This window comes from Methylomonas rhizoryzae (assembly GCF_008632455.1).
Taxonomy (GTDB): domain Bacteria; phylum Pseudomonadota; class Gammaproteobacteria; order Methylococcales; family Methylomonadaceae; genus Methylomonas; species Methylomonas rhizoryzae.
In genome coordinates this window covers 2,420,122-2,477,792 of record NZ_CP043929.1, presented here as the reverse complement: position 1 = coordinate 2,477,792, position 57,671 = coordinate 2,420,122, and the positions used below count along the sequence as shown (strand labels likewise).

The following is a 57,671-nucleotide window of genomic DNA, read 5'->3' as shown; positions in this document are numbered from 1 at the left end:
ACGATCCCAACGCTATCAACTCGATATTTGCCGATATTGCGCCGAGTCCGGCCGATTTATACGACTTGTTCGGTTTTCCTAGCGACGATAAGAGCCAGGGCGAGCAGGTCGTGGTGGCTTTAACCTTCGCTTCCGTTCCTAAGACGGGGGTGTTCGATACCGATTTGTTGTACAGGATTCAATTCGATCCGGACCCGCGCGCTTCGTTGGCTATGGGAGACGAGGTGGGCTTGGGCAGCCTGTTGAAATACGCCGAAGCGGTCGGCAAAAAATACATTAACTTCAAACCGTCCGAAGTTCGGGTTACCTTTAACAAAGACAATCAGGCCAAGGTGGACTTTTTAGGTTTTCCGGGCGGCGATTTTTCGCAGGTGGTGGACACCAATAAAGTCATTAACCTGAAAACGCCGGACGGTTTCGTCGTCAAAACTTTTGTCGGCGGGCGCGACGATGCGTTTTTCAACGATTTGCCCGGCTTTTTCCGCTCCATCAACTACGTGCCGCAATATTACAAATTGCCGGTTACCAACAAAAAAATGGCCGAAGCTAAAATCCCTAAAACGTTGATCGAGTTGGAAGGCAACAGCTTTTTCAATTTCGATAAAAACCTGCCGGATTGGGGTATCAACTTCAAAAAAGACATGCCGAAACAGCCTTTCGAGTGGAAGGGCGACAAATTTTACAAGGACGAAAACGGTAATTTTCGCTTTGTCTATAGCGGGCAAGACGCGCGAGCCGGCGGCGACGTGAACGCCATCGTGCTGGAAATGCCTTTGAAGTTTTTGACCAAAACGCCGGAAACCGAGCGGGTGGTCAGGGCCTGGGGGGAAAGTTGGGTACTGAAAGCTTCGGCCAAGGCCAAAGCGATACCGGATCATAAACAATGGTCGTTGCTGGCCAAATTGCGTGGCGCCGATTCCATGCCGTCTCCTGTGGCCGGTTTCAACAACCGCTTGAGCGATTACAAGAAAACCGACGTCGACGGCGTACCCTTTCTGGACGCCGCTTTGAATTTGCGCGAAGACGAAAAGCAGTTGGCCGACAATGTCAAATTGGCCGAGGTTTATGTCAAACGCTTCGCCCATTTGGGTTGGGGCTTCGGCCCGTCTATCGGCGCATTGGGTTTGAAAAGTTGTTTCGACCATTCCGACTCGCCGGTTTCGGTTTATAAAGTTTACGATTTGCCGCTGGATGCGTTCAAACGGGCGAAAAAATGCTTTTTCCAGCGAGTCAACATGCCGGACAACAGTTGGAACGTCAAAGGTTTGGACATCAAACCGCCGAAAACATTTGAAATCTTTGTGCCCAACGTGGCTTCGATAGACATGGACACCAACGGCAGCTGGCCGTTCGGACGGCGCTTCGAAGATCAGGTAGCGACTCGCTTTTTGTCCTTGTTCTTGGATATGCAGGAAGGTTGCGGCGGTAAACCCTGTAGCGTGGAAACCTTGAACAATCCGGCATTGTGGGCGTCGGCGCCGATAGAGCCGAAAACCGTGCCTAATCCGCTTAAAAACGACAAAGCGTTTCTAAGCGAATTTCCATATTTGGCGGAGCCTTGGCAATAGCCGTTTTATTAAACACGCTACGCAGCTCGGTACGGCGGCTGCGGGGTCGAAACGCATCGTAACGAGGGCCGGCCGATGTGGCTATGCGGATTAATGATAAGCACGGCTGCGTCGTTATTGGCCGGCCTGGCCTGTTATCTGGCTTTTTTCGGCGTGTTCGATGCCACGGCTTATCAGCGCGATTGGCTGCGGTATAGCGAAATCAGTACAGCCGCGACCGCCGGCGAGGATCAGACGATCAGACGGACTTATGCCGCTGTCCAGTTGAGTTGGCTGAGCGGCCGGCCGTTGGACGGGTTGCAAGCCGCTCGACAGTTGCATGCATCGTTGTCGAGTCATCCCGACAACGACGAATTGCAATTTCTGTCGGCAAAATGGCAAAGCTACTTGCATCAGCCGGCTGCCGCCGAGCGTTACTTAGTCCGGCACGGTGACCTCGCCTACGATCCGGATCTGACCGGTTTGGCAGTCGAGGTAGCCTTGCAGCAGGGGCGGATTGCCGATGCGGAAAGCACTTTGCAGCAGGCTTTGTCGCACAAGCAGGACTGGGCGCTTCTGGCGCAATTGGCCTATTTGCAGAGCAAAACCGGTGATTTCGCTACTGCTGATCAAACCTACCAATTGGCTGCGGATAATCTGTCGGCCAAACAAATGCGCGATTACGCCTGGTTGGAACTACAACGCGGCTACTTGGCTTTGAGCAGGGGACAGGCGGATAGTGCGGAGCAGCATTATCGTTGGGCATTGAACGCTTATTCCGGTTATTGGCTGGCCGAGGATTATTGGGCCGAATGGCTGGCGACGCGCCACCGTTATGAGCAAGCCTTGCGCATTTATCATCGTTTGGCCGTTTGTACCGGCAGACCGGCGCTTTTTCAAACCCTGGGCGATTTGTATCTGTATTTAGGTCGCAACGATTTGGCCAAAGCATGGCACGATTTGGCGTTGCGGGCCTTTATACAGGCCGCGGAATCCGGCGATACCCAGTATTATCATCACCTTGCAACGCTCTATGCCGACGCTTATTTCAATGGCACCGCTGCCGTACATTGGGCTACTTTGGACATACAACAACGCGATAACCCGAGTACCCGCGACGCTTTGGCTTGGGCTTTATTTCGGGATGGCAGGTTTAAGGAGGCATTGGTCCATATGCAGCGCGCCCTCAGTTACGGTTGGCAGGATGCCCATCTCTACGCTCACGCCGGCATGATTTATTTAGCCAATGGGATCGTCAATCAGGCGCAAGAATATTTTCAGCGGGCGCAACGCCTGAACGCGGATTACCAGGCCTTTCATGTGCATCGTTAGCCGGATTCGCGCGGGCCTGCTGTTATGGCTATGCGCCGGTTTGTTCTTTTCGTCGCCGCTGTCCGCTCATCCGGTTGCCCAAGGCAGTTTGCAAGCGCAACTTGTAAACGGCTCGCTAGTCTTGAATTTTACCGTCGCGCTGGAGCAAGTGTTAGTGGCCGCACAAGCGCAATCGGCCGGCGGTATGATGGATGAAACGGTGCTGGGCAAGCATGCGGATTATTTGCTGCGGCACGTGCGGGTCGAGGCGGATGGCGAACTATTGTCGGGTACCGCGCTGGCTGTTCCGGCTTCACCTAAAGGCGCACCGGCTTACCGCTTGCTGTATCCGTTGCCGCCCGAGGTTAGCCGGGTTTTGCTCAGCCAAGATTTGTTGCGCGAAATAGACTTTGCGCCCGGCAATCCTTGGGAGGTTAGCTATCGAGCGCGAGTCGTCCGGGACGGCAGTTTGTTGACGGAAGGCTTGTTTAGTCATAACCAGCCGTTGACGCTCGACTTGCAAGCGGGCAGTGTGGTTAGCAGTTTTGCCTGGGATTATTTGGTGCACGGCGTTAAGCATATATTGAGCGGCTACGACCACATATTATTCGTGATCGGTTTGGTGTTGGCGGTCGGCAGCTTGCGCGAATTAGGGTTGATCGTCTTGATATTTACCTTGGCGCACAGCTTGACCATGAGTTTAGCCGTATTGGATTGGCTGCGGCTTTCGCCGCGTATCGTGGAGCCCGTGATCGCATTCAGCATAGTGGCCGTGTCGGTGCAGAATGTGTGCCGGCCGGAATGCAGCCGCGGTAAGTCGCGTTACTGGATAGCCTTCGGCTTCGGTCTGTTTCACGGCTTGGGTTTTGCCGGCGGCTTGTTGGAAACCGTTGCCGAATTGCCTTCCGCACAGTTGCTTACCGCAATTGCCTCATTTAGCGGCGGGGTCGAATTGGGACACTTAGCCGTGGTGGTGCCGGTATACGGGGTATTGGCGGCCGTCAAGACGACTGACGCCGTCCGGCCGGGGCTGGCTCCGCTGGTGCGCGGTTTAGGCTCGCAACTGATAGGCTTGTGCGGATTGGCTTATTTTTATTTCGCGTTGCAAACGGCGTTGGCTTGAGCGTACAGGCTATCGGCATGGTTACCTTAGTCGCCGGCGATACAGCAAAATCGTAAGCGACCGATCCTCTCTCTACCCAAAGCTTGCAGAGTCTGATTTCATATTGCCGAATCGGCCAACGTTACGTTCCAAGGCAACGAGGCCTCGACGGATATGTCGGTTTTGAACCGGAATATTGCACATCTGCCGCTATCTCAATCAAGTTGATGTGAGGCACAGATGCTGCCGGCTGGCGGGGATTTAAGGGCGCTTACGGTATTTCCGCCATCTAAGCAACTAAAAGAAATCCGCTTACGCCGATTGCGGTGTTTGTAATAGTAATTGAAGTTGGTCGGCAGGTAAGGGTTTGCTGAATAGATAACCCTGCATTTCATCGCAGCCTTGCTCGCGCAAATAAGTGTGCTGCTCGGTGGTTTCTACGCCTTCGGCGATGGTTTTTAATCCCAGGCTTTTCGCCATGTTGATGATGGCATTGACTATGGCCCGGTCTTCGGCGTCGCTGCCGATGTCGCGGACGAAAGATCTGTCGATTTTGAGTTTGTAAATTTTAAATTGCTTTAAATAACTTAGGGAGGAGTAACCGGTTCCGAAGTCGTCAATCGACAGGCGCACGCCTAAATCATGCAAACTACCCAGCATGGCAATCGCAGTTTGCGGATTTTGCATGGCAACCCCTTCGGTTAATTCCAATTCCAAAAACGCCGGGGCCAGGCCGATGTCGGACAATAGATTTTCCACCAGTTCGGGTAAATTCGCTTGGCCGAACTGCAGCGCGGACAAATTGACTGCCATAGTCATTGGTGCATACCCCTGATCCAGCCAAATTTTGATTTGGCGCAGGGCGGTCTGCAAGACCCATGCGCCTATCGGTAGTATCAAGCCGCTATCTTCCGCGATGGGGATGAATTCCGCCGGCGACACCGGCCCCAGTTCGGCACTGTCCCAACGCAGCAAAGCTTCCACGCCGATGATGCGGCCGTCGCGCATATCGACTTGCGGTTGGTAACATAGCCGGAACTCTTGATTTTCCAGCCCTCGCCTCAGGGCATTCACCAGCTTTAAATTTCGGCTCGAACGGGCTTCCATTTCCGCACTGAAAAAACGGTAGCTTTGGCGGCCCTCGCGCTTGGCGCAATACATGGCGGAGTCGGCGTTTTTCGCTAGCGTTTCGAAATCTTTACCGTCCTCCGGGTAGAGAGCGATGCCTATCGAAACGGTTAGGGTTAAATCGTATTGTTCGATTCGATAGGGTTCGGACAAGGTAGTCAATAAGGTTTGCGCCAAAATCTTCGCGCCTATGGTTTCGATGTCGGGCAGCAGTAAAATGAATTCGTCTCCGCCCAGACGGGTGGCGGTGTCCTCGGCACGCAGGACTGCCAGTAGCCGATTGGCTAGTTCGACTAACAACGCATCGCCGATACTATGTCCCAGGGTATCGTTTATGGTTTTAAAGTGATCGAGATCCAGAAACATCACGGCCAGTTTTTCACGGTTGCGTTGGGCTAGCTTGATGGCGTACTGGCTGCGATTATCCAGCTGTACGCGGTTCGGCAATCCGGTGAGAGGGTCGTAGTTTGCCAGATAATTGATCCGTTCCACCGCAAGTTTGTGTTCCGTGATGTCCTCGTACATGCCTAAAATGCCGATGATTTCCCGGTCGGCGTTACGTAGCGGTACTTTCGAAGTCCGTAACCATATGGTCTGGCCGTTCGGTGTGGTTTGCTGTTCTTCGAATGAAAGCTTGGCAACGCCGGACGTCATGACTTGCCTATCGTCGGCCTGATACAAGGCGGCTTGTTCACGCCAGCACAATTGGAAATCGTCTTTGCCTAGCAAGGCTTCGGGAGAGTTTTCCCCCGCGTCTCTGGCGAATGCCGGGTTACAGCCTTGATAGCGAAACGACTTGTCTTTCCAAAAGATTCTTACCGGTGCGGTATTGATGATGGTTTGTTGAAGATGGAGCGATTCGGCAAGCGCGATTTCGGTCAATTTTCGCTGAGCCTCGAGTTCGAAGGCGTTCAACGCATAATCGATATCCGAGGTCATTTCCAACAGCAATTTACGAACTGCTTCATCGAATGCATGCGGTTCGGCGCAATACAGTGTCAAAGCGCCGATCACGCAGCCGTTTTTATGCAGCGGCAAACTGGCGGAGGAACCCCAGCCGTAGTTTGTACCGCGCTCCTTCCAGGGGGTTGTCAGCGCATCGTGTTGAAAGTTCTGACACCAAAAAGGTTGGTCTTCCCGCATGGCGGTTCCGGTCGGGCCGCGGCCTATGGCTTCGTTTTCGTCAATCGAGATTTCAATGCCGTTCAAATAGTCCGTACCGCTACCGTAGCAGGCAACCGGTTTGAGCCGGGTACCGCCGGTTTCCAACAAGCCTATCCAGGCCATTTTCATGCCGCCGAAAATGACGGCGTCTTGGCAGATTTGCGGAAATAATTCCTCCTGATTTTCGCAACGCACGATGGCTTGATTGCATTGGCTCAACGCGGCATAGAGTTGAGTCATACGCAAATTCTTCGCTTCGGCCGTTTTGCGCTCGCCGTCGATGACGGCCAGTTGCTCTTGCGTCTGAAGTATCCATGCCATGATGCTGTTTTCCAGGCCTGGGCCGATCCGGATGGCGGAATGCGCATTGGAGCCGCTTAATCGGCTGATTTGTTCGTATAAGGCATCGACCGACCCGCCCAACACGGCGTAAAGCGTGCGATGGATCCGGTAAAGCATGAAAATGGACAATGCGCCGCACAGCACGGATAACGATAGGAACACGAATGCCCTCGATTCGGCGTCACGCACAGCGTTTAATGTGCGTTCAGCCGTTAACTGCTTGAATTCGTGGATAGAGCGCATGATGTCGGCTTTGGCTTGACTATAGTTTTCACTGTGCAACATTAAGCTGGCCGTAATGCGCTGTGCATCCGTGGGCGACGGAGTCGACTCTATGAGTTTCATCGCTTCGAATTCGGTTTGCGTCAATCGGTCGGAACGGTGTTTGGCTTCGGCGAATTTGACGAATTCCTGTTCCGTTAATCCGGCTTGGCGGGACATTTCCAACAAGGAAAGCTTTTTTTGCTCAGGCTCGGGCTTGTCGTCCATTTCAGAGCTTGAATTCCAAAAGCCTTGATGAAAATCGCTTGGGCGGGGTTGTTTGCCGTCGCGGATAGCGAGAATTAGCTGAAAATGCTGTTTGTATATCGGGTTGCCGGTAATCAGGTAGCTGCGTACCGTTCTGGTCAAGTCATCGGAAGACTGGCGCAATTCGTCTGCCAGCAGTAGGGATGAGTAGCGTAGCTCGTTGGCGCGATTGATGTGTTTTTCCGCGAGTACGTAAAGCCCGAATACCAAAGCCGTCAGGATAATGACGCACAAGGTCAACCAAAGGCTACGATAAAATTCGGACAGATTGCTTTTTGGAGACTTCATCGACCAACAATGCAGATAGTAAGCGTACTGATATAGCTTACCTTAGCTGGGTTTTTTCTCGGAATGTTTGTATGGAAAAAGCGCTAGATTTGCACAAATTGCCGTTTCAAACGCTAGTACGGCTATTTGGACTGAAACTTGGGAATAGCGGCGGCGGGGGCTTTGGGGCGCTTGCCGAATCAATCGTCCGCCGACAGGAAGGCGATAGTGTTGGCGTCACTATTTCCGGCGTAGAAAGTCGCCAATATCCGGGCAAAAATGTTGTCCGCTTCGGAAACCGCGGCGAATAAGGTCATCGACGAGCGTAGTTTCAAATCGTCCGGATAACCCATGATGTGGGCGATGGGCTTGCCGGAGTGCTCCAGCAAAGCCGCGCAACATTGGCGCAAGCGATGACCGAGTACGGGGTGAGCCAGATAGGCGATGGCTTCTTGCTTGGAATGGATGGCGTATTCTTGGGCGGTAGGGCTATGGCCAAGGCCTGCTACTTGGGGGAATATGTACCAAATCCAATGCGTGAGTTTACGCCCGCCGTGCAGTTCGCGAAGGGCTCGCTCGTAGCTTGCGGCTTGAGCAGTCAGGAAGCGTTGCAGATGATAGGGATCGTTTGTCTCCACGGCGTGCTGGCTCCGGCGCTTTAATTCAACATCGTCCGAATGCTTTCGATCTCGTCTTTGACTTGATCGAGAATATTGATGCTCAAATCCGCGTCCAGATTGCCGGCGGCCAGTTTTCTGTAGGCCGGCAAATCGTCCATTCGCGGCATTTTTTTCACGTCCACTTTGCCGATGAAACTGTGCAATTGGGAAATCATCACGATGTCGCTATAGGTGGCTTGATCGCCGCTGTTGCGAAACCAATTTTCGGCGTGCACCACCACGTCTTCGAAGTCGGTCGGAAAATCCCATTTGCGGATGATCTGCACGCCGATTTCCGAGCGCAGTTCGCGCACCGTGTCGGCCAAGTCGGTCGGGGAGGTCAAAATGTCGGGTTGGCGGTCCGCATAAGCCAAGATAGGGACGATGCCGATGTCGTGCACCAGGCCTGCCAACATGGCCCGGTCCGGATCGAAGCCGGGGGTTTTGTGCGCCAACACCGCGCTGATCGCCGCCACGTGACTGCTGTGCGACCAAAGTTCCTGCATTTTGCGGCGAATCACCGCGGTTTTGGCGTTGAACACGGCTTTCAGGGCGAATACGGTGATAATGTCTTGGGCGGCTTTCAAGCCCAAACGGGTCAAGGCCTCCGGACAGCTTTCGATTTTTCTCCGGCCGCGGTACAACGGGCTGTTGGAAATCTTGATCAAACGGGCGGTGATGCTGGGATCGGTTTGCACTACGCGGGCGATTTTGTTGCTGTTGGCGGTCGGCTCGTTGATGGCGCGGCGGATCTTGACCGAGAAGTCGGGAATGGTCGGCAAGGCCAGTTTGTCGGACTGCATATATTTGTAGCAATCCAGAAATAATCGGTTTTTCGCCAGTTTGTGTGGGGGGACGCGGGAAGGGGCCTCGGTCATCGCGGTTGCTTTATGCGGACAAGCACTGGGGTTTGGTTTAAAATCGGCCGTTTTTATCGATCGCTAAATCTCATGACCATCACGTCCCCGGATGTTATCACAAGCCTGAACAGCATTAGAGACTATATTCGTTGGGCGGCGAGCCGGTTCGCCGAATATCAGGTGTTTTTGGGGCACGGTACCGTAGCGCCGCTGGACGAAGCGGCCGCCATCGTTTTGCACACTTTGCATCAACCCTACGATTTAGCCGACGCCTATTTGGATTGCGCGCTGAGCATGGCGGAACGCCAGACCGTAGTAGCTTTGGTCGAGCGCCGCATCGTCGAGCGCATTCCTTCCGCCTATCTGACTAACGAGGCGATTTTTGCCGGTTTGCCGTTTTACGTGGACCAACGGGTGTTGGTGCCGCGCTCGCCGATCGCCGAATTGATAGAGCAGCGCTTCGAGCCGTGGATAGACGAAGAATCGGTATTCAACATTCTGGATTTGTGCACCGGTAGCGCTTGCATCGCCGTTGCCTGCGCTTACGCCTTCCCCGAGGCGCAAGTGGATGCCGTCGATTTGTCGCAAGATGCGTTGGCGGTGGCGCAAATCAACGTGCAAAAGCACGAGCTGGACGAGCAAGTCGCGTTGATCCGCTCCGACTTGTTTGCCGATCTGCCGGAAAAACCTTACGACGTGATAGTCAGCAATCCGCCGTACGTAGCGATTAGCGAATGGGAAAACCTGCCGGTCGAATACCACGCCGAGCCGGCAATGGGTTTTACCGGCGGCGAAACCGGTTTGGATGTGGTGTTGCGCATTTTGGCGGCGGCCAACGACTATTTAGCCTCCGAAGGCATTTTGATCGTCGAAGTCGGTAGCAGCGCGCAAACCTTGCAAGACCTGTTTCCCGGCGTGCCGTTTCACTGGTTGGAATTCGAACGCGGTGGCGACGGCGTGTTTCTGTTGACGGCCCGGCAAGTCGCCGAATATCACTCTCTTTTCGCAAGCGCGGTATAAGCATGTCCGGAAACAGCATAGGAAAATTATTCACCGTCACTACCTTCGGCGAGAGCCACGGCCCGGCTTTAGGCGCCATTGTCGACGGTTGCCCGCCGGGGCTGGAATTGTGCGAAGCCGATCTGCAAATCGATTTGGACAGGCGCAAGCCCGGTACTTCGCGGCATACCACGCAACGGCGGGAAGCCGATCAGGTAAAAATTCTGTCGGGCGTGTTCGAAGGCAAAACCACCGGCACGCCCATCGGCTTGCTGATCGAAAACACCGATCAGCGTTCCAAAGATTACGCCAAAATCGCCGAAAGTTTTCGTCCCGGCCATGCCGATTACACCTATCAGCATAAATACGGTTTTCGCGATTACCGCGGCGGCGGCCGTTCGTCCGCCCGGGAAACCGCGATGCGGGTAGCGGCCGGCGCTATCGCCAAGAAATATTTGTTCGAGCAGCACGGGATACGGGTGCGCGGCTATTTATCCCAGCTCGGGCCTATCAAAATCGAGGCTTTCGATTGGGACGAGATTCCCAACAACCCGTTCTTTTGCCCGGATGCCGGCAAAGTCGCGGAGATGGAAGCCTACATGGATGCGTTGCGTAAGGAAGGCGAATCGATAGGGGCCAAAATCGACGTGGTGGCCAGCAAGGTACCGCCCGGGCTGGGCGAGCCGATCTTCGACCGTCTGGACGCCGAATTGGCGTATGCCTTGATGAGCATCAATGCGGTCAAAGGTGTGGAAATAGGCGACGGCTTTGGCTGCGTGGCTTCCAAAGGCACGCAATTTCGCGACGAAATCACCCCCGAGGGTTTTTTGAGCAATCATGCCGGCGGCATCCTGGGCGGCATTTCCACCGGTCAGGACGTGGTCGCACATATTGCCTTGAAGCCGACCTCCAGCTTGCGCCTGCCCGGCCGCAGTATTAACGTAAGGGGCGAGCCCATCGAGGTGGTGACCGAGGGCAGGCACGACCCCTGCGTCGGCATCCGCGCCACGCCGATTGCCGAGGCGATGGTGGCTATCGTGCTGATGGATCATTTGCTCAGGCACAGGGCGCAGAACCTGCACGTGGCCAGCGGCTTGCCGATACTGCGCTGATGGCCTTGCCGTATTGGCGCTTATCCGGCTTCTACTTCTTTTATTTCGCCGCTTTAGGGACTTACTTGCCCTATTGGGGCTTATATCTGAAGCAGAACGGTTTCAGTGCCCGGCAAATCGGCGAAATCATCAGTATTTTGGTGGCGACCAAAATCGTTGCCCCGTATTTATGGGGCTGGCTGGCCGATAAAACCGGTTCCTGTCTGCGACTGATTCGCTGGAGCAGCGCCTTGTCCGCCGTTAGTTTTGCCGGATTTTTGTATACGGTCGATTATTACTGGGTGGCTTTGGTTACCTTTTGTTACAGCATGTTCTGGAATGCGACGCTGCCGCAATTCGAGGCGGCCACGCTGCTGCATCTGCAGACGGAACCGCAGCGCTACAGCCGGGTTAGGCTGTGGGGATCGGTGGGTTTTATCGCCGCGGTGCTCGGCGTGGGCGGCTTGTTGGAGTTCGTTCCGGTGCACACGCTACCCGCGGTGATTTTGGCCTTGTTGGCGGCTAACTGGTTGACGGCCTTATCGATACCGGAGGTCGTAGCAAACGTCAAACATCAAGATCAAGGCAGTCTATGGCAGCTGTTGTGGCGCCCCGAAGTGCTGGCGTTTTTCCTGGTTTACCTGCTGTTGCAAATCTCGCACGGGCCGTATTACGCGTTTTATTCCTTGTACTTACAGCAATTTCACTATAGTACTACCTGGACCGGGCTATTGTGGTCTTTAGGCGTGGCGGCGGAAATTCTGTTGTTTGTATGGGTGGCCGGCATATTGAACTATCTGTCCTTACGCCGTTTGCTATTGATAAGCTTAGGATTGACGGTGTTCAGGTGGTGGCTGATCGCCTATTACCCAAGCAATTTGCCCTGGGTTCTGATCGCTCAAACCTTGCATGCGGCCAGTTTCGGCATCGCCCATGTGGTCGCCATGCAGCTGCTTCGGCACTATTTCGGCGCCCGCCATCAAGGTAAGGGCCAAGCTTTATATGCCAGCCTCAGTTTCGGGCTAGGCGGCATGATCGGCAGTTTTTACAGCGGCTACTGTTGGGAGCGTTTGGGCGGCGGCTCGGTCTTCGTGATTGCCGCGTTGGCGGCCGGCGTAGGTTTACTGGTGGCCTATCTTGGGGTCGGACGGCAAAAAGTCCCGGCATTGGGTTAAAATCATAGGCTTAGCATAAGAGGATAGTGATAGGTGTTCGAAATCGTAAAAAGCGGCGGCTGGATGATGCTGCCACTGCTGTTGTGTTCCATTGCGTCTATGGCCATTATCGGTGAACGTTTCTGGTCGTTACGCCGCCGGCGCATTATTCCTGCGGAGCTGGTGCCGTATATTTGGCAATTGCACCGGGAAAACAAATTGGACGACGCCACCGTACGCCGCATTAGGATGAGTTCGCCGCTGGGGCGGGTATTGGCCGCCGGTTTGCTGAACCGGAAACACGGCCGGGAAATCATGAAAACCAGCATAGAGGAAGTCGGTCGCCAAGTGGCGCACGAGCTGGAACGCTATCTGAATTTATTGGGCACTTTGGCGGCGGTGACGCCATTAATGGGCTTGTTGGGTACCGTGGACGGCATCATCCGGGTATTTTCCGACATCGCGGTCGGCGGCATGGGCGACCCGGGCGTATTGAGCGCCGGTATTTCCGAAGCCTTGATTTGTACCGCTACCGGTTTGACTGTGGCCATCCCCAGCTTGTTTTTCCACCGTTATTTCGAGAGGGTAGTCGACGATAGAGTGATTCATCTGGAAGAAGAATCGCTACGTCTGATCGACATCATGCAAGGCCAGCGCGAGGACGTTTGATGGATTTTCGCCGCAAGAAACGCGCGCCGGTGGATATCAATCTGATACCGATGATAGACGTGTTATTGGTGTTGCTGTTTTTTTTCATGTTGGCCACTACCTTCCGCCACCACACCGATTTGAAAATCAACTTACCGGAAGCCGGCGGCGAAGATAGCGAATATGCCGGGAAAACCGTCAATTTGTTCATAGATGCCCAAGGCCGTTACGCATTGTCGGGCGACGACGGCAAGCCGCAACTGCTGCCGGAGCAAAGCCCGGAAGGCTTGAAAAATGCCTTGGCCCGGCTTCCGGGCGAAGCCGGACAATGGCCGTTCGTCATCAACGCGGACGGTAAAACCCCGCACCAAGCAGTGGTCAGCGCGTTGGAAGCCGCCAACAAAGCCGGCTTCAAGCATGTAACCTTTGCCATCAACCCGCCGGAAAAACTATGAAGAAATCCCTGACCCGCTGGCTGGAAGATGCCTGGTACAAGGAAATGTATGTTTCCGCCTGGTTTATGCCCTTATCGATGTTTTACGTGGATGCGATTCGGTTGCGGCGTTTCTTGTATGCCAAAGGCTGGCTGAAAAGCGACCGCTTGCCGGTGCCGGTGATTGTAGTCGGCAATATTACGGTGGGCGGTACCGGCAAGACCCCGCTGGTGGTCTGGCTGGTCGAATGTTTGAAGCGGCAGGGTTATACGCCGGGCGTGATTAGCCGCGGTTATGCCGGCAAGGAAGAACAGCAGCCCAAGCCGGTGACTGCCGATAGCGACCCGGCCGTAGTCGGTGACGAAGCGGTTCTGCTGGCGCGCCGCTGCAGCTGCCCGGTCGTGGTCAGTCCGGATAGGCCGGCCGCCGGCCGTTATTTGTTGGCGCATCATCCCTGCGATATCATCGTTTCCGACGACGGCTTGCAGCATTATGCACTGCAACGCGATATCGAAATTGCGGTCATCGACGGCCAGCGCCGCTTCGGTAACGGCTATTGTTTGCCGGTCGGGCCGCTTAGAGAACCGCAAGAGCGCATCAAACAAGTCGATTGGGTCATCGTCAACGGCGGCGGCGAATTGCTGGAAGGCGAACTGCCGATGCAATGCAGTGGCCGGGAATTGGTCAATTTGCAAAGCGGCGAACGCAAGGCCTTGACGGAGTTTGCCGGTCAGACCTGCCACGCGGTGGCCGGCATAGGCAATCCGCAACGTTTCTTCCAAAGCTTGCTGGCCGCGGGCTTGCAATGCAGCGCGAAAGCCTACCCGGACCATTACGCCTATACCGCCGCCGATCTGGCATTTAAAGACGGCCGCCCGGTCATCATGACCGAAAAAGACGCGGTCAAATGCGCACCGTTCGCTGGCGCTCAGCACTGGTATCTGCCGATAAGCGCCGAATTGCCCGCCGAATTTTCCGACAATCTATTGTCTTTATTGAAGAGCAAACGCCATGGATAAAAAATTACTCGACATACTGGCTTGCCCGTTGTGCAAAAGCCCGCTGCTTTATCGGCAACAAGAGCAAGAATTGATTTGCAAAGCCGATAATTTGGCTTTTCCCATCCGCGACGGCATACCGGTGATGCTGGAAGACGAAGCCCGCCCATTGAGTTTCGAAGAAGCCGACGCTTTGCGCCAATGACTGCGTTTAAAGTCGTCATTCCGGCCCGCTACGCCTCCACCCGCTTACCGGGCAAGCCGTTGCTGGACATTGCCGGCAAGCCGATGATTGCCCACGTCTGCGAGCGGGCCGTGCAGGCGCAAGCCGAGCAAGTCGTGGTGGCTACCGACGACAGCCGCATCTTCGATACCGTGTCGGCTTTGGGAATTAAGGCGGTGATGACCGATCCCAATCATCAGTCCGGTACCGAACGCATTGCCGAAGTGGCACAGCGTTTGGCCTGGCGGGCAGACGACATCGTGGTCAATCTGCAAGGCGACGAACCCTTGATTCCGCCCGATTACATCCGTGACGCCGCGCAGGCGTTGGCCGGCCAGTCAGCGGCCGGTATTGCCACCTTGGCGGCTAGGATTGGCGACGCGGAGGAAATTTTCAATCCCAACGCAGTCAAGGTGGTATTGGATAAAAACGGTTACGCCTTGTATTTCAGTCGGGCGCCGATACCGTGGAATAGGTCGTCTTTTCCCGCCCATCCTGCAATAAACAACAGTAAGATGCCGTATTTGCGGCATATCGGCTTGTATGCATACACCGTCGGTTTTTTGCAACGCTACTGCGAATGGCCGGCGTCGCCGCTGGAAAGCGTGGAAGCGCTGGAACAGCTGCGCATCTTGTGGCACGGCGAAAAGATACTGGTCCGGGTGGTGGATAAAACTCCGGAAGCCGGGGTCGATACCGAAGAGGATTTGTGGCGAGTAGCGTTGAGCCTGGGGCAAATTTAACCGCCTGGCTTTGCATCTGGCGCACTCTGCCGGTTTAAGCCGGGCCGGTGCCGGCAAAGCCTATATCGAAAATCGCTTAGTCGAACCCGTTGGGGTTTTGGCTTTGCCAGCGCCAAGTATCCTGCATCATTTGCGACAGATCCCGTTCGGCCTTCCAGCCTAACAAGCGTTGCGCACGGGATGGATCGGCGAAACAAGTGGCGATATCGCCGGATCGGCGCGCGGCGATACGGTAAGGAATGGGTTTGCCGCTGACTTCGCTAAACGTGTTGAGCATCTCCAGCACGCTATAGCCGTTACCGGTGCCCAGATTGAATACCTCGCAAATGCCGGTGTCGAACGGCTGCTTGAGCAGGAATTGCAAAGCTTTGATGTGTCCTTGCGCCAAATCGACGACGTGAATGTAATCGCGCACGCCGGTGCCGTCCACCGTTGGATAATCGTTGCCGAAAATCGAGAGCTGCGCTAGTTTTCCTATCGCCACTTGGGAAATATAAGGCATCAGATTGTTGGGAATGCCGTTCGGATCTTCCCCGATCAAGCCGCTGCTATGTGCGCCGATAGGATTGAAATAGCGCAACAGAGTCATTTGCCAGGGCCGATCGGTTTGCTGTAAACCATCGGCGGCACTCGTGTCGCGTAAAATATCCTCGATGAACAATTTGGTGCGGCCGTAAGGATTGGTCGCTTGTAACGGAAAGTCTTCGCTTATCGGTACCTGATGAGGGTCGCCGTAAACCGTGGCGGAGGAGCTGAACACCAAACGCTTTACCTGGTGCGCCGTCATCGTCTCCAGCAACACCAAGGTACCGGTGATGTTGTTGCCATAATATTTCAGCGGAATTTGACACGACTCGCCGACGGCTTTCAAACCGGCGAAGTGAATGACGGCGTCTATCGAATACTCGGCAAATACCTTATCCAGCGCATCGACGTCGTTAATGTCTATTTGATGAAAGGCGACGGTACGCCGGGTGATGCGCTCGATTCTGCGCAGGGATTCTATTTTACTATTACATAAGTTATCGACTACGACGACTTGGTAGCCGTTTTCCAACAGTTCGACGCAGGTGTGACTACCTATGTAACCGGCACCGCCGGTCACCAGAATTGTAGGTTGCATTGCGGATGCCCATGGTTGTTAGCGTTCTAGTATGTCCAGGCCGGGTTCGTCCGACGGAATGCGTAGCGCCGCAAAATCCGGGTCGACTGACAGGCCGGCGAAGTCGAATAAGCCGGTATCTAACATTTGCGATGGGGCGATATTTTGCAGGCTGGCAAAAATCGTTTCCAACCGGCCCGGAAATTGTTTATCCCATTGCGCCAGCATGTGTTTCATCGCGGTGCGCTGCAAGTTTTCCTGCGAGCCGCATAAATTGCACGGAATGATAGGAAATTTCTTAAACGCGGCAAAGCGGTTGATGTCTTTTTCCCGGCAGTAGGCTAAGGGCCGAATCACGATGTTTTGTTTGTCGTCGCTAAGCAGTTTGGGCGGCATGGCCTTTAATTTTCCTGCATAAAACATGTTCAGGAAAAAGGTTTCCATGATGTCCTCGCGGTGGTGGCCCAGCGCGATTTTAGTAACCTCATGTTGTTTCGCGAATCCGTATAAGGTACCTCGCCGCAATCTGGAACAAAGGCTGCAGGTGGTTTTACCTTCCGGAATGATTCTTTTGACGATGCTGTAGGTGTCGTGTTCGATGATGTGAAACGGCACGCCGATGGCGCTAAGATATTCCGGCAACACGTGCTCAGGAAAACCCGGCTGTTTTTGATCCAGATTGACGGCGATGATCTCGAAACTGACCGGCGCGGTTTTCTGTAAATTCAACAGAACGTCCAGCATCGTGTAAGAGTCTTTGCCGCCGGACAAACACACCATCACCTTGTCGCCGTCTTCTATCATGTTGTAATCGGCTATGGCTTCGCCGACGTTGCGTCTCAGGCGTTTTTGCAGTTTGTTGAACTGGGTGCGGGATTTTTGTTCGAGTTCGCTCATGCTGGCAGAGTAGGGCGGCCGGAACGAAAATCCGGCCGACAAGGGTTAACCGTTATAACGCTGAAATATCAGGGTGGCGTTGGTGCCGCCGAAACCGAAGCTGTTGGACATCACGGTGTTTAGCCTGGCGTTTTCGCGGTATTCGCGCACGATAGGAATGCCGTTGGCTTCGGAATCCAATTCGGTGATGTTCGCGGAAGCGCTTAAAAAGTTTTCCTGCATCATCAGCAAGGAATAAATCGCTTCGTTAACCCCGGCGGCGCCAAGCGCGTGGCCTGTCAGGGATTTGGTCGAACTGACCGCCGGCACGTCGCCAGCTCCAAAGACCGCCCGCAACGCTTCCAATTCGCGCATATCGCCCACTGGGGTGCTGGTGCCATGTGCGTTGATGTAATCGATCGGGTCCGATACGGTTGACATTGCCATTTGCATGCAGCGAATCGCGCCTTCCCCGGAAGGTTGCACCATATCGTATCCGTCCGAGGTGGCGCCGTAGCCGACCAGTTCCGCGTAAATTTTGGCGCCGCGGGCTTTGGCGTGTTCGAGTTCTTCGATCACCAAAACGCCGCCGCCGCCCGAGATCACGAAGCCGTCGCGGCTGGCGTCATATGGGCGGGAAGCGGTTTCCGGCGTGTCGTTGTATTTAGACGACAAAGCTCCCATCGCGTCGAACAATACCGACATGGTCCAATGCAATTCTTCGCCGCCGCCGGCAAACACCACGTCTTGTTTGTTGAGCTGAATCAGCTCCATCGCGTGCCCTATGCAATGCGCGCTGGTGGCACAGGCCGAGCTGATGCTGTAATTGACGCCCTTGATTTTAAAAGGGGTTGCCAGACAAGCGGTATTGGTGCTGGACATGGCGCGAGTCACCATGTACGGCCCGACTTTCTTGACGCCTTTGGAACGCAAAATGTCCGCCGCATCCACTAAATTGGAGGTGGACGGGCCACCGGACCCCATCACCAAGCCGGTGCGAATGTTGGAGACTTCGCTTTCGGCAAGCCCGGAATCGGCAATGGCTTGTTCCATGGCCAGATAGTTGTAGGCGGCGCCGTCGCCCATGAAGCGTTTGATTTTGCGGTCTATCGCCGCATCCAAATCGAGATTGATCGGCCCGTGCACATGGCTGCGAAAGCCCATTTCCCGGTATATGTCGGCATGGACTATGCCGGAACGGCCGTTGCGCAACGAATCGATTACCTCGTCGCGATTATTGCCGATGCTGGAGACTATACCTAAGCCAGTTACAACCGCGCGTCTCATAAGGTGTATCCTCAAAAGTCTTGTGTAGAGGTGAACAGTCCGACGCGTAAGTCCGTGGCCTCGTAGATCAGTTTGCCGTCGACATCCATGGTGGCGTCGGCTATCCCCATGACCAACTTGCGCAAAATCACCCGTTTCAAATCGATTTTGTACGTTACTTTTTGTGCGCTGGGCAGCACTTGACCGGTGAATTTAACTTCTCCGCAGCCTAGCGCTCTACCTTTGCCGGGGCCGCCCATCCAGCACAAATAGAAGCCGATCAGTTGCCACATCGCATCCAGGCCGAGACAACCGGGCATCACCGGATCACCGAGAAAATGGCAATCGAAGAACCACAGATCGGGTTTGATATCCAGTTCAGCAATAATTTCACCTTTGCCGTATTTGCCGCCTTCGTCGGAAATATGGATGATGCGATCCATCATCAGCATCGGCGGCATGGGCAGTTGCGCGTTGGTCGGGCCGTACAATTCGCCGCGGCCGGACATCAATAATTGGTCGCGCGTGAAACTATGCTGTTTCTCCATCTAACTATTTACCTGATTCAAAAGCTGAAAACACTACCCATTATCCAATAGTCGGGTTAAAAAATCAGCTCGAATTTTATTTGCCGAGGATGACTTATAGTGCCGGACTTAATATAAGCTTATGGTTTAAATATAATTTTTCCGTGTTCGCCGGATAGAGGCGATGGAATTGATGAGTTTATGGGCGCTATGGTTTCTGCGCAGGCAGTAGGAATTTGACCGGTATTGATTTGGCGCTTGGCGAAATAGCCGGCGAAAATTTTAGGCCGCCGGTCAATGCGGGCAGCGGAGACGATTAAACTCGCGTATCTTTGCGCAGGCATATCCTTTTTAGAGTTCGGCATTAGCCCCTAATTGAAACGATGTAAAAATTTATCCATTTCGGAGAAAAAGCGGGTACGGTCGGCTTCGCGGCTTAAATAATGATCGCCTTGACTTAACTCCAGATAGACCAGATCCTTGAAACCGGCGCTTTCCAATGCATCGACCATGTCTCGCGAATGCCCGACATGCACGGTCCAATCGTCGGCGCCGTGCGCCAACAAAAGCGGGGTGCGCATGCGGCTTGCTTGTTCCAGCGGAGAGGTTTCTTTCAAGCGGGTTCGGTCGGACCACCAACGGCCCAACGCATGTTCGGCCTGCTCGGAACGTAAGCGGTGATCCTGCCAACGCATGTCGCTCCATTCCTCGATTAAGTGCCGCAAATCGGTAACCGGGGCGAAACTGATCGCGCATTGGTATAATTCGGATGTTTTGATTGCGCCCATCAGCGCGGCGTAACCGCCGTAGCTGGCACCTACGATACAAATCCTGCCGGGCGTTGCCAGACCTTGCTCCAGCAGCCAATGCACGCCGTCGCTAATGTCGTCTTGCATTGCCAGGCCCCAACGCCGAAAGCCGGCACTTTCGAACTCGCGGCCGTAACCGGCCGAGCCGCGAAAATTCAACTGCAATACCGTCCAGCCCCGGTTTGCAAAAAATTGCGTCCAAATGTCGAAGCCGTGGCTGTCCCTAGACCAAGGGCCGCCGTGCGGAAAGACGATGGCAGGGCTGACGGCGTTAATTCGCGTCGGTCGGGTTAAATATCCCTCCAATTCCAGACCATCCCGGGTTTTGAAATGCACCGATTGAGATTGGGCCAGGGTTTGCCCGGACAATAAGGGATAGGCGTCTATCAGCTTACCCATTCTGTTGTTGCCGGAATCCAGCCAGTAATAGCCGGGCGCCTGCGCGGCGCTGGAGGATACCAGGATGTGTTGAGATCCGGCGCTGCTGATGATGGTATTTTCCCGATCGGGCAGGGCTGTGTCGATGGCGGTTTGCAGATGGCCGGCATGCGGATGCCAATAAACAGTTTTCTCGGTGTCCGCCGTGTAGCGAATGCCCAATACTTGATAGCCGGCCGCGGAGTAAACCAATATGCCATTAACGTCGTATTTGCTATCGGCATAGACAAGTTCCATAGCAGACTGGGGGGCAGACACCCGCATTTTGAATACGGCAGCTTTGCCTTGATGCTGTTTGGTTACGTACAAGGCCTCGGGATTTTCATCGAAACCTAGCGGAGCGATGGCATCGCCGCTTAGGGCGTCGAATTCGAACAAGGTTTGCCAGTCGCTTTCGTCGTTGGTTCTATGCACGACGCGCATGGTTTTGCTGCCGACAATGCCGATGCCGATACGGACACGGCCTTGTAAATCCGCTAGCCAGCGCCGTACAAACCCGGGATTGCCGGCTACGGTTTTCCGCTCGCCGCTGTAAACGTCCAGGCGGTACATGTCGGGAGCGCCGGGTTGCCGTTGGTCCAGTGCCAGTAAAATATGGCGGTCGTCTTTCGGAATCAGCGCATACGTGTCTTGAAATTGAGGAATGTGAAATCTGCCGGCGAACGAGGGGATGTTGATTTCTACTAAATCGCTTTTCAGCTCGCTGCCGTCGAGGTTGACGGCAAACATTCGGGTTTGGATAAATTTTAGATCGGCAGCGTGGTCCGGATACCAGACGCTGACTAACAGGCGCCGATCATTGACCCAGGTAAAGCCGCGGATGTGGTATTTGTCGTTATCGGTGCTCAATACCACGCACGAGTTACGGCCGCTGCGATCTTGGGTCACTAATGCGCTATGGCCTTCGGTGTTTTGAATAAATGCGGTGTAGTCTCCGCTTGGAGATAGCGCTAAATTCTGGATCAACGGTAAAGCGGCGAAGGCTGTAAGCGGTAATTCACCGTTTCGCAAGGGGACTTCCGGTACAAACTCCTCGGAGACGCGAGCAACCGGACCGCTACAGTTTAAGGATAAGATGGCCAATAGCAAAATCAAACTGCCTCTAGCCGCAAGGCCGTGCATCAATACCTCCATTTTGTAGCCGGGTGCAGGCTTAACTAGTAAATAAGCTAATTCTATCAATATATCGCGCCGGCTTGAAAGCTAAAGGGTTTTGAAGCGATCGAACTTTTTTGTCGCAGCCAACGGCTGGTTTCCGCGTTATTGCTGATTTCTGCAGTACCGATTGGTTAAACGCAAGACACGAGCGGATACAATCTTATTCCAAGTCATGGCGGAGAAAGCATCTTGGAAAATTTGCATGTGGATTTGTTAGTGGTAGGTGAAGCTTTGGCGGAAATCGGCCTGACAGTTAACGATTTCCTACCTGCCGGTTTGGTCGTCAAAGTGATGGAGCGGTTCGATTTGAGAGAGTATTCCACGCATTGCGTGGATTTGCTACTGTTGTCCAGCCGGGATCAAGCACAGTCAATAGACTATATAGATCAATGCCGCGCATTGCGGCCCGAATGCGCAATCGCGGTGGTGCTGTCGAACCCGATAGCTGACGCGTTATGGTTTTTAAGGCCAGGCGTATATGCCTTGCTTAATGGTGAAAAAAGCCTGACCGAATTTATGCTGGTCAAAGAAACCGTTGCTCGGCAGCGTTTGCATGTCGACCATAGCATTGCCCAGCCTTTGGCCGTTAGGCAGATCAAGCGCTTATTGCTGCCGTTCGAATGCTTAAGCTCCAGAGAATTCGATGTGTTTTGCATGTTGGCCGATGGATGCTCCTTGCAACAGATTGCCGAGTTTTTGCAGATCAGTCGTAAAACGGTTTCAAACTGCCAGACTCAAATCAAAATTAAATTAGGGCTGGAAACCAAGCCGGACATGCGGCAATTCGCAAAAACTCATGGCTTGATAAGCGACAAGCAGGTATGATTCCCGAAAAACAGGAATTTTTCCTTTTTCTTTATAGGAGACTCGTCATGAATAAAGCATTATTGATGGGTGCAATCACCCTGGGTTCGGCATTGACTGTTGATGTGTTCGCTAGCGGTGACGCGCTCGAAGCATGTATCAAGGCTGTTCAGAAAACCAAGTCCGGAAGCTTGCTTAAACTGGAAAAACTCGTTACAGGCGGTAAAGGTGCTTATGAATTGGAATTGCGCGACGCCGACGGCAACGAATGGGAATTTATCTGCGCTGCCGACAGTGGAAAAATTACCGAGACCGAAAGCGAGGTCAGCGATCCCAATTCACCGGCATTTAAAAAGAATCTTAAGATTGGCGAGCAAGAGGCTATGGCCATTGCGTTGAAAGCTTATCCGGGTAAAGTCGAGGAAGTTGAATACGAGGTGGAGGAAAACGGGTCGTCCTCTTACGAGTTCGACATTTTGGACAGCAAAGGCATGGAAACCAAGGTGGAAGTGGATGCTGCCAGCGGTAAAATCATTGAAGTTGCTGTCGAGGAATGGGAAGTTGGCGAAGAGTCCGACGAAAAGCGTTAACTCAATTCACCGTTTTGAAAGCAGGCTGGATGCAATCGAGTCGGGCCGGTTAGTCATTTACGTCCGATTTTGGTTTAGCAGTTACAAATCCGGGTAGCCGGGGTTGAGCGCATTAAAAATCGGACGTAAATTTCGGGCTAGTTAAGCCGTATAAAATGCGCTTGCGCATTCAGGACAACCATTCACCTGTTTGTATGTTTGACCGGCCTTTTTCAAGGCACTGCCGCAATTGGAAATAGAGCCCAAGTAACGAATCGTATCTTGTGCGGGCAAATGACTGCAGGTGGCAAAATGCACCACATGATCACCGTTAGATTGCGGATTGAGTTCGACGTAAAATTCAGCCATGTCATGTTCCTCTTTTTTGTCTTATAGAAGCGGGGCAGGATTTCGCAGTCAGCTAATATCGCCAACTGCGCGCCGGTGTTGCTTACCGTTTCGCACTTGCGCTAATCAGCAAACTGCCGGCAATCCTCGACTGTATTTGAGCAATAGCTATGCCATTGCATTTACCAATCAGCCGGCGCGAGGGAAACCTAGGCGATATTGGCGGCTTGGCTATATCAGTCGACGAATCGAACTATTTTCAACTCAAATAACGCGCATTTCTTGTGGAGTTTGCGACAATTTCCGAGTGGCCTGGTAGGGAATACTTCAAAACCACATAAAAAATAGGTTTAAATTTCAAATAGATGCATCGATTATGCCTTGTTAATGAGCGTGGTGTAATTTTTGCTGAATGATAGTTTTAAAGCTTATAGAGGAAGACTTATGCGCTACGAACCTCATACGGATGAAATCGCCGCCATTCCTTCCATGTCGGATGACGATTTGTTGGAATATTTTTTATATCGGATATTCGAAACCGACGAAGTGTGGGGTTTGAAAGACGGGCCGAACTGGATTACCCGCGAAGTAGACGGTTGTGAAACTCAGCCGGTATGGCCTTACAAGTGGTTTGCGGAACAAGCCGCCAGCGGGGAATGGGCCGATCTGCCGGCGGTCGCGAATTCTATCGACTATTTCGTCTACAACATTTTGCAGCGTCTGGTACAGCAGCAAATCAGCGTGGAAATCATGCCGCGCGCTAACGGACGCGGTTGTTTGATCAGTCCGCGGCGCTTGTTCGGCATGCTGGAAAACATGATGGAATCGCGCGACTTTACCGTCGGCGATTGAAGCGGCGCTATCTTTAAAACTTACATTTCAAATGATATTTCTGCACGCGGTAGCGTAGGGTCTCGCGGGTGGTGCCCAGCATGCGCGCCGCGGCGGTAACGTTGGCATCGGTGCGGTTCAAGGCTTCTTGAATGATGAATTTTTCCATCTCGTGTAAGCTCAAGCTGCCGTCCAGCGGTATGAACAAGCCTTCTTGGGTCGCGCTCATAGCATGATTGCCCGGGGTTTGCAGGCTTTGCAATTGCAGCCATTCGGCGGGCAATTTATTATCGGCGGCCAACAACACACAACGTTCCAGTACGTTGCGCAGCTCGCGGATGTTGCCGGGCCAATCGTAGCGTTTGATCAATTGCCAAGCCGTGTCGGGTATTAGCGACACCGATTTGGCCGACTTGCGATTGCATTCGGCAACGAATTGCGGCACCAATTGTTCTAAATCCTGTTTGCGCTCGCGTAGAGCCGGTACTTTCACGTTGACCACGTTCAAGCGATGATACAAATCCCGTCTGAACAAGCCGGCGTTGACTTTTTCCACTAAGTCCAAATTAGTGGCGGCGATGATTTGCACGTCGACGCTGATTTCGGTTTCGCCGCCCAAGCGGCGTATGCGCAGATCTTCGACCGCTTTCAACAACTTGCTTTGCAAATCCAAATCCATTTCGCCGATTTCGTCCAAAAACAAAGTGCCGGTATGGGCTTGTTCGAACAAGCCGCGATGGCGTTTTTTGGCGCCGGTGAAGGCGCCGGATTCGTAACCGAACAATTCCGCTTCCAACAGCTCGCGCGGCAGGGCGGCACAATTGATTTCCACCAGCGGGGCCTGGGCGCGCGCGCCGGAATAATGCAGGATGCGGGCTATCATGCCCTTGCCGGTGCCGGTTTCTCCGCTGACGATCAAACTGGAAAACGGTACTTTGACGATTTGTCGCAACATCGCCCGCAATTGCAGCATGGCCGGGCTATCGCCGATCAAGCTATCGATTTTATAGTGGCCGTGCTGGGACTCGGCTTGTTGCTGCAGGCGGCGCTGGGCACGGGCGCTACGTGCCGCACCTTCCACCAAGAGGTTCAATCTATCCAACGAACAGGGTTTTTCGATGAAGTCGTAGGCGCCTAACCGCACCGCTCTTACCGAATCGGCCACGCTACCGTAACCGGTTAAAAACACCCACTCGCTGCTGTCGATTTCCGGTTTGAGCTTTTCCAGTAAGTCCAAGGCATTGCCGTCCGGCAAACTCATGTCCGATAACACCACCAGCGGGTCTATGCTTTGATCACGAAAGAAATTTTCGGCTTGCTGTAGCGTGGCTACCACGCTGACCTCCCAGTCGGCTTTGCGAAAATAGCGCGCCAATTCGGCGGCGAGCAGATTTTCGTCTTCGATGATCAGCAGTGTATTAGTCATCATAAGCAATTAAGCCGGCACCAAAGGTAGAGTCAAGGCAATGCGGGCGTGACCTGCGGGCGTGTTTTCCAATTTCAGCGTCCCGTGGTTTTCGCGAACGAAGCGTTGCACCATCACTAAGCCCAAACCGCTGCCTTTTTCTTTAAGACTTACGAACGGGCGTATGCCTTGTTGCAATATATCGCTTGTGAAGCCGCCGCCGGTATCGGTGACAGCCAAGGAAAATTGCCGGCCGGCCTGAGAAATTTCCACCGTAATCGTACCGGCACGCTCGCCTATAGCTTGTACGGCGTTTTGCAGCAAATTCAGCAACACTTGTCTGAATTCGGTTTCCGGCAGGGTCGCCACGCTGTCGAATCGGCATTGAATGTCGAAAATAATAGTGTCCGGCACCTGGTAACTCAATAAGCTGGTTATTTCTTTAACGATCTGCCGGATGTTTAAAGGCTGGGCCGCTTCGCTGCTTTTACGGGCGTTGCTGAGCAAGTCGTTCAAATGTTTGGTCAGACGGTTGACTTCCTGATGCAGCAGGCCGATGCGCTCGCGCATGTCGGGATCGGCGGTTTCGCTCTGCATGTTTTCCAAAGCCAGCTGAATGATGGCTAAAGGATTGCGCAATTCGTGCGCGGTACTGGCCGCCATTTCGGTCAGGGCCGCCAAACGTTCGGCCTTGGCCAGGCGCTGGCTCTGTTCCAGTAATTCGTGGCTGGTTTTACGCACTTGGGTTTCCAAACGATTGGTATAGGTCAGATGAGCTTGTTCCAGTTCGATAAGATGGGCGACCAGCAGGTTGTAACGTTCGAACAAATCGCGAATGACCGGATCGGACGTTTTCAGCGCTATCGGTTTTTTAACGCCTTCCGCCAAACCGGACAGCAAATGCCGTAGCGCGTGTAAGGGCTCCAGGACGTTGGTGCGGAAGAAATAATGTCCGACCCAGAACAATAGCAGCGGCAGCGCCACCGCCAACTCCAACTCCAATTGGCTATTGTCTTCAATGCTGATCAGCAGCTTTTCCTCTTCTTCGGTTTGTTGATCCAAGGCTTTTTGTATCAGGTTGACCGTGTCTATCAGGGCGTCGGAATCGCCTTTGAACGCTTTGGCGAATTTGTCTTGCAAGTCGTGTAAATCGACCGGCACGCTGAAATGGGCGCCGTTGAAATTGCGTAACAAGTCCACCAGGTGCGCTTCTACATCGGCGATTTCCTCCGCCGTACCGTGATTGCTGCTCTGGTGCATCGCCAGTTTGGCCTGCAGCTGCAATAGCTCGAAAATGGTTTGTTGTAGTCTATGGCCTTTGCCGATGTCGGTCTCTATTTTGTTGATGCGCTGGTGATTTAACCAAGTCAGTCTGCCTATGGCTAACAGCTCGCCCAATACCAATATCCCCATGATCAGAGTAACGAAGATGATCGGTCTGAGCAGTAATTGCAACATGGTCGGATTCGCCTTGAAGTCGGGATGCGGCGGACGCGGGCTGAGCCTCTCGCGTCCGGCATAAGATAATGGCATAAAATCAGCTGTTGGATTTACGCCGTGCCGCCAAATGATGGTCGGAGAACCGCTCGTGGTTGTGCAGGCCGACGATTTCGCAATAACCGCCGGCGTGTTTGTAGTCTTCGCTGAAGTGGTGGATGAATTCCATGACGGTATGATCGATTAAATCGGTATCGCTCAAATCGAAATACACTTTTTGCCGTTTGGGAAAATCGGCCAATAAGCTCTTTAAACTGATGAAATTGGAAAATACCGCCGCACCGCTCACCGTAATGTGGTAGGTATCCCGATCGGTTTGCTTGACGTGGTATGCCAGCGAAAACACGTTGTGCCATTTCAAACCGCGCAGCAAGTGAATGAGCAATTCGGCGACGATGCCGACGCCGACGCCGATCAGCAGGTCGGTGGCCAGTACGCCGATGATGGTTACCACGAATACCGTAAAATGATCGATCCCGACTTGCAAGGTTTTGGCGAATTCTTTCGGCGAAGCCAAACGGAAACCGGTGAAGACCAGTAAGGCAGCCAGGGAGGATAGTGGAATTTCGTGAATCAAGCGTGGAAACAAGGCGACGAAGATCAGCAAAAACAAACCGTGAAAAAAATTGGCCCAAGCGGTTTTGGCACCGTTGTTGATGTTGGCCGAGCTACGGACGATTTCGGCGATCATAGGCAGACCGCCGAGTAAACCGGCCAGCAAGTTACCGGTACCGACCGCAGTCAAGTCGCGGTTCAAGTTGGAATTGCGTTTGTAAGGATCCAGTTTGTCGACGGCCGCGGCGCTCAGCAAACTTTCCAGACTACCGACCAGCCAGATAGTGATCACGGCTATCGCAAACTCCGGAGTCGCCATCGCGGAAAAATCGGGAAAGTAAAAGCCGGCCATAAAATGCTCGGGTACCGAAACCAAAAAGGCGGGACCTATGCTGTATTCGTGATGCGGCAGAAATTCGGTGTCCGGTAAAAACAAATATTTGTGCTCGTGATCCAAATCGAAAAATTGCCCCAGCGCCAAACCGATAATCACGACCAATATCGGCGCCGGAATCATTTTCAAACGTTTGTTTTTCAGCAAAGACCAAACGATCAACAAACCCAGGCCGATTAAGCCGATTGAAGATACTTCGGGGTTCATCTCGACCAAGGAATGCGGAATTTCGGCTATGGTCCCCAGCAGGGATTTCGCTTGCGGTTTGACGCCCAGCAACACGTGGATTTGCTTGGCCATGATGATGATGCCGATAGCGGCCAACATGCCGTGAACCACGGAGGTTGGGAAAAAGGCGCTCAATTTACCGGCTTTGAATAAGCCCAACAAGATTTGCAACACGCTGGCCACTACGATAGCCGCTAGGGTGTAGCGGTAGCCCGTCATCGCGTCGCCGTGGCCTAACGACTGCACGGCGTCCAAGATTACCACGATCAAACCCGCAGCCGGGCCATTGATGGTTACGTACGAACCGCTGATGCGGGACACGATCAAGCCGCCGATTACCGCGCTGATGATGCCGGCCATTGGCGGAAAACCTGAAGCCATGGCAATTCCCAGGCAAAGCGGCAACGCGATCAAGAAAACCAAAAAGCCCGACAGCAAATCGCTACGCCAGTTTTCCACCAATCCGGGTAGTCCGGTCTTGGGGGTAGTAGCCGAAGAAGATGGTTGCATGATGAATCTCGATGGGATTGAAAACTCCAAAACAGCCATTTCCATGCCAGTTCATTGGAAGGTCGCCGTCGCCCGGTTTATTGGCAACGAACTGCTCGTTGTGGTGGCTGGAATCGAGTATTCCAGGCACCGGCGGGGTAATTCAACCAATGGGCCCGGTTTATTTGAGCCGAATGCAAGGCTGGGGCTTTCATGCCTCCGGGTGAAATTTCATGCCATCCGGCGTGGCAGCACGAGTTTACGTGTTGGCATAGGCAGTGCTGTAACAGTATCGTTTTAGCAGACTCTTGTGCTGCATTGATTCAGGAGTTTAATTGACTGTATGACCCCACATCATTCGCAAGGCGGCACTTTCGATTTGGATGCCGCTATAGAGCACATCGCTCATTGGCTGCCTACCCAAGGACCGATCAAAGATTTCATTCACCACAACACCTTGCATGCCGTGCAACATTTGCCGTTCCATAACGGCGTTGCGGTCGCGGCCAAGGTTTTCGGAGCCTTTAGCTATCTGCCCTTGCAGGATTATCAACAGCGCTACCGGCAAGGCCGCATCCATCCTGCGTCGTTGGATTGGGCGATTGCACAGGCCGGCATATCCGAAAACACGGCTGCGGCGTTCAAGCAAACACTGTTTGTTGAAGATAAAACCAGCCATTATCCGCCGATTTCGCTGGCTAACAACGGTTTGCGCAACGCTTGGACCAACCGGCTGGAGCTGGATTTGAACGCCTTGGTCCACCCCATTGTGTTTCGTTTGTTGGCCAATTTTTTGGATCAAGGGATTAGCCGTTGGGTACTGCCTAAAGAAGACGAGAGCTTTTGGGAATGTGTCGCCCGGTTAGCGCTGAATAGTTTAATCCCGTTGGTGCCGTTTCATCGCTCCGGCGCGCGTGAATTGTTGTCGGGTAACCCGGAGCAAGCAATAAGGATGTGCCTGGAGACCATGGTAGGAGACGAATCGCTTTACACCCAATATTTATTGGAGGTACTGCTCGCTCATCCCGGCTGGTCCGGCATGGTCCGGATCATAGAAACCAACCCTCAGGTATTGCTGGCTGTGCGGAGCATTTCGCTGAAACAGTTGTTAGCAGTTGAATTGATTGCCGAATTGGCGTTTGTATCTCAAAAGAAACACCGGATCATGCCGGTTTGTCGATTGGTGGAACTTCAAAGCACACCCTTGCTCAACGAAACATATTTAGCCCCTGAAGTGCCTTTGAAATTGCGGGTTTGGCACGAGGCGATGGAATGGACGTTGCACCTCGAGCTGTTAGCCGCGATGCAACGCCAACAGGGGACGGAAATTCCGGTTAAGACGCCGAGCGTACAAGCGATATTCTGTATAGACGACAGGGAATGTTCGCTGCGCCGCTATTTGGAGGAAATCGACCCGCAACTGGAAACCTTTGGTGCCCCCGGATTTTTCGGCATAGACTTTTTGTATCAGGGCCTCGACGATGTTTATCCGGTGGCACAATGCCCGGTAGTGGTCAAACCGCGGCATTTGATTAAAGAGTCCGGGTTGCACGGCCGGAACTCAAAAGATGCGCAGCAAACTATGGCCGATATGCATTTTTCCGCGCATTCGCTGGCGCGCGGTTGGCTTTACACGCAAACCTTGGGCTTGGCATATGCCGCGCGCATGGCCTGGAACGTATTTAAACCGGCCACCCAATTGCCCGGTATTCCGAAGCTTAGCGAGGTTGGCGCGCACGGTCGCTTGCATTTGTTGCGCGAATCCGACGAAACCAATGAACAAGGTTATTTACTGGGATTTTCTCTTGAGGAAATGGCTGACAAAGTGGGCGGCCAACTGCGTAATATTGGCTTGACCAAGCATTTCGCCGAGTGGGTGGTCGCCGTCGCACACGGTTCCAGTAGCGTCAACAACCCGCATTTTGCGGCCTACGACTGCGGCGCCTGCTCAGGCAAACCCGGCGCGCCCAATGCCAGAGCATTCGCCTGGATGGCCAACCAGCCGCAGGTGCGTGACTTATTACGCGAGCAGGGCATAGATATTCCGGCTAGCACGTATTTTATCGCCGCCATGCACAATACCAGCCGGGACGAAATCGTTTATTTCGACGAACCGGTGTCGGATAGCGCTACGCATAAACGTTTTCACGACTTTCAGCACAGCATGCACAAAGCGCTTCAGCGTAATGCCCGCGAACGTTGCCGCTGGTTCGAATTAGGTCCGCGCTCGCCGGATAACGAGCAAGCCCATCGACACGTACTCGAACGCTCGGCGTCTATTTTCGAGCCTAGGCCTGAATTAAACCATTCCAACAATTTATACGCTGTCGTGGGGCGGCGCAGCCTGACCAGGCAGCTATTTATGGATAGGCGGGCGTTTTTACAGTCATATGACCCGGATTCGGACTCAAACGGCGAAATTTTGGCGGGAATTTTATCGGCGGTTTTCCCTGTATGCGGCGGCATTAATCTGGAATATTTGTTTTCGCGCATCGATAACTCGGTTTACGGCGCCGGAACCAAGTTGCCGCATAACGTGATCGGCCTTTTGGGCGTGGCTAACGGTGTGGAGGGGGATTTGCGTACCGGCTTGCCGTCGCAAATGATAGAAGTTCACGAACCGGCGCGCTTGTTGTTGGTGGTGGAACAGCAAAGCCGTATTGTCGATTTGGCGCTTGCCAAGATCGGCGATTTGCGCCAATGGGTAGACAACGAATGGATGCGTTTGACGGTCTGCGAACCCGGTTCCCATCAGTTGAAGCTTTACCGCAGCGGCGCTTGGCAACCTATCGACATACCCGTGGATTGGTCGGTACCTGCCGGCAAAAAGTCGGAGAAAATTATAGCCGGCCGATCGCGTACCATTCCGGTACATCAATTGTCCGGGAGAGCCGGATGAGCGGGTTATTGCTGAGCAGCATATTGCTGCCTTTGTTGGGGTTGATAGCCATGTTTTTCAGCGACGGACGGGAACACAAGATCGCTAGGATCACTGTGTGGATCACGCGCCTGAAAGGCGTTAGCGTGCTTGCCTTAATAGCGTGCTGGGCCGCTTCGGGTTTTACCAGTTTCGAATACCAATGGTTTGTGTTGTACCGGCAGGACAACTATCAGTTTCCGATTCTGTTTTATTTGGATAAAGTCAGTGCTGCTTATTTGTTTTGCGTCTGGGCAATCTTTTCCATCATCGTCAAGTATTGCCGGGTTTATATGCATAGAGATACCGGCTATAGGCGGTTTTTCCAAACCATCTTCGGTTTCGCCTTCGGCTTGAACGTCATCGTGTTGTCCGGCAGCATAGACATGTTATTCGCCGGCTGGGAAGTGGTCGGCATCTCCTCGTTTTTGTTGATTGCGTTTTATCGTCACCGTTGGCAACCGGTGCGCAATGCGTTACGCGCCTATACCATTTACCGGTTTTGCGATGTCGGTTTGCTGATGGGCGCCTGGATGAGTCATTTGCTGTTCCACGAAAGCCAGCATTTCAGCCAAATTGCCGGCTTGTTCAATCATCCCGTCGCCGATCCGGCCGGTTACGCGGCGCTATCCTTGCTTTCTTGTCTGATTATCTTGGCTGCGTCCGGAAAATCCGCACAGTTTCCGTTCTGCTTTTGGTTGCCGCGCGCTATGGAAGGACCGACCCCATCCAGCGCCATTTTCTACGGTGCTCTGTCTATTCACTTGGGCGTGTTTTTATTGCTGAGAACCATGCCGATTTGGAGCTACCACTATTTAACCCGCTTAATGGTTTTTGCGATAGGGATGCTGACGGTGCTGATAGCCGGCGTGTCAGAGCGGGCACAATCGAATATCAAAGGGCAAGTCGCTTACGCTTCGATTGCACAGGTGGGCTTGATGTTTGTCGAATTGTCGTTCGGTCTGGAGAATTTGGTGCTATTGCATTTTATGAGTAATGCCTTCCTGCGTTGTTATCAATTGCTGGTTTCGCCGTCTATCGTCGCGCACTTGTTACGGGTGGAAGGCGCGGTGAATGGCGATTTTTACATCAAAGACCCGCAACGCTTGGAGTATCTACCCAGCTCGCTACGGCAGGTGCTGCCCGAAGTGCTGCAAAATAGCCTGTACGTATTCGCTTTGCAGGAAGGGCTGTTGGAACACCTGATCAGAAAGATTTGCTGGGAACCGTTAAAAAACCTCGGCTCGGCAATGAACCGGTTGAGTATCCGGGTTAGATGTTTGATAGGCGCGGCCTTATTGGTTTGGCTGATGATCGCGGTTTTTGAAACCAGCCCCGTTGCCGGTACGTATTTGTCGATGCCGGTTTCGCTGCTGATGGTATTGGTTTCCACCAGCGCCTTCAGTCAGAAGCATCATCCATTCAAGGTATGGAATAATGTTGCCATCAGCAGCATGCTGGCTGCGCTGGCCGTGTGGCTGATGGTACCCAGTGCGCTGGGGGATATTGCGCTGTTTTTAAGCGGGATCGTGCCCAGTTGGTTGCTGGGGTTAATCGTCATGGAGCGGATGTTGAGGGGCGACGATTTTTCCCATTCCTCGTTTCGGTTTCGGGCATTCGCGGAAATCAAACCCGGCCTTTCGTTGTTGTTGTTTCTAAGCTTTTTAGGATTGGTCGGTTTTCCGATTACTCCGGCGTTTTTGGGCGAAGACTTGTTGCTATCGCATGCCAGTGGTCAACATCCTTGGTTTGCCCTGCCTATCACAATAGCGTTCGTCGTTAACGGCATCGCGGCCGCACGGGTTTATATGCGCTTGTGTATGGGGCGGCCGGTGGAAGTCACGGAGTTTAAAGTAGCCGAGAAAAACTAAGCAATTGCACTGCCGGACGCGGCTTAAATTTGAATTTTGCGGTATTTTGGAGTAAGGGATGGCGAAAAGCTTAGATAACGACTTGATATTAAAAGGCGCAGCCTATCGGTACGGAAACTATGCCGGCACGGTTGATATGGACAATCTGGAAGAAGTGTTCTCGCAAGCGGACCACTTCGTTTGGTTGGGATTACGGGAATCCAATCCGCGTATCTTGAGTGAAATTCAACGGGTGTTCGGCTTACACGAGTTAGCCGTGGAAGATGCGCATTCCGCCCATCAACGCCCCAAACTGGAGGAGTACGGCGATTCCTTGTTCATCGTATTGCATACCGCCGTATTGGGGCAGCAGGAAATCGAATACGGCGAAACGCATTTTTTCGTCGGCCAGAGATTTTTAGTAACGGTAAGGCACGGTGCTTCCGTCAGTCACAACAAGGTCAGAGCTCGTTGCGAAGCCTCGCCGCATCAGCTGGCCAAAGGCCCCGGCTTCGCCTTGTATGCAATCATGGATTTTATCGTCGATAACTACACGCCGGTGCTGGATGGTCTGCAAGCCCGTTTCGATGCGCTCGAATCCGCCATCTTCGCCCATAAACCCAGCCGGCAAACATTGGAAGGTTTGTATGCGTTGAAGCGGGAATTGATACGGATGCAAGGCGTCATCATGCCGGTGATCGATATTTGCAATGCCTTGGTTCATACCCATGATCTGGCGGTACATAAAGACGTGCGCTTGTATTTCCGTGACATCGGCGACCACATCAATCGGATAGACCGGGCGATAGACGGCATGTTGGAAATGTTGGTTGCCGCCATGCAAGTGCATTTAACCTTCGAAACCGTACGCCAAAACGAAGTGGTAAAACGTTTGGCCGGTTGGGGCGCAATTCTGGCAATCCCGACCATGGTGTTCAGTCTTTACGGCATGAATTTCCAGCATATGCCGGAATTGCAGTGGGAATACGGTTATCCTGCGATATTGGGCGGCGTGTCCGTCGGCAGCTTATTGCTTTATTGGCGTTTAAAGCGATCGGGCTGGCTCTAAGACAGCTGAATGCCAGCCTAGCCGATCGCATGGATATCAGTCTTTCGCTGTAATGCGGCTGTTCCACAGTTCGAAAGTCTCGCCGTTTTTAGTGACGGATTTGGTTTTCACTTTGCAGATGCCGGTAAATGTTGCGCTTATTTCCTTACCGTCGATGGTTAAGGTTGCCGTTTCGTTTAGTTCGGTGCCGTCGCCTTGCTGATCGCATAGATCGGACAAGATTCGGTAGCCGTACGAGTCGTTGTCGTTGTTGAGGCTGCTGCCGAAGACCTTCAGTACCGCACCTTTGTTGTTGGCATTAAACTGTATCGTTGCATGGCGGACCAATTTAATTTTGTTGCATTCGGCGTCTATGCAGCGTTCGGTCGTTTCGGTCCAACGACTCACCAGTTTGCTGCCATTGGCGCTAAAACGATCGGCATTTGCCATGCTGGAAGAGAAGACAAAGTCAGCCAAGGCTATTTCTATCGTCGACTCTTCGCTGATTTGAGCGGGCGTTAATTCGGCGTTTTGCAAATCCTGCCCGGAAATTTTTGCGACCAAATTGTATTGCCCCCGGGTCTCTATGCTGCACACTTTTTCCCCGTCGACCTTGCCGCATTTGAGTTTGTCTTTCAGTGATTCGGTCAACACCGCGGCGTTGGCGGAGACCGATGACAGGCCAAGCATCATAGATAATAGTGTTGCGATTCGTTTGGAAGCCAATTGATTCATAGCGTTACCTGTTACAGTTGATAAAGTTTCAGCACGATAAACCATTCCAAGCGTTTTGCTTGTGCGATGGTACGGATTTTTATGTTTTGATGATTGCAGGAAGCTTATCAAATTGATTTGCCTTGTTAAAACACCCGGTTTCCAACGTTCCGGGATGCGTGCTAAAAAGGAAATAATTGACGCGGCTAGTTGCTTGTATATCTCATGAGAAATACAATGGTTGATTGCGCTCGAACGGAATATTCGAGTAATGCCGGTAGAATATCGGCATGGACGTGGATTACTCGTTCGGTATCGATTTCCTTATCTAAAGTCTCATAAGTATCTTAAGTGGATCAAAAACACATCAGAAATTTTTCGATCATTGCCCATATCGATCACGGGAAATCGACATTGGCCGACCGGTTCATTCAAATTTGCGGAGGATTGAGCGATAGAGAAATGGAGGCCCAGGTTTTGGATTCCATGGACATCGAGCGGGAACGCGGTATTACCATTAAAGCCCAAAGTGTAACCTTGGATTATTGCGCGCAAGACGGCGAAACTTACCAGCTTAATTTTATCGATACTCCGGGCCATGTAGATTTTTCTTACGAAGTGTCCCGTTCGTTAGCCGCCTGCGAAGGCGCGTTATTGGTGGTAGACGCCGCTCAAGGGGTAGAAGCGCAAAGCGTCGCTAACTGCTATACCGCTATCGAGCAAGGATTGGAAGTCGTTCCGGTCTTGAATAAAATCGATTTACCATCGGCTGAGCCGGAAAGAGTCATCGAGGAAATCGAAAACGTTATCGGTATTCCGGCCGACGACGCTTGCCAAATCAGCGCAAAAACCGGTCTGAACGTACATTCGGTTTTGGAACAACTGATACAAAAGATTCCGCCGCCCGCCGGCGATGAGACCAAACCCTTGCAAGCCTTGATTATCGACTCTTGGTTCGATAATTACTTGGGAGTGGTTTCGTTGGTGCGGATAATGCACGGTGCTTTGAAGCGAAAACAAAAAATCACGGTCATGTCAACCGGTAAGTCTTATTTAGTCGAGAAACTAGGGGTATTCACCCCCAAGCAAATCGAAAAACCGGCATTGCTAAGCGGTGAGGTTGGTTTTGTCATTGCCGGCATTAAAGACATTTTCGGTGCGCCGGTCGGCGACACTATTACCTTAACCGATAATCCGGCTACCGATGCACTGCCCGGTTTCGAAAAAGTCCAGCCTAGAGTGTTCGCCGGTTTATATCCGGTGAGTTCCGACGATTTTGTCGCAATGCGCGAAGCCCTGGATAAATTGCGTTTGAACGATTCGGCACTGAATTACGAGCCGGAAACCTCCCAAGCCTTGGGTTTCGGTTTCCGTTGCGGCTTTTTGGGCATGCTGCACATGGAAATCGTACAAGAACGTTTAGAACGCGAATACGACATCGATTTGATCACCACGGCACCGACTGTGGTCTATGAAGTGGAAACGCATAACGGCGAGATCGTCATGGTGGACAATCCGGCCAAACTTCCGGATGTCGGAACCATCACCGAAGTGCGCGAACCGATCATTCTGGCAAACATTTTGGTTCCGCAAGCCTATTTGGGTAACGTCATTAATCTGTGCATAGAAAAGCGCGGCATGCAAAAAAATATGCAATACGTCGGCAGCCAAGTGTCATTGAGCTATGAGTTGCCGTTAAGCGAAGTGGTGTTGGATTTTTTCGATCGATTGAAATCGGTTAGCCGCGGCTACGCCTCGTTCGATTATGAGTTTTTACGTTTCGATGCGGCACCGTTGGTTAAATTGGATGTTTTGATAAACGGCGATAAAGTCGATGCCTTATCCATCATCGTGCACCGCGATCAAAGCCAAAACCGCGGACGCGATTTGGTCGAAAAGATGAAAGATTTAATCCCTAGGCAAATGTACGAGGTGGCGATTCAGGCGGCCATAGGCTCGAAGATCATCGCGCGTTCGACCGTTAAGGCGATGCGTAAAAACGTCACCGCAAAATGTTATGGGGGCGATATTACCCGTAAGAAAAAACTATTGGAAAAACAAAAAGCCGGTAAAAAACGCATGAAGCAGGTCGGCAGTATCGAAATTCCGCAAGAAGCGTTTTTGGCGGTATTGCAAGTTAATAAAGACTAAAGGCAACGAGTTATGGACCACGATTTTTCGTTTTATCTGGTGGTGGCCACCTTTGTCACCGGAGCGGTATGGGGGGGATATTATGTATATCTGAAAGCCAATAGAAAATCTTATCCGACCGATAACGAACCCATTTTGGTCGAATATGCCCGCTCGTTTTTTCCGGTCGTCTTGTTCGTATTGTTGTTGCGCTCGTTTTTGGTTGAACCGTTCAGAATTCCTTCCGGCTCCATGATGCCTACGTTACTGGTAGGGGATTTTATTCTGGTGAATAAATTCAGCTACGGCATCAGGCTACCGGTATTGAACGACAAAATCGTCGAACTGGGCGAGCCGCAACGCGGCGATATCGTGGTATTCCGCTATCCTAAACAACCTAGCATCGACTACATTAAAAGGGTGATAGGTTTGCCCGGAGATAGAGTCGCATATTTCGAAAAAAAGCTTTATGTCAATGGCGAATTGATCAGCCAGACCCCCATAGGCCGCTATCAAGGCGTGGGGCAAGGTAGAAGCATGACCGGTGCCCAAGAATTGCGTGAAAATTTGGCCGGCGTCGAGCATTCGATTTTAATCAATTCCGGCGTGTCTTCGGTAGAAGATGTGTTCGTCGTACCGGACGGGCACTACTTCATGATGGGGGACAACAGGGACAATAGCAACGATAGCCGATATTGGGGTACGGTCCCCGAAGCGAATTTAGTCGGCAAGGCCTTTTTTATCTGGATGAACTGGGACTGGGAGAATAACGGTATTGCATTTAATCGACTCGGTACAGTATTACGCTAATAACAACTAACAACCATTCGGGGGCTGCACCATGTTTTCTCATATCAAATCACAGCGCGGGCTGACCTTTATTTCGCTGGTGTTTTTGTTATGTTTAATCGGTTTCTTTACTTTATTGATCCTAAAAATCGCCCCTCTTTACATCAATAACAGCAAAGTTTCCAATGCGGTCGAAGCCTTGAAAAAAACTCCGGACATCGCTAGCCAGTCCAGAAATCAGATATTAGATAGTTTACATAAACGCTTTAATTTGAATTATGTCGAATATGTAACCGACGACGATATTACCTTAATCGCTCAACCCGGTTATGTAAAGTTAGACATCGAATACGAACGTGTGGAACCCATATTCGGCAACCTGAGTGTGTTGGTGGAGTTTCACGAAGGCTTTGAAGCAGGAGACCAGTGATAAAGCATCCGGAATTATTAGCCCAAAAACTGGGTTTAGTATTTCGTCAACCTTTGCTGTTTAAAACGGCGTTGACCCACCGTAGCGCCGGGGCACAAAACAACGAACGTCTGGAATATCTAGGCGATTCCGTCCTCGGTTTCGTCATCGCAGAGTGGCTCTATTCCCAATTTCCAGGTGCAGGAGAAGGGGTATTAAGTCGATTGCGGGCGAGTTTGGTCAATCAAACCTCATTGGCCGAATTGGCGCGCCAACATCATTTAGGCGACTATCTAATATTGGGTTCCGGGGAATTAAAAAGCGGCGGTTTTCGCCGGGATTCCATATTATCCGACGCCTTGGAAGCCATCATCGGCGCGTTGCTGCTGGATCAAGGTATAGACGTGTGCCGCCATTGGGTACTCGAATTGTTTGCGGAAAAGTTTTCCAATATAAAATTGGACAGTTGGAACAAAGATCCGAAAACTCGCCTGCAAGAATTGATGCAAGCTCGCAGAAAGGAGTTACCGATTTACGAATTGGTGAGTATGACCGGTGCGGACCACGCGCAAACTTTCGAGGTCAAATGCCGGGTGGCTATTTGCGAACAAACGACTAGCGGCACGGGAATATCGCGCAAAAGGGCGGAACAAGCCGCCGCCGAGAGCATGTTAATTTTATTGGATCAAAAAAACGCATGAATTGCGGATATGTTGCATTAATCGGTAGACCGAATGTCGGCAAATCTACCCTAATGAATCATTTGCTGGGGCAGAAACTCAGCATTACCTCCAGAAAACCGCAAACCACCCGACACCGAATTCTCGGCATTAAAACTACCGACCTGGGCCAGGCAATATTTGTAGATACCCCGGGTATGCACGGCGATGAAAAAAAGGCACTTAATCGCTATCTAAATAAAGCGGCGGATAGCACTTTGTTAGGCGTTGACCTAGTGGTTTGGTTGTTAGATGGTGCGTTTTGGCACGACTACGACGAGCGTATTTTTCAGAAGCTGCACAATGCCGACATACCCGTTATTTTGGCGATCAACAAAATCGACAAATTGAAAGACAAAACGGAGCTCATGGAATTTCTTGCGACTGCTGCCCAAAAATATCCATTCCGCCATATCGTTCCGATTTCCGCGTTAAAGGACAAACAACTCGATGTGTTGGAACAATATATTATGAGTTTGTTGCCTGAAGCCGATTTGATTTTTCCTGCCGATCAAATTACCGACAGGTCTGAGCGCTTTTTTGTTGCGGAAATCATTCGCGAAAAACTGACCCGCCGGTTAGGCGATGAGTTACCTTACTCCTTGACTGTTGATATTGAGCTCTATGAAGATTTTGAGGAACTCAGTAAAATTTATGCCAATATTTGGGTCGAGCGCAGCAGTCAAAAAAGTATTGTCATCGGCAAACAAGGCGAAATGTTAAAGAAAATCGGCACGGATGCCCGAATCGATATCGAGCGCTTGCTGGGTCATAAGGTCTTTTTACAGCTATGGGTCAAGGTCAAAAAAGGCTGGTCGGATAGCGAGCGGGCCTTGCACAATCTTGGGTTTTCGGACAATCAATAACGCCAATGTCGGCTTTTGCGGTTTATTTGCAGCCCGCTTTTATACTCCATCAACGTTCTTATCGGGAAACCAGCGTATTCATCGAGTTATTTACCCGAGATTACGGCATTATTTCGGTGTTGGCTAAAGGCGTACGCAAACCCAAGTCCAAATTTGCCGGCGTTTTAATGCCTTTCTCGCTCTTAAATATCTCTTTTTTGGATAAACATGAAGTGAAACTATTAACGGACGTAGAGTTGGCTTGCCGCTATGAGCTTAGGCAGTTATCGCTTTACTGTGGATTTTATTTAAACGAGTTGCTGCAGAAATTATTGTATCCGCATGATCCATACCCCGAAGTATTTATTAATTATCGCAATTGTATCGATCATTTAACCGGTAACAATGCGGTCGAAGAGATTTTGAGGTATTTCGAATTAGACTTGCTTGAGGCGCTCGGTTACGGAATGTTGCCGGAAGCCGCCGTTTCTAGTAGTCAAGCGAGCGAACGCTACCGTTTTCATGGTGATCAAGGGTTGATCCAGGACGCACAGGGCTGTATCAGTATGCAAACTCTTAGAGCTTTGAATAACAGGCAAGCGCTTAGTCTCGTGCAGCTACAAGAAACCAAGACGCTGTGTCGGCAGGTGCTGGATTATTATTTGCTTGGAAAGCAATTGAAAAGCAGGGAAGTTTTAGCGCAAATGATAAAGTTCATGTAATTGCGGTTTAGCGAATTAATAATGGAGAAAAGTGAATAACTTACCGACTGCAAATAAACAAACCGTGTTGTTAGGGGTTAACATTGATCACGTCGCAACACTCAGGCAGGCGCGCGGAACACGTTACCCGGAGCCGATACAAGCCGCGTTGATTGCCGAGCAGGCGGGAGCCGACGGGATCACGGCCCATCTACGCGAAGACAGGCGGCACATTCAAGACAGGGATATATTGTTACTTAAGCAAACTCTGCAAACTAAATTAAATTTAGAGATGGCAGTGACGGACGCCATGGTCGATTTTGCTGTCCGGATAAAACCTCAAGCCTGTTGCTTGGTACCGGAACGGCGCGAAGAGTTGACCACTGAAGGTGGTTTGGATGTGGTGTCCGTTTTACCTAAAATGCAGGATGTTTGCGGCTTGCTGGCCGATGCGGGTATAGCGGTTTCCTTGTTTATCGATCCGGAGTTAGCCCAAATAGACGCTACGATACAAGTCGGAGCACCCGTCATCGAATTGCACACCGGTCGTTTTGCCGATGCAGAAACACCGTTTTTACAGGAGCAAGAACTGGAGCGTATCAGACGTGCTGCGGAATACGCTCATCAAGCCGGCTTACAAGTCAACGCCGGCCACGGCTTGAATGTATACAACGTAGAAGCGATCTGTAAAATCCCCTCTATCGTCGAATTAAACATCGGTCACTCTATCATTGCCCAATCGGTATTCAGCGGTTTGGCGCAAGCGGTAAAGGATATGAAGAAAATAATGCGGGCAGCGCGTGCCGAGTCATAGCACGATGCAGGAAGTTCTTGAATTTTATCAATTGACTTCCGCGGGAGACAGATCTGTCAATCAAGACTGTATGGCCCATCGTGTTTGCTCCGATTATGCGGTGTTTATCGTTGCAGACGGGCTGGGTGGTCATCAAGCGGGCGAAAAAGCATCGCAGTATTTTTGTCGTTCCGTTTTATCCTTGGCGGCAAGCTTTCAACCGCGAATAGCCGAGGACATTCAAACAGTTTTTGGTGCTTGGATGAATGCTGCGGCGTCCGGCATGCGCAAACTATTTGCCGATGATAACCTTGCCGCCGACGCGCATACCACCTGTGCGATATTGTATTTGGACGACGCGCGCACCGTTACCGCGCATTGTGGGGATTCGCGTATCTATCGATTAACACCGGACAAAATAGTATGGCGCAGTAGAGACCATTCGAGGATTCAGCAACTTTACGAAGAGGGTAAGTTGACCGGCTGGGAAATGGGTGTGCATCCGGAACAAAACCGGCTAACTCGCAGCATCAATGCGTTAACTCCGCCTTATGTAGACGTTGAACAGTTCCAGCCTATTCTGCCGGGTGAAACTTTCATTTTATGTAGCGACGGATTTTGGGAGTCCATTAAAGAATCTGAGTTATTGCAGTTGGCGCAGCCTTCGAGCGGTAAGGCGGAACTCAGAAAATTGGCACAATTGGCAATTTTACGCTCGCAAGGGCGCAGCGATAATTGTACGGTGCAGTGGATCAGAAGGAAGAATTAAGGCTTGTTTGTGACAAGCCTGGCCGGAGGCAGGTCTTAGACCCGTAATCCGATTTTGATCAACGGCTAATGCGTTGCTAAGCCGTGTTTTTGAATCCGGTAAAGCAGGGTGTCTCTGGAGATTCCCAATAGACGTGCGGATTTACTGCGATTGCCGTTGGTTCTAGCCAAGGCCTGATGGATCATGTTGGCTTCCAGCTCATCCAATTGAATGCCCATTTCCGGCAATTTGAAGTTAGTAGTTGCGGGTACTGAAACTGAATTGGTGAATTCGTGCGGTAAATTTTCTGGTTCAATCATCCGTCCCGCTAACAATATGCTCAGGCGCTCGCACAGATTGCGTAATTCTCTGACGTTACCGGGCCAAGAATAGCTTTTCAAGGTCTTTAATGCCTGTTTACTGAATGTAGGCGCATCTAAAGAATGGGTTTTAGCGAAGTGGCTAAAAAAATGTTTAGCTAGGGCATCGATATCTTCGCTGCGTTCGGACAAAGAGGGAAGTTCCAGAGGTACTACATTCAGCCGAAAATATAAGTCGCGTCTAAATTCCCCGGAATCGATCAGCGAGTTCAAATCGGCATTGGTAGCGGCAATAACCCTAACATCGACCCGATACGGTTTTGTTCCGCCAACCGGCATACATTCCCCGGACTCCAAGAAACGGAGCAATTTAGCTTGTATGGTGAGCGGTAAGGAGTTGATTTCGTCCAAAAATAAGGTGCCACCGTCCGCTGCTTGAAATAAACCCTGCTTGTCGGAAAACGCCCCTGTAAAAGCGCCTTTTTTGTGACCGAATATTTCCGATTCGACCAGTCCTTCCGGCAAAGCTGCGCAGTTGAGCGTGATAAAGGGTTTGTTTACCCGGTTGCTATCTTTTTGAATGGCGCTAGCTAACACTTCCTTTCCGGTACCGGTCTCCCCTTTTATCAATACCGTTACATCGGTCGCAGCTACCATGCGGGCACTGCGTATCAACGCTTCCAGAGCCGGAGATTGACCAATGATTGAACTGAAATGATCCACTGTAAACCCCTCAAAACGTCATAATGTGTTCGACACGCATTGGATTAAGCCAAGGGAAAGCGGCCAGTAGCGCGAATACGATAAATAAAATACCGACTACTCGCTTAAATAATTGAACTCTGGATATCCGCGCTAGCCACGAGGTCATTATACCGACTCCCACTACTGCAGGTAAAGTGCCGAGCCCAAATGCTAGCATAGTCATCGCGCTATGTAGAATGTTCCCTGTGGTGGCGGCCAAAGCCAGGGCGGTATAAATCAGTCCGCACGGCAACCATCCCCAAATCATGCCAAACAGTAATGCTTGGGTTTTGTTAGTCACAGGGATCATGCGTCTGCCGAAAGGTTCTATGAGCTTCCAAAACCGGGCACCCAATTTTTCTATGTAGGCAAAGCGCGGAAACCAGCCGCCGATATAAAGTCCCGCGCCGGTCATGATTAACGCGGATAACAGTTGCAACACGCGGTGCGCGTGACCTTGAGTAAAGGGCAAGGTCAAAAATGCTTCCAACGTTCCCACCACCGTACCGGCCAAGGCGTAGCTTGCGATTCGTCCTAAGTTGTAACTCAAAACGATGCTGAACAGGATGCGTTTGTTGCTGCGCAGCTCTTCGCTCAGGCTATAAGTCAATGTTCCTATAATGGAGCCGCACATGCCGATGCAGTGAAGACTGCTAAATAGCCCGATAATAAAAGCGGCTAAATAAGAGGCATTGAAATCGAGATAAAGATGCATAAGCCTTGTGTAGAAGGTATTTGAAACCGGCAGCTAGGATTATAGACAGGATTGTCAGGCAATCACGGCTAAAATCAAGCCATCCTGAAATGTCGTGCAACGCAATTGCGCCCGGAATGTTTAGCTTGATAGAGGGCTGCATCGGCGACTTGAAAGAGTTCGGCAGCATGTCCGTCGGAGTGGGGTTCAATCGTGCCCACTCCGATCGAAACACTTATATGCGGCAGCGGGCTGTTAACGGCGTGAGGAATTTTCAGGCGTTCCACTGCCAATCGATATTGTTCGGCCCTCATTATAGCCCCGTCGATGTCGGTATTCGGTAACAAGATTGCGAATTCCTCGCCCCCCAGGCGGGCAACTAAATCTCCCGGGCGTTGGGTGTGTACGGTTAAAGCACGCGCCACCCGTCGTAAGCAATCGTCGCCGATAGGATGTCCGTAATAGTCGTTAAATAATTTAAAAAAATCAATATCGAGTACTAACAAAGACAATCGCGTCCGCGTGCGTTGCGCTTGATTGAATTGCCGATCCAGTGCGACATCGAACGCGCGCCGGTTGGGAATTTCGGTCAAACCGTCCAGTGACGCGAGTTTCTCCAATAAATCGGTTTTTGCCTTCAGCTGTATTTGCGTTCTCACTCGGGCTAATACAATGGCGGGAGAAAATGGCTTGGTAATGTAATCGCTGCCGCCGATTTTAAATCCTTGTACTTCGTCCGCTTCCGAGCGTTTGGCTGTTAGAAAGATAACCGGAGTATTCCGGGTTTTATCGTCGGATTTTAGCAAATGGCATATGTCGAAGCCGTTTGCGTCGCCTAACATAATATCCAACAAAATCAAGTCCGGATTATGTTTTTGGGCAATGTGCACCGCTAAACTACCGGACGTGGCTACTTTCACCGTATAAAACGGCTCCAAAATATTTTTTATCAAATCCAAGTTTTCCGGGCTGTCGTCGACCGCCAAAATGGTATTGTCAGTTTTTTTATCCATGAAGTTTATTCACAAGAATCAAGGAGCTGAGACAACGCGTCGGAGGCTTCGACAAAGCGGTAATGGGCGATTTGGCTTCTGATTTTCAATAATTCTTGTGTGACTGTTTGATCCTCTATTCCCGCAAGCACGCGTTCCAACTGTTGATCGGCGTCTGAATCGAAGGCTTGCAATTTGCTAAGTAACAAGTTGAGTTGGCGGCGCTTTTCTAATGGAGAAAATGCCCGCTCCGGATTGGCGGTTAGCAATTGCGGCCCGGGCAGTGCAGTACGGATATGACCGACAACTCTGCTTAGTTCTTGCGCAGCCATAGCTAATGCCGTTTGTAGTGCGGAAGAGGCTGTTGTGGTTTCGGAATTTTGTAGCATTTCTTCCAAGTGCAAAACGTGTCCGTGCAATTCGAGAGCGCCTAAAGAAGCCGATAGACCTTTTAGAGTATGCGTGAGTTGTTTGGCGGAGTGCAAATTGCCGGAGAGCAAAGCCTGTTCAATTTCTCTGATACTGGCCGCATGATTATCGGCGAATTTTCGCAAGATTTTTAAATAGACCGATTTGTCTCCGGCAGTATGTTGGAGTCCGATCTCTCTATCTATCCCATACAAATTGGGCAGGTCGTTGTCGCTTGCATTGTATGCCGGGATTTCTTGTTGATAACAGCGTGGTTTTATCCACTTGGCTAACGTGCTATACAAGGTTTGCGGCAAAATGGGTTTGCCGATAAAGTCGTCCATGCCGGACAATAAACACTTGTTTCTGTCGTCGCTCATCACGTTTGCGGTCATCGCGATGACCGGCAAGGTCGCACAGTGCGGCAGCTTGCGTAACTTGCGGGTTGTTTCGTAACCGTCCATCACGGGCATCTGTACATCCATCAGTATGCAATCATATTCAGCATGACGAATTTTTTGCAAAGCAATTTCGCCATTTTCGGCGATGTCGACTCGCAAATGCGCATGCGACAACAATTCGATAGCTACTATCCTGTTGATTTCGTTGTCTTCCACTAGCAGGACGCGAGCCCCGCGTACTGCTGCCAATTCACTGCCGTCGACGTTTTTATGCCGATGCGGCAGAATTTTGAGAATACTGTTGCTGTCGGCTACCCCTAAGGTCACGGCAAAACTGAAACACGACCCGGCGCCTACATGACTGGAGACGCTGATAGCTCCCCCCATTTGTTCGACCAATTGTTTGCAGATCACCAAGCCTAAGCCGGTGCCGCCGTAGTTTCTGGTTACGCTGCTGTCTCCTTGGCTGAAAGCTATGAATAGTTTGTTTTGCTGTTGTTCGCTGATTCCTATCCCGGTGTCGCGTATGTTAAATTGCAAATGGGTTTCCCGGTCAGTGTGACTAAGCTCTTTCAATTCGACGCTGACTTGCCCGTGTTCGGTAAATTTGATGGCGTTGCCGATCAAGTTAATCAATATCTGCCGCAAACGTTGCGGATCGCCGATTACGGCTTGTTGTTGCAACTCCAGAGTAGGCCGTATCAACGTCAAACCTTTGCGGTTGCACAGTTCGGTCATCGTGGAGAAAACTTGATCCAGCATTTCTTCCAATAAAAAGGGTACCGACTCCAATTGCAGCTTGCCGGATTCCATTTTGGAAAAATCTAAAATGTCATTGATCAAGTTCATCAAGCCTTGCGCCGAAGTTTCCACTTTTTCCAGATAATCGCGCTGCTTCTCGGTCAGATGCGTATTTAGGCACAATTCCACCAATCCAATGATCGCATTCATCGGCGTGCGTATTTCATGGCTCATGTTGGCCAAAAATTCGGATTTGACCTTTGTGGCCTTTTCCGCCTCCTGCTTGGCCTCGAGCAAGCGGCGTTCGGTGAGTAGGCGTTCGGTAATGTCTTGCATCGTACCTTGTATACCGATTGCCTGGTGTTTGTCGTCGAAAATCAGTTTGCCGCGTTGATGAACATGGCGAATTTCGCCATTATTGAAGACCACGCGGTGTTTGAAATCGATTTCCTTTTGTTGATTGATGTTTTGCAAGGCAAAACGGAAAAACGTTCTATCGTCAGGATGCACCAATTGCGTCAGGATTGCGGCGAAAGACGGAATGAAGCCGGTTCTACTTGTGCCGGTGATTCGATACATTTCATCGGACCAGCTCAGGTGATTGTCCCGCCAATACCATTGCCAATCGCCGATATGGGAAATACTTTGCGCATCGACTAAGCGTTGTTTTTGCACTTCCAGTGCTTGTATGGCGAAGGATCGTTCCAGTTCGGCGGTGATCTGGGCAGCGAACAATTTAATGATATCCTCGGCAAAGCTCGGATCGGGTATCGCTTGTTTATACATGGCGATCGCGTAACCGAAAATTCTATGCCTATCGTTTTGCAAAGGGATGCCGATGAAGCCTTCGATGGCATGCTCGGTTAACCATTGCTCATCAGGAAACGCTCGATAGTACTGCTGGGCAAAACAACAAATTTTGCCGACGGCCAATTGGGCGCATACATCCGATGGAATACTGTAAGTGACAGCTTGATCCTGGTTGTTCTGCGAATAAAAGGATAAGGTGTTGCAGGTGCCGTCCGGTAAGATCTCGCCTACCAATATATAATCCGCGACCAAGGTTTCCGCTGCAATCAAGGCTAAATTATCGAGTGCCGACACGCTGGATTTTTCCAGCGCACTGGAAATGATGCTACGAATGGCGGAGTTTTGTTGGCGCTGACGAGTGATGTCGGTAACCAAGCCCTGATAACCGATCACTTCTCCCAAGTCGTTACGGATAATCAGTTTTTGGTCTTGCACCCATTTGGTCGTGCCGCTGCGGGAAATAATGCGGTAAGGCGCATGCACAAATTCCTGACAGTCGGAATTTAAACGGCAACTTTCCAGTTCTTCGCTAAATAATTTTACGTCGTCCGGATGTATCAAACTGATATAAAACAGTTGGCCTAGCTGAATTTGTTCGACCGAATAACCCAGCAGCTGCAAGACGTTTTCCGTGGCGAATTCTATGGGCAAGCCGGTAACGCTGGCCCATTTAAACACCACCGCGGCACTTTGGCTGATGACTTGATAGGCCGCTTTCAAGCTTTTTTCCGATTGCTTTCGTCCGGTAATGTCTTGATGAATGCCGCAGAGTCTGATTGGGTTGCCGCTAACCGGGTCGCGCTCTACCACCGCTCCCGAGCCTTGAATCCATACCCAGCGTCCGTCTTTGTGCTGCATTCTAAATTCAACGACATAGGGTTTACCGGAGTCGACATGTTCGGCGATTAAATCGTGCACCCTGTCGCGGTCTTCCGGGTGCATGCGTTTGTCCCAATCGCCAACGTAGTGGTCCAGTTCGGTTTGGGTTAGGCCCAACATGTCCAGCCAGCGTTGATTAACCGAATGTTTCCCGCTTTGATAATCCCAATCCCAATAGCCAAGCTCCGCACCGTCGATGACCAGCGCCATCTGCTCTTGGATTTGCTTGCTCGCGCTAATATCGGCATGCAATTGCAGCAAATTGCCGGCATTCAAGCCGGTTAAGCGATTTAACGAAATACGTTGGTAATTTTGTCTGGAAAATGCGAATTCTTGCGGTTCCAGCTCTTTTGCGGCCCGAATTCGCGCGCACAAAGGACATTGCTCTTCCGCAAGTTGCGGTGGATGAAACCAGGTGTGTACCGATTGATGGATCAGTGCTTCTTCAGGTTGGTCAACCATGGTGGCGGCGGCTGAATTGACGGAGCAAATCAAGCCTTGGCGATCGACAATCACCGCCGGGTAAGGCAGTTTGGAAAAACATTCTTTATGCGTGGCGGAGCTTCGGGTGATATCGCCGTGTAAGCGTGCACGAACGCCAAACAGCAGGGTTAGTATGGCCAGGCCTAAAGAAGCGTGCAGTAGCGCCGGTAATTCGATAGCAATTCCCTTTGCAGCGCACAATTGCTTGCTTAACTCTAAAGCAAAGTCTACGCCTGCCAGTAACAAGGCAAGGCGTACATAACGAATGGAATCAGGCCCGGCCTTTAGCATCATGCGGCGACATTGAAAAACAAACTCGGGTAAATAGTAAACCGCAAGTGGATTGGGGACAATCGCCCTGCCGCCGCCGAGTGTTAACCAATCGGTATTTTATATGCAGCCCCTGCTTGTTCCTGAACGAGCTTGGGTACCAGATAGCCCGGCAAGTGCTCGCGTAGTACTTGCATCAACTGCACGGCGGTGTCGCTGCTAACTTCGAAATGTCCGACGCCGCGGGTCTTGTCCAAGCAATGCAAGTAATAGGGCAAAATGCCCAATGCAAAAAGTTGTTCGCTGAGTGCTATCAAGGTTGAGCCGTCGTCGTTGACCTTAGCGAGCAAAACGCTTTGATTTAATAAAGTCAGGCCCAACGACTTGAGTTTTTGACATGCCGACGCCACCTCCGGGCTTAACTCGTTGGGATGATTGGCATGCAAGACTATAACGATTCGAGCGGACACCTTTTGGAAAATCTCGAGTAAACCGGCGTCGATGCGTGCCGGCAAGACGACGGGTACCCGAGTATGGATGCGGATCCGGCGAATTCGACTTATGCAGCCTAATCGCTCGATCAAGTCGGCCAAGGCATCGTTGCCCAATAGTAACGGATCGCCACCGCTCAAAATGACCTCGGTCACATCGCTGAGGCTGGAGATGTATTGAACGGCCGCGGCGATTTTGCGTTTGCTCAGCTGTAAGTCCGCATATGGAAAATGGCGCCGAAAGCAATAGCGGCAGTGAATTGCACAAGCCCCCGTCGTAATTAACAGCACTCTGCCGCGATATTTTTGGATTACCCCGGGATGAGCAACCGCCGTCAAATCGCCTACGGGATCCAAGCTATAACCGGGATAGTCGATTAATTCGTCTCGAACCGGCAAAATTTGCCGCAGCAACGGGTCGTCCGGGTTGCCTTTTTCGATTCTTTCGGCGAAATATAGGGGAACCTTTAGTGGAAAACTTTTAACGTTGGAAATGGCCGATATAGTGCTGGGGTCGAGTTGCAGGTAATGGCATAACGCTTCCACGCTGGAAAATGCTTCGGCGAGTTGCCGCTGCCAATGGTCGCTTGCTAAGGTCAATGGAGCTCCAATTTCCGATTAAAATCCATATCCATTATAATCGCCGGATTTATTGTTTGTTTCACGAGGAAAAAATGGCGACTTACAGCACCAACGAATTCAAAGGTGGTTTAAAAATCATGCTGGACAACGATCCTTGTTCCATCATCGAAAACGAATTCGTCAAACCCGGCAAAGGCCAAGCGTTCAATCGCGTAAGAATCCGCAACCTGAAAACCGGGCGTGTCATCGAGCGTACTTTCAAATCCGGCGATACCGTGGAAGGGGCCGATGTAGTCGACATCGACATGCAGTATCTCTATAACGACGGCGAGTTCTGGCACTTCATGGTTCCCGATACCTTTGAACAATACCAAGCCGATAAAAGTGCGGTCGGCGACTCGATCAAATGGCTGAAAGAGCAAGATCTTTGCACCATGACCTTGTGGAACGATTCGCCGTTGTCGGTGACCCCGCCTAATTTCGTCGAACTGGCAATCACCGAGACCGATCCGGGCTTGAAAGGCGATACGTCCGGCGGCGGCGGCAAGCCGGCCATCTTGGAAACCGGCGCGGTAGTGCGCGTACCGTTGTTCGTGCAAATCGGCGAAGTGATTCGCGTGGATACCCGTACCGGCGAATACGTGTCCCGCGCCAAAGAACAGTGACAGAGGACTGGCAGCCGACTGCGGACCTGAGTCAGCTAAAGTCCAGAGCAAGTCTGCTGGCGGCTATTCGCCAATTCTTCGCGCAGCGCGAGGTAATGGAGGTCGAAACGCCGCTGCTGTGCCATACCACCGGAACCGATCCTAATCTGGCTTTTTTCCGCGCCGACTATGCGGGAACAACGCCCCAAACGCTGTTTCTGCAAACTTCGCCGGAGTTTGCGATGAAACGGCTGCTGGCGGCCGGAACCGGCAGCATCTATCAAATTTGCAAAGCCTTTCGCAATGGCGAAGCCGGGCGCTATCACAATCCGGAATTCACCATTCTCGAATGGTACCGGGTCGGTTTCGATCTGCAGCGTCTGATGGATGAAGTCACCGCATTATTGACCGGCTATTTAACGGCATTTTTTCCTGAGCTGTTGGTAGAACGCGCCAGCTACCGCGATTGGTTTCTGCGCTACTCAGGGATAGATCCTTTGGACTTCAATGCGCCGGTTTACCGCGCCTTTGCCGAACAAATCGGCCTGCCGGAGGCCGCCGAGCTATGCGGCGATCATCACGCCTTGTGGCTGGACTTGTTGTTCAGTCATCATCTGCAAAACCGTCTGCCGGTAAACACGATTTGCTTGATATACGACTATCCGTCCGTACAGTCTTCGTTGGCGCGCTTGCATCCGGCCGACCCGCGCATCTGTCAACGCTTCGAAGTGTTCATTAACGGCGTCGAGCTTGGCAACGGCTATTACGAACTGCGCGATGCCGTTGAGCAAGAAGCGCGGTTTGACGCCGAAATTCAATTTCGAACCCGCCAAGGCCTAACACCGGTCTGCAAAGACCGACGCTTACTGGCTGCGTTATCGCAGGGCCTGCCCGATTGCAGTGGGGTAGCCATCGGTTTGGATAGATTGCTGATGGTCGCCGGTCAAGCGCAAGATATTTCACAAGTATTGGCGTTTCCTATCGGGCGTGCCTGAGCGTGCTCTAAATTTTAAATGTGCGATTTGGCTGCGCATGCCACTGGCAATGCGATTCGAAATGTTTGCTGCCCGGCACGCCAGCCCTCATAAACGTTTCCCGGCGCAATTCCTACAACGCGAAATTGCCAAAAAACAGTCTGAATTACGCAATTCGGCTATCCTAAGCGCGTCTCATCAATGTAAGCAAAATAAACCGAGGAAGTGCCAGTGGATCTAGCAACTTTAGTGGGTTTTTTATTAGGCGTCGCCATCATCACTTCAGCCATCCTGACCGGAGGCGATCTGATGTTGTTTGTTGACATGCCGTCTATTTTAATCGTATTCGGCGGTACTTTCGGCGTGTCGTTAATGCGCCTGCCCATAGACGATTTCTTGCGCTCGTTCGGCGTAGTCGGCAGGGCTTTCATGAATAAAAAAGTCAATCCTAGCGTACTGATAGAAGAAGCCGTTACCCTGGCGGATATAGCACGTAAAAACGGTTTACTGGCATTGGAGTCTGCCGAAGTATCCGATCCGTTTATGAAAAAAGGCATACGCTTGTGCGTGGACGGCTACAATCCGGAGTTCGTCAGAAACTTGCTGCAACAGGATATAGATTTAATGGTCAGCCGTAACGAAGTCGGGCAGGGCATGTGGAAAGGTGTCGCCGATTTGGCACCGGCCATGGGCATGATAGGCACCTTGGTTGGTTTGGTGCAAATGTTGGCCAACATGTCCGACCCGTCGGCGATCGGCCCTGCTATGGCTGTTGCCTTGCTGACCACTTTATATGGCGCATTAATCGCCAACGTGTTTGCGCTGCCTATGATCGATAAATTGGCGTCCGTACTCAATTACGAAAAAGCCAACAAAGAACTGGTGATCAACTTTATCTCCAATTTGCAGGAAGGTACCAATCCCAAAGTATTGCGAACTCTTTTGAATACTTATGTGGCCGAGAAAAAACGTAACGAGGATTAACCATGTCCGATTGCCCTAAATGTCCTCCGGTAGGAGCGCCGATGTGGTTGGCGACTTTTGCCGACTTGATGTCGTTACTGATGTGTTTTTTCGTATTGCTGCTGTCCATGGCCAGCATGGACGTGCAGAAATTCAAGCACGTGGCCGACTCGTTGAAGCAGGCATTCGGGGTGCAACGGGTAATACCGGTCGACGACATTCCGATGGGAACCAGTATCATCGAGCAACATTTCACCCCGGGACAAGTGACGCCGACGCCGCTGGAGGAAATCAAACAATCGACTCAACAGCAATCGGAAAAAATGGACGAGTCGCCGGAGGCCATGGAGCTGGCTAAGCAAAAAATCATCGAAGCCAAGCTGGAAGAAATCAAGGAAGAGGCTGAAAAAATCAAAGAGCGCTTGAAAGAGGAAATCGAGCGCGGCATGGTGACGGTAGAAACCAAAGGTTTCAAAATCGTCATCAGAATTAACGAAAAAGGCTCGTTTGCCTCGGCCAGCGCGGTGCTGCAACCCGGTTTCGAACCGGTCATGGATAAAATTGCCGATTCGGTGGCGCAATCGCAAGGCAAAATCATCGTTGCCGGCCATAGCGACGACGTGCCGATCAAAACCATCATGTACCGCTCCAACTGGGAGCTATCCTCGTCGCGGGCGGTCACGGTCGCTCAATATTTGCTGGACAAAAAAGGCATAAATCCTAAACGCTTTTTGGTGGAAGGCTATGCGGACACCCAGCCTTTAGTGGCTAACGATTCCCCGCAAAATCGCGCGATCAACCGCCGGGTGGAAATCGTCATTGCCCGTAACGAGATCGATAGCGACAACGGCGGCGGGCCGGAAATTATTCAATCCGACAGTGTTACGGACCCGAAACTCTAAATTTTAGGAACTTGCCATGCAGAATACTCAAACCGAGAGGCGGCGTTTTTTTCGCATCGACGACAATGTCAGTTTAGCCTACCGCTTGATCGATCAAGCGACAGCGGATAAAGGCTTGCAAGCCGCGGGGCATTTTTCGCCCAATCATTCCTTGGCGGCGACCATGGATGTGCTTTCGCAAGAAGCCCTGCTGATCATGCAGCGCATAGCCGGCGATAACAAGGATTGCGTGGAACTGTACAAAGTGTTGGATGCAAAAATCAACGCAGTCGCTCAGGCGATTATGTTCGTTGGCAGCAATGTCAATGCGCAAAATTGCCAAGACGTCAATCTAAGTGCCTCGGGAATAGCCTTTCATCATAACCAAGCCATGGACATCGGCCAAAATCTGGCCATCGAGATTTATTTGCCCACCACTCTCGCCTTAATCCAAATATACGGTCAAGTGGTGGATTGCCGTTTGGGAGAAAACCCCAGTTTGGAGCCCGAACATTACCAAATCAGCGTCGATTTCACCCATATCCGCGAAGAAGACCAGGAATTGTTGATCAAACATATCGTGCGAGTACAGTGGCAGCAATTACGCGCAAAAAACGGCATGCTGAATTTATAGCCCTTCCGGCATTTGCCGGTTTGATCATAGTCAGACCGGTAACCGATATAACCTGGGTTCACTCATTGCCCTAGCGTCCTTTGAACCATATGAAAATGAAACATTATCCGGAAGACTGCACGCTTTGCCGCCTAATGCGCAGTATGGCGTTTAGCGGACTGGGCATGGGACTGGGGGCCGGCATTGCCTATCTATTCGGGGCATCGCGCCAAAACATGGTCTATTCCGGCATGGTGGTTGCGGCCATCATTATTTTCGGACTGTTTGGCAGGAATGGTAATAAACGTTAGCTTTTCATAACGCTAAGTCAAGAATTTTTTCATGACTTAACCATTTTGCGCTAAGTATCTGAACTAAAACCCATAAATAATTTCCCCGCTGCCACAGCTAAAAAAAGCCCTATCAGGCACAATATCTTGTGCTAACATTCCTAAAAAACACTATATACAGTGAAAAGCTAAATCCTATGCTCAGTTGCCGGTTATGTCGGCACAACAGACTAAGCGGAATTTTCGGGTAATACATCATTCATCACCTCCAGCTAACAAGGGACCTACGCATGACTGCCAAACTACAAGTCGTATCGCCGGCTAACGTTGAAATTCCGCTGCAAAGCGCCTCCCTGGACATCTGGGACAGCAAATATCGTTTGAAGACCAAGGACGGCAAGGCCATCGACGCCAGCATCGACGACACTTACAAACGGGTCGCCCGCGCGTTGGCCGACGTCGAAAAAACCAAGGCCTTGCGCGAACAGCATTACAAGGAATTCCTGTGGGCCTTGCGCCAGGGCGCGATTCCGGCCGGCCGCATCGTCTCCAACGCCGGCGCGCTGGAGCATAAACCGGCCACCTCCACCATCAACTGCACCGTGTCCGGCATCATCGAAGACTCGATGGACGACATTCTGCATAAAGTCCACGAAGCCGGCCTGACCCTGAAAGCCGGTTGCGGCATCGGCTACGAATTCTCGACCTTGCGGCCGCGCGACGCCTATGTGTCCGGCGCCGGCGCCTACACCTCCGGGCCGCTGTCGTTCATGGACATCTACGACAAGATGTGTTTTACCGTGTCGTCGGCCGGCGGCCGCCGCGGCGCGCAAATGGCCACCTTCGACGTGGCCCACCCGGACGTGGTCGATTTCATCCGCGCCAAACGCGAAGACGGCCGCTTGCGCCAATTCAACCTGTCGCTGTTGATTACCAGCGAATTCGTCGAAGCGGTGAAAAACAACGGCCCGTGGCCGCTGTCGTTCCCGATTACCGAGCGCGAACTAACGGCCGACCAGATCGATCTGGACGACGCGGCGAAAGTAATCTGGCGCGATCTGCCCAACAAAAAAGGCTATGTGGTCAACGACGCCGGCCTGGTGGCCTGCCGGATCAGCAAGGTGATGCCGGCCCGCCGTTTGTGGGACATCATCATGTCCTCCACCTACGATTACGCCGAACCCGGCTTTATCCTGATCGACAAGGTCAACGAGATGAACAACAACTGGTTCTGCGAACACATCCGCGCCACCAACCCCTGCGGCGAGCAGCCGCTGCCGCCCTACGGCTCCTGCCTGCTGGGCTCGATCAACCTGACCCGCTTCGTCGAACAGCCGTTCAGCGAGCAGGCCCGCTTCAACTGGGACAATTACCGCAAGACCGTGCGCATCTTCACCCGCATGCTGGACAACGTGGTCGAAATCAACGGTTTGCCGCTGCAAAAACAGCGCGACGAAATCACCGGCAAGCGCCGCCACGGCATGGGTTATCTGGGCCTGGGTTCGACCATCACCATGCTGGGCCTGAAATACGGTAACGCCGAATCGCTGGACTTTACCGAGGAAGTCACCAAGGTCATGGCCGTGGAAGGCTGGAAAACCGGCCTGGAACTAGCGAAGGAAAAAGGCCCGGCGCCTATCATGGAGCAATTGTTCGAAGTCACCGGCGAGATGCTGCACAAGCGTCCGGAAATGACAGCCGACGGCTACAAACTCGGCGACCAGGTCCCCGGCCGCGTGCTGCACGCCAAATACAGCCGCTACATGCAAAAACTGGCGCAAGCCGAGCCGGAGCTGGTCGCGCAACTGGCCGAAACCGGCTGCCGCTTTACTCACCACAGCTCGATCGCGCCGACCGGCACCATCTCGCTGTCCTTGGCCAACAACGCCAGCAACGGCATCGAACCCAGCTTCGCTCACCATTACTCGCGCAACGTGATCCGCGAAGGTAAAAAATCCAAGGAAAAAATCGACGTGTTCTCGTTCGAGCTGCTGGCCTACCGCCATCTGGTCAACGCCGACGCAATGCCTTACAGCGACGATCCGAAACAGCAATTGCCGGATTACTTCATCGCCGCCGACGACATCAGCCCCAAGCAACACGTGGACATCCAGGCCGCCGCCCAGCGCTGGATCGATTCGTCGATCTCCAAAACCGCCAACGTGCCGACCGATTACCCCTACGAAGACTTCAAGTCGATCTACGAATACGCCTACGAACAAGGCCTGAAAGGCTGCACCACTTTCCGCTTCAACCCGGAAGTGTTCCAGGGCGTGTTGGTCAAGGAATCGGATTTGGAAAACACCACCTACCAGTTCACGCTGGAAGACGGCCACGTGGTCGAATTCAAAGGCAACGAGGAAGTGGAATACGACGGCGAAATCCACACCGCCGCCAACTTGTTCGACGCGTTGAAGGAAGGGTATTACGGGAAGTTTTGATCGAGCGAAGCAATCGCATGAACGGTCCATTTTCCGATTACATCGTTTATGTCGATGAAAGCGGTGACCACGGTTTGAATAGTATCGACCCGAGTTATCCGATATTCGTGCTGGTATTTTGTATTTTCAAGAAAATCGATTACGTGAGTACCGTTGTGCCGTTGATTCAAGCCTTCAAACTCAAGCATTTCGGCCATGATCAGGTGGTTTTGCATGAAACCGATATTCGTCGCGATCGCGGCAGTTTTGCTTTCTTGAAAAGTCGGCAGCTCAAATCCGATTTTTTAAACGAATTGACGTTAATCATTCAGCAATCGCCGTTTACCTTAATCAGTTCCGTAATCGATAAACAACGTTACCGGCAAAAACATCAGGCTACGGAGAATCCTTACCATATCGGCTTGCGCTTCGGTTTGGAACGGATTTTTTATTGTTTGCGACAAACTTTTGTGACCCACATCGTCGTGGAACAACGCGGCAAAGTGGAAGACGACGAATTGGAGCTGGAGTTTCGGCGCATTTGCGCCGGAGATAACTACCTGCATAAGCCATTACCGTTCCAATTGGTATTTGCCGACAAGAAAAGCAATTCCGCCGGATTGCAATTGGCCGATTTGGTCGCACGCCCGATTGGGTTGCACTATTTGAGGCCGGAGCAAGTCAACAGGGCATTCGAAATCGTCAACGAAAAATTTTATACCAACGTTCGGGGCGACAGGCATGGTTACGGACTGAAATGCTACCCCTGAAAAACAAAAAGCCCCGATGTAACCACCGAGGCTTTTGGTCGACCGAGTATCCTCAATCCTTGGCGGCATTATCTGTTTGGCAACTTGTTTAGTCAAGTTCGGTAACAAACGAATTCAACAGACAAATTTAATAGGCAAGTAACA

General features: G+C 51.8%; 53 protein-coding genes (2 of these 53 only partly in view). 35 read left to right on the top strand and 18 right to left on the bottom strand.

All coding sequences use genetic code 11. From position 1 onward, the window contains the following. The 3 genes from F1E05_RS11080 to F1E05_RS11070 form a co-directional block, all read left to right on the top strand. Nucleotides 1–1,568, top strand: partial view of a hypothetical protein gene (locus F1E05_RS11080; RefSeq protein ID WP_232056631.1) — the 3' portion only. 103 nt of this gene lie to the left of the window's left edge; 1,568 of the gene's 1,671 nt are visible here — the last part of the coding sequence; its start codon lies beyond the left edge, outside the window; it ends in the stop codon at nucleotides 1,566–1,568. Between the two features lie 75 nt (nucleotides 1,569–1,643). Continuing rightward, the gene (locus F1E05_RS11075; protein WP_150048428.1) at nucleotides 1,644–2,879 is read left to right on the top strand and encodes a tetratricopeptide repeat protein; all 1,236 of its coding nucleotides are present in this window, start codon (nucleotides 1,644–1,646) and stop codon (nucleotides 2,877–2,879) included. Then, complete coding sequence (locus tag F1E05_RS11070) at nucleotides 2,866–3,981, top strand: HupE/UreJ family protein (RefSeq protein WP_150048426.1); 1,116 nt, start codon at nucleotides 2,866–2,868, stop codon at nucleotides 3,979–3,981. Before F1E05_RS11075 ends, F1E05_RS11070 begins: the two co-directional genes overlap by 14 nt. Before the next feature lie 291 nt (nucleotides 3,982–4,272). Here F1E05_RS11070 and F1E05_RS11065 read toward each other — a convergent pair whose 3' ends face one another. The 3 genes from F1E05_RS11065 to F1E05_RS11055 form a co-directional block, all read right to left on the bottom strand. After that, complete coding sequence (locus F1E05_RS11065) at nucleotides 4,273–7,410, bottom strand: bifunctional diguanylate cyclase/phosphodiesterase (RefSeq protein ID WP_150048424.1); 3,138 nt, start codon at nucleotides 7,408–7,410, stop codon at nucleotides 4,273–4,275. 179 nt (nucleotides 7,411–7,589) lie between these two features. Continuing rightward, nucleotides 7,590–8,027: a DUF1810 domain-containing protein gene (locus F1E05_RS11060; protein ID WP_150048422.1), complete on the bottom strand. Its 438-nt coding sequence runs from the start codon at nucleotides 8,025–8,027 to the stop codon at nucleotides 7,590–7,592. Nucleotides 8,028–8,047: 20 nt separating this feature from the next. Then, complete coding sequence (locus tag F1E05_RS11055; protein ID WP_150048420.1) at nucleotides 8,048–8,926, bottom strand: HDOD domain-containing protein; 879 nt, start codon at nucleotides 8,924–8,926, stop codon at nucleotides 8,048–8,050. A gap of 72 nt (nucleotides 8,927–8,998) precedes the next feature. Here F1E05_RS11055 and prmB point away from each other — a divergent pair, with 72 nt between their 5' ends. From prmB to kdsB, 8 genes are read left to right on the top strand one after another with little or no spacing between them, the layout of a single operon-like run. Then, nucleotides 8,999–9,928 carry a 50S ribosomal protein L3 N(5)-glutamine methyltransferase gene (gene prmB / locus F1E05_RS11050; protein WP_150048418.1) on the top strand — a complete coding sequence of 310 codons (930 nt, stop codon included), beginning with the start codon at nucleotides 8,999–9,001 and terminating at the stop codon, nucleotides 9,926–9,928. A 2-nt stretch (nucleotides 9,929–9,930) separates the two neighbouring features. Then, nucleotides 9,931–11,019: a chorismate synthase gene (gene aroC, locus F1E05_RS11045; protein ID WP_150048416.1), complete on the top strand. Its 1,089-nt coding sequence runs from the start codon at nucleotides 9,931–9,933 to the stop codon at nucleotides 11,017–11,019. Further along, complete coding sequence (locus F1E05_RS11040; RefSeq protein WP_150048414.1) at nucleotides 11,019–12,173, top strand: MFS transporter; 1,155 nt, start codon at nucleotides 11,019–11,021, stop codon at nucleotides 12,171–12,173. Before aroC ends, F1E05_RS11040 begins: the two co-directional genes overlap by 1 nt. A 33-nt stretch (nucleotides 12,174–12,206) precedes the next feature. Then, complete coding sequence (locus F1E05_RS11035) at nucleotides 12,207–12,821, top strand: MotA/TolQ/ExbB proton channel family protein (protein ID WP_150048412.1); 615 nt, start codon at nucleotides 12,207–12,209, stop codon at nucleotides 12,819–12,821. After that, nucleotides 12,821–13,255, top strand: a complete 435-nt coding sequence (locus F1E05_RS11030; protein WP_150048410.1) for an ExbD/TolR family protein — start codon at nucleotides 12,821–12,823, stop codon at nucleotides 13,253–13,255. The genes F1E05_RS11035 and F1E05_RS11030 overlap by 1 nt, the downstream gene beginning before the upstream one ends. Then, complete coding sequence (gene lpxK, locus F1E05_RS11025; RefSeq protein WP_150048408.1) at nucleotides 13,252–14,253, top strand: tetraacyldisaccharide 4'-kinase; 1,002 nt, start codon at nucleotides 13,252–13,254, stop codon at nucleotides 14,251–14,253. Before F1E05_RS11030 ends, lpxK begins: the two co-directional genes overlap by 4 nt. After that, entirely contained in the window at nucleotides 14,246–14,437 is a 192-nt protein-coding gene (locus tag F1E05_RS11020; protein WP_150048406.1) for a Trm112 family protein, read from the top strand. The genes lpxK and F1E05_RS11020 overlap by 8 nt, the downstream gene beginning before the upstream one ends. Then, the gene (kdsB, locus tag F1E05_RS11015; protein ID WP_150048404.1) at nucleotides 14,434–15,198 is read left to right on the top strand and encodes a 3-deoxy-manno-octulosonate cytidylyltransferase; all 765 of its coding nucleotides are present in this window, start codon (nucleotides 14,434–14,436) and stop codon (nucleotides 15,196–15,198) included. Before F1E05_RS11020 ends, kdsB begins: the two co-directional genes overlap by 4 nt. A gap of 76 nt (nucleotides 15,199–15,274) precedes the next feature. Here kdsB and galE read toward each other — a convergent pair whose 3' ends face one another. The 5 genes from galE to F1E05_RS10990 form a co-directional block, all read right to left on the bottom strand. After that, nucleotides 15,275–16,321 carry a UDP-glucose 4-epimerase GalE gene (gene galE, locus F1E05_RS11010; RefSeq protein ID WP_150048402.1) on the bottom strand — a complete coding sequence of 349 codons (1,047 nt, stop codon included), beginning with the start codon at nucleotides 16,319–16,321 and terminating at the stop codon, nucleotides 15,275–15,277. 18 nt (nucleotides 16,322–16,339) lie between these two features. After that, nucleotides 16,340–17,197 carry a tRNA 2-thiocytidine(32) synthetase TtcA gene (ttcA, locus tag F1E05_RS11005; protein ID WP_150048400.1) on the bottom strand — a complete coding sequence of 286 codons (858 nt, stop codon included), beginning with the start codon at nucleotides 17,195–17,197 and terminating at the stop codon, nucleotides 16,340–16,342. Nucleotides 17,198–17,242: 45 nt separating this feature from the next. Continuing rightward, entirely contained in the window at nucleotides 17,243–18,463 is a 1,221-nt protein-coding gene (gene fabB, locus F1E05_RS11000) for a beta-ketoacyl-ACP synthase I (protein WP_150048398.1), read from the bottom strand. Between the two features lie 11 nt (nucleotides 18,464–18,474). Continuing rightward, nucleotides 18,475–18,990: a 3-hydroxyacyl-[acyl-carrier-protein] dehydratase FabA gene (gene fabA / locus F1E05_RS10995; protein ID WP_150048396.1), complete on the bottom strand. Its 516-nt coding sequence runs from the start codon at nucleotides 18,988–18,990 to the stop codon at nucleotides 18,475–18,477. A 350-nt stretch (nucleotides 18,991–19,340) separates the two neighbouring features. Then, entirely contained in the window at nucleotides 19,341–21,338 is a 1,998-nt protein-coding gene (locus F1E05_RS10990) for an alpha/beta hydrolase family protein (RefSeq protein ID WP_190303110.1), read from the bottom strand. A gap of 225 nt (nucleotides 21,339–21,563) precedes the next feature. On the opposite strand from F1E05_RS10990, the gene F1E05_RS10985 reads away from it, so the two are divergent. Together F1E05_RS10985 and F1E05_RS10980 are read left to right on the top strand one after the other, a co-directional pair. Beyond that, nucleotides 21,564–22,199, top strand: coding sequence for a helix-turn-helix transcriptional regulator (locus F1E05_RS10985; RefSeq protein ID WP_150048392.1), 636 nt, complete (start codon nucleotides 21,564–21,566; stop codon nucleotides 22,197–22,199). Nucleotides 22,200–22,246: 47 nt separating this feature from the next. Beyond that, the gene (locus F1E05_RS10980; RefSeq protein WP_150048390.1) at nucleotides 22,247–22,768 is read left to right on the top strand and encodes a PepSY domain-containing protein; all 522 of its coding nucleotides are present in this window, start codon (nucleotides 22,247–22,249) and stop codon (nucleotides 22,766–22,768) included. A gap of 141 nt (nucleotides 22,769–22,909) precedes the next feature. On the opposite strand, the gene F1E05_RS10975 is transcribed toward F1E05_RS10980, so the two are convergent. Continuing rightward, nucleotides 22,910–23,116, bottom strand: coding sequence for a hypothetical protein (locus F1E05_RS10975; RefSeq protein WP_150048388.1), 207 nt, complete (start codon nucleotides 23,114–23,116; stop codon nucleotides 22,910–22,912). Nucleotides 23,117–23,539: 423 nt separating this feature from the next. Between F1E05_RS10975 and F1E05_RS10970 the strand changes: the two genes are divergently transcribed. Beyond that, nucleotides 23,540–23,947: a DUF2750 domain-containing protein gene (locus F1E05_RS10970; protein WP_232056630.1), complete on the top strand. Its 408-nt coding sequence runs from the start codon at nucleotides 23,540–23,542 to the stop codon at nucleotides 23,945–23,947. 13 nt (nucleotides 23,948–23,960) lie between these two features. Here F1E05_RS10970 and F1E05_RS10965 read toward each other — a convergent pair whose 3' ends face one another. From F1E05_RS10965 to F1E05_RS10955, 3 genes are read right to left on the bottom strand one after another with little or no spacing between them, the layout of a single operon-like run. After that, nucleotides 23,961–25,352 (bottom strand): sigma-54-dependent transcriptional regulator, encoded by a 1,392-nt coding sequence (locus F1E05_RS10965; RefSeq protein WP_150051942.1) that lies wholly within the window; start codon nucleotides 25,350–25,352, stop codon nucleotides 23,961–23,963. A 9-nt stretch (nucleotides 25,353–25,361) separates the two neighbouring features. Next, nucleotides 25,362–26,864: a sensor histidine kinase gene (locus F1E05_RS10960; protein ID WP_232056629.1), complete on the bottom strand. Its 1,503-nt coding sequence runs from the start codon at nucleotides 26,862–26,864 to the stop codon at nucleotides 25,362–25,364. A 4-nt stretch (nucleotides 26,865–26,868) separates the two neighbouring features. Continuing rightward, nucleotides 26,869–28,515: a SulP family inorganic anion transporter gene (locus tag F1E05_RS10955; protein ID WP_150048386.1), complete on the bottom strand. Its 1,647-nt coding sequence runs from the start codon at nucleotides 28,513–28,515 to the stop codon at nucleotides 26,869–26,871. On the opposite strand from F1E05_RS10955, the gene F1E05_RS10950 reads away from it, so the two are divergent. From F1E05_RS10950 to corA, 4 genes are read left to right on the top strand one after another with little or no spacing between them, the layout of a single operon-like run. Beyond that, entirely contained in the window at nucleotides 28,514–28,795 is a 282-nt protein-coding gene (locus F1E05_RS10950; protein ID WP_150048384.1) for a hypothetical protein, read from the top strand. The two genes, F1E05_RS10955 and F1E05_RS10950, sit on opposite strands and share 2 nt — an antisense overlap. Nucleotides 28,796–28,837: 42 nt before the next feature. Continuing rightward, entirely contained in the window at nucleotides 28,838–31,393 is a 2,556-nt protein-coding gene (locus F1E05_RS10945; protein WP_150048382.1) for a YbcC family protein, read from the top strand. Beyond that, nucleotides 31,390–33,282, top strand: coding sequence for a proton-conducting transporter transmembrane domain-containing protein (locus tag F1E05_RS10940; protein WP_150048380.1), 1,893 nt, complete (start codon nucleotides 31,390–31,392; stop codon nucleotides 33,280–33,282). The genes F1E05_RS10945 and F1E05_RS10940 overlap by 4 nt, the downstream gene beginning before the upstream one ends. A 58-nt stretch (nucleotides 33,283–33,340) precedes the next feature. Further along, entirely contained in the window at nucleotides 33,341–34,330 is a 990-nt protein-coding gene (gene corA / locus F1E05_RS10935) for a magnesium/cobalt transporter CorA (protein ID WP_150048379.1), read from the top strand. 36 nt (nucleotides 34,331–34,366) lie between these two features. Here the strand turns inward: corA and F1E05_RS10930 are convergent, their stop codons facing one another. Further along, nucleotides 34,367–35,044 (bottom strand): hypothetical protein, encoded by a 678-nt coding sequence (locus F1E05_RS10930; protein WP_150048377.1) that lies wholly within the window; start codon nucleotides 35,042–35,044, stop codon nucleotides 34,367–34,369. A gap of 330 nt (nucleotides 35,045–35,374) precedes the next feature. Here F1E05_RS10930 and lepA point away from each other — a divergent pair, with 330 nt between their 5' ends. Genes lepA through F1E05_RS10890 form a run of 8 tightly spaced genes read left to right on the top strand, consistent with a single transcriptional unit; the run spans nucleotide 35,375 to nucleotide 42,178 of the window. Further along, complete coding sequence (lepA, locus tag F1E05_RS10925) at nucleotides 35,375–37,174, top strand: translation elongation factor 4 (protein WP_150048375.1); 1,800 nt, start codon at nucleotides 35,375–35,377, stop codon at nucleotides 37,172–37,174. Between the two features lie 12 nt (nucleotides 37,175–37,186). Next, nucleotides 37,187–37,963 (top strand): signal peptidase I, encoded by a 777-nt coding sequence (gene lepB, locus F1E05_RS10920; protein WP_150048373.1) that lies wholly within the window; start codon nucleotides 37,187–37,189, stop codon nucleotides 37,961–37,963. Between the two features lie 31 nt (nucleotides 37,964–37,994). After that, a complete protein-coding gene (locus F1E05_RS10915; RefSeq protein WP_150048372.1) occupies nucleotides 37,995–38,372 on the top strand; it encodes a DUF4845 domain-containing protein in 378 nt (125 codons plus the stop codon). Beyond that, entirely contained in the window at nucleotides 38,369–39,052 is a 684-nt protein-coding gene (rnc, locus tag F1E05_RS10910) for a ribonuclease III (protein ID WP_150048370.1), read from the top strand. The genes F1E05_RS10915 and rnc overlap by 4 nt, the downstream gene beginning before the upstream one ends. After that, entirely contained in the window at nucleotides 39,049–39,936 is an 888-nt protein-coding gene (gene era / locus F1E05_RS10905; protein ID WP_150048368.1) for a GTPase Era, read from the top strand. Before rnc ends, era begins: the two co-directional genes overlap by 4 nt. A 5-nt stretch (nucleotides 39,937–39,941) precedes the next feature. Then, the gene (gene recO / locus F1E05_RS10900) at nucleotides 39,942–40,637 is read left to right on the top strand and encodes a DNA repair protein RecO (protein ID WP_150048366.1); all 696 of its coding nucleotides are present in this window, start codon (nucleotides 39,942–39,944) and stop codon (nucleotides 40,635–40,637) included. Between the two features lie 31 nt (nucleotides 40,638–40,668). Beyond that, entirely contained in the window at nucleotides 40,669–41,430 is a 762-nt protein-coding gene (gene pdxJ / locus F1E05_RS10895; RefSeq protein ID WP_150048364.1) for a pyridoxine 5'-phosphate synthase, read from the top strand. A gap of 4 nt (nucleotides 41,431–41,434) precedes the next feature. Next, a complete protein-coding gene (locus tag F1E05_RS10890; RefSeq protein WP_150048362.1) occupies nucleotides 41,435–42,178 on the top strand; it encodes a PP2C family protein-serine/threonine phosphatase in 744 nt (247 codons plus the stop codon). 65 nt (nucleotides 42,179–42,243) lie between these two features. Here the strand turns inward: F1E05_RS10890 and F1E05_RS10885 are convergent, their stop codons facing one another. The 5 genes from F1E05_RS10885 to epmB form a co-directional block, all read right to left on the bottom strand. Continuing rightward, complete coding sequence (locus tag F1E05_RS10885) at nucleotides 42,244–43,200, bottom strand: sigma-54 interaction domain-containing protein (RefSeq protein ID WP_150048360.1); 957 nt, start codon at nucleotides 43,198–43,200, stop codon at nucleotides 42,244–42,246. 10 nt (nucleotides 43,201–43,210) lie between these two features. Then, on the bottom strand, nucleotides 43,211–43,936 hold the full coding sequence (locus tag F1E05_RS10880; protein WP_150048358.1) for a sulfite exporter TauE/SafE family protein: 726 nt from the start codon (nucleotides 43,934–43,936) through the stop codon (nucleotides 43,211–43,213). A 74-nt stretch (nucleotides 43,937–44,010) separates the two neighbouring features. Next, a complete protein-coding gene (locus tag F1E05_RS10875; protein ID WP_150048356.1) occupies nucleotides 44,011–44,928 on the bottom strand; it encodes a diguanylate cyclase in 918 nt (305 codons plus the stop codon). A gap of 5 nt (nucleotides 44,929–44,933) precedes the next feature. Further along, the gene (locus F1E05_RS10870; RefSeq protein WP_232056627.1) at nucleotides 44,934–48,923 is read right to left on the bottom strand and encodes a PAS domain-containing protein; all 3,990 of its coding nucleotides are present in this window, start codon (nucleotides 48,921–48,923) and stop codon (nucleotides 44,934–44,936) included. Between the two features lie 80 nt (nucleotides 48,924–49,003). Beyond that, nucleotides 49,004–49,990 carry an EF-P beta-lysylation protein EpmB gene (gene epmB, locus F1E05_RS10865; protein WP_150048353.1) on the bottom strand — a complete coding sequence of 329 codons (987 nt, stop codon included), beginning with the start codon at nucleotides 49,988–49,990 and terminating at the stop codon, nucleotides 49,004–49,006. 74 nt (nucleotides 49,991–50,064) lie between these two features. Here epmB and efp point away from each other — a divergent pair, with 74 nt between their 5' ends. The 9 genes from efp to F1E05_RS10820 all read left to right on the top strand — a co-directional run. Next, entirely contained in the window at nucleotides 50,065–50,637 is a 573-nt protein-coding gene (gene efp, locus F1E05_RS10860) for an elongation factor P (RefSeq protein WP_150048352.1), read from the top strand. Then, nucleotides 50,634–51,611, top strand: a complete 978-nt coding sequence (gene epmA, locus F1E05_RS10855) for an EF-P lysine aminoacylase EpmA (protein WP_150048350.1) — start codon at nucleotides 50,634–50,636, stop codon at nucleotides 51,609–51,611. The genes efp and epmA overlap by 4 nt, the downstream gene beginning before the upstream one ends. Nucleotides 51,612–51,821: 210 nt before the next feature. Beyond that, nucleotides 51,822–52,574: a MotA/TolQ/ExbB proton channel family protein gene (locus tag F1E05_RS10850; protein WP_150048348.1), complete on the top strand. Its 753-nt coding sequence runs from the start codon at nucleotides 51,822–51,824 to the stop codon at nucleotides 52,572–52,574. A 2-nt stretch (nucleotides 52,575–52,576) separates the two neighbouring features. Further along, the gene (locus tag F1E05_RS10845; protein ID WP_150048346.1) at nucleotides 52,577–53,455 is read left to right on the top strand and encodes a flagellar motor protein MotB; all 879 of its coding nucleotides are present in this window, start codon (nucleotides 52,577–52,579) and stop codon (nucleotides 53,453–53,455) included. A 16-nt stretch (nucleotides 53,456–53,471) separates the two neighbouring features. Then, on the top strand, nucleotides 53,472–54,068 hold the full coding sequence (locus F1E05_RS10840; protein WP_150048344.1) for a PilZ domain-containing protein: 597 nt from the start codon (nucleotides 53,472–53,474) through the stop codon (nucleotides 54,066–54,068). Between the two features lie 95 nt (nucleotides 54,069–54,163). Then, entirely contained in the window at nucleotides 54,164–54,358 is a 195-nt protein-coding gene (locus tag F1E05_RS10835) for a hypothetical protein (RefSeq protein ID WP_150051936.1), read from the top strand. A gap of 269 nt (nucleotides 54,359–54,627) precedes the next feature. Beyond that, entirely contained in the window at nucleotides 54,628–56,778 is a 2,151-nt protein-coding gene (locus tag F1E05_RS10830; RefSeq protein ID WP_150048342.1) for an adenosylcobalamin-dependent ribonucleoside-diphosphate reductase, read from the top strand. Nucleotides 56,779–56,795: 17 nt separating this feature from the next. Next, nucleotides 56,796–57,527 carry a DUF3800 domain-containing protein gene (locus tag F1E05_RS10825; protein WP_150048340.1) on the top strand — a complete coding sequence of 244 codons (732 nt, stop codon included), beginning with the start codon at nucleotides 56,796–56,798 and terminating at the stop codon, nucleotides 57,525–57,527. Nucleotides 57,528–57,670: 143 nt separating this feature from the next. Further along, nucleotide 57,671, top strand: partial view of a TSCPD domain-containing protein gene (locus F1E05_RS10820; RefSeq protein WP_150048338.1) — a 1-nt sliver only. It continues 680 nt past the right edge of the window; a 1-nt sliver of its 681-nt coding sequence is all that appears in the window; only part of the start codon is in view: it crosses the right edge, with 1 base visible at nucleotide 57,671; its stop codon lies off the right edge, out of view.

Coding starts and splice junctions, on each gene's coding strand:
- F1E05_RS11075 (WP_150048428.1), top strand. CDS start 1,644: ATGTGGCTATGCGGATTAATGATAAGCACGGCTGCGTCGTTATTGGCC.
- F1E05_RS11070 (WP_150048426.1), top strand. CDS start 2,866: ATGTGCATCGTTAGCCGGATTCGCGCGGGCCTGCTGTTATGGCTATGC.
- F1E05_RS11065 (WP_150048424.1), bottom strand. CDS start 7,410: ATGAAGTCTCCAAAAAGCAATCTGTCCGAATTTTATCGTAGCCTTTGG.
- F1E05_RS11055 (WP_150048420.1), bottom strand. CDS start 8,926: ATGACCGAGGCCCCTTCCCGCGTCCCCCCACACAAACTGGCGAAAAAC.
- prmB (WP_150048418.1), top strand. CDS start 8,999: ATGACCATCACGTCCCCGGATGTTATCACAAGCCTGAACAGCATTAGA.
- aroC (WP_150048416.1), top strand. CDS start 9,931: ATGTCCGGAAACAGCATAGGAAAATTATTCACCGTCACTACCTTCGGC.
- F1E05_RS11040 (WP_150048414.1), top strand. CDS start 11,019: ATGGCCTTGCCGTATTGGCGCTTATCCGGCTTCTACTTCTTTTATTTC.
- F1E05_RS11030 (WP_150048410.1), top strand. CDS start 12,821: ATGGATTTTCGCCGCAAGAAACGCGCGCCGGTGGATATCAATCTGATA.
- lpxK (WP_150048408.1), top strand. CDS start 13,252: ATGAAGAAATCCCTGACCCGCTGGCTGGAAGATGCCTGGTACAAGGAA.
- F1E05_RS11020 (WP_150048406.1), top strand. CDS start 14,246: ATGGATAAAAAATTACTCGACATACTGGCTTGCCCGTTGTGCAAAAGC.
- kdsB (WP_150048404.1), top strand. CDS start 14,434: ATGACTGCGTTTAAAGTCGTCATTCCGGCCCGCTACGCCTCCACCCGC.
- galE (WP_150048402.1), bottom strand. CDS start 16,321: ATGCAACCTACAATTCTGGTGACCGGCGGTGCCGGTTACATAGGTAGT.
- ttcA (WP_150048400.1), bottom strand. CDS start 17,197: ATGAGCGAACTCGAACAAAAATCCCGCACCCAGTTCAACAAACTGCAA.
- fabB (WP_150048398.1), bottom strand. CDS start 18,463: ATGAGACGCGCGGTTGTAACTGGCTTAGGTATAGTCTCCAGCATCGGC.
- fabA (WP_150048396.1), bottom strand. CDS start 18,990: ATGGAGAAACAGCATAGTTTCACGCGCGACCAATTATTGATGTCCGGC.
- F1E05_RS10990 (WP_190303110.1), bottom strand. CDS start 21,338: ATGCACGGCCTTGCGGCTAGAGGCAGTTTGATTTTGCTATTGGCCATC.
- F1E05_RS10980 (WP_150048390.1), top strand. CDS start 22,247: ATGAATAAAGCATTATTGATGGGTGCAATCACCCTGGGTTCGGCATTG.
- F1E05_RS10975 (WP_150048388.1), bottom strand. CDS start 23,116: ATGGCTGAATTTTACGTCGAACTCAATCCGCAATCTAACGGTGATCAT.
- F1E05_RS10970 (WP_232056630.1), top strand. CDS start 23,540: ATGCGCTACGAACCTCATACGGATGAAATCGCCGCCATTCCTTCCATG.
- F1E05_RS10965 (WP_150051942.1), bottom strand. CDS start 25,352: ATGACTAATACACTGCTGATCATCGAAGACGAAAATCTGCTCGCCGCC.
- F1E05_RS10960 (WP_232056629.1), bottom strand. CDS start 26,864: ATGCCATTATCTTATGCCGGACGCGAGAGGCTCAGCCCGCGTCCGCCG.
- F1E05_RS10950 (WP_150048384.1), top strand. CDS start 28,514: ATGATGAATCTCGATGGGATTGAAAACTCCAAAACAGCCATTTCCATG.
- F1E05_RS10955 (WP_150048386.1), bottom strand. CDS start 28,515: ATGCAACCATCTTCTTCGGCTACTACCCCCAAGACCGGACTACCCGGA.
- F1E05_RS10945 (WP_150048382.1), top strand. CDS start 28,838: ATGACCCCACATCATTCGCAAGGCGGCACTTTCGATTTGGATGCCGCT.
- F1E05_RS10940 (WP_150048380.1), top strand. CDS start 31,390: ATGAGCGGGTTATTGCTGAGCAGCATATTGCTGCCTTTGTTGGGGTTG.
- corA (WP_150048379.1), top strand. CDS start 33,341: ATGGCGAAAAGCTTAGATAACGACTTGATATTAAAAGGCGCAGCCTAT.
- F1E05_RS10930 (WP_150048377.1), bottom strand. CDS start 35,044: ATGAATCAATTGGCTTCCAAACGAATCGCAACACTATTATCTATGATG.
- lepB (WP_150048373.1), top strand. CDS start 37,187: ATGGACCACGATTTTTCGTTTTATCTGGTGGTGGCCACCTTTGTCACC.
- F1E05_RS10915 (WP_150048372.1), top strand. CDS start 37,995: ATGTTTTCTCATATCAAATCACAGCGCGGGCTGACCTTTATTTCGCTG.
- era (WP_150048368.1), top strand. CDS start 39,049: ATGAATTGCGGATATGTTGCATTAATCGGTAGACCGAATGTCGGCAAA.
- recO (WP_150048366.1), top strand. CDS start 39,942: ATGTCGGCTTTTGCGGTTTATTTGCAGCCCGCTTTTATACTCCATCAA.
- F1E05_RS10890 (WP_150048362.1), top strand. CDS start 41,435: ATGCAGGAAGTTCTTGAATTTTATCAATTGACTTCCGCGGGAGACAGA.
- F1E05_RS10880 (WP_150048358.1), bottom strand. CDS start 43,936: ATGCATCTTTATCTCGATTTCAATGCCTCTTATTTAGCCGCTTTTATT.
- F1E05_RS10875 (WP_150048356.1), bottom strand. CDS start 44,928: ATGGATAAAAAAACTGACAATACCATTTTGGCGGTCGACGACAGCCCG.
- F1E05_RS10870 (WP_232056627.1), bottom strand. CDS start 48,923: ATGATGCTAAAGGCCGGGCCTGATTCCATTCGTTATGTACGCCTTGCC.
- efp (WP_150048352.1), top strand. CDS start 50,065: ATGGCGACTTACAGCACCAACGAATTCAAAGGTGGTTTAAAAATCATG.
- F1E05_RS10845 (WP_150048346.1), top strand. CDS start 52,577: ATGTCCGATTGCCCTAAATGTCCTCCGGTAGGAGCGCCGATGTGGTTG.
- F1E05_RS10840 (WP_150048344.1), top strand. CDS start 53,472: ATGCAGAATACTCAAACCGAGAGGCGGCGTTTTTTTCGCATCGACGAC.
- F1E05_RS10835 (WP_150051936.1), top strand. CDS start 54,164: ATGAAACATTATCCGGAAGACTGCACGCTTTGCCGCCTAATGCGCAGT.
- F1E05_RS10830 (WP_150048342.1), top strand. CDS start 54,628: ATGACTGCCAAACTACAAGTCGTATCGCCGGCTAACGTTGAAATTCCG.
- F1E05_RS10825 (WP_150048340.1), top strand. CDS start 56,796: ATGAACGGTCCATTTTCCGATTACATCGTTTATGTCGATGAAAGCGGT.